The 57,671-nt window shown below is 56.8% G+C and carries 38 protein-coding genes, 1 tRNA gene, 1 other RNA gene and 3 pseudogenes (1 of these 43 running past the window's edge); 21 read left to right on the forward strand and 22 right to left on the reverse strand.

Going from position 1 to position 57,671, the window contains the following annotated elements:
* Nucleotides 1-189: 189 nt before the first annotated feature.
* The 3 genes and pseudogenes from RF819_RS00110 to RF819_RS00120 all read left to right on the forward strand — a co-directional run bounded on the left by RF819_RS00110 (nucleotide 190) and on the right by RF819_RS00120 (nucleotide 4,646).
* Nucleotides 190-2,324: pseudogene (locus tag RF819_RS00110) on the forward strand (heavy metal translocating P-type ATPase).
* 115 nt (nucleotides 2,325-2,439) lie between these two features.
* Nucleotides 2,440-2,982, forward strand: coding sequence for an SIS domain-containing protein (locus RF819_RS21990; RefSeq protein ID WP_420853879.1), 543 nt, complete (start codon nucleotides 2,440-2,442; stop codon nucleotides 2,980-2,982).
* The gene (locus RF819_RS00120) at nucleotides 2,979-4,646 is read left to right on the forward strand and encodes a phosphoethanolamine transferase (RefSeq protein ID WP_158081203.1); all 1,668 of its coding nucleotides are present in this window, start codon (nucleotides 2,979-2,981) and stop codon (nucleotides 4,644-4,646) included. The genes RF819_RS21990 and RF819_RS00120 overlap by 4 nt, the downstream gene beginning before the upstream one ends.
* Nucleotides 4,647-5,101: 455 nt before the next feature.
* Here the strand turns inward: RF819_RS00120 and RF819_RS00130 are convergent, their stop codons facing one another.
* The gene (locus RF819_RS00130) at nucleotides 5,102-5,293 is read right to left on the reverse strand and encodes a copper-binding protein (protein WP_244899938.1); all 192 of its coding nucleotides are present in this window, start codon (nucleotides 5,291-5,293) and stop codon (nucleotides 5,102-5,104) included.
* Between the two features lie 333 nt (nucleotides 5,294-5,626).
* Here RF819_RS00130 and RF819_RS00135 point away from each other — a divergent pair, with 333 nt between their 5' ends.
* The 5 genes from RF819_RS00135 (at nucleotide 5,627) to RF819_RS21195 (ending at nucleotide 9,527) form a co-directional block, all read left to right on the forward strand.
* The gene (locus RF819_RS00135) at nucleotides 5,627-6,799 is read left to right on the forward strand and encodes a hypothetical protein (protein ID WP_078366685.1); all 1,173 of its coding nucleotides are present in this window, start codon (nucleotides 5,627-5,629) and stop codon (nucleotides 6,797-6,799) included.
* Between the two features lie 19 nt (nucleotides 6,800-6,818).
* A complete protein-coding gene (locus tag RF819_RS00140; protein WP_078363108.1) occupies nucleotides 6,819-7,475 on the forward strand; it encodes a TerD family protein in 657 nt (218 codons plus the stop codon).
* Between the two features lie 9 nt (nucleotides 7,476-7,484).
* The gene (locus tag RF819_RS00145) at nucleotides 7,485-8,465 is read left to right on the forward strand and encodes a hypothetical protein (RefSeq protein WP_078363109.1); all 981 of its coding nucleotides are present in this window, start codon (nucleotides 7,485-7,487) and stop codon (nucleotides 8,463-8,465) included.
* 13 nt (nucleotides 8,466-8,478) lie between these two features.
* Nucleotides 8,479-9,270 (forward strand): VWA domain-containing protein, encoded by a 792-nt coding sequence (locus RF819_RS00150; RefSeq protein WP_078363110.1) that lies wholly within the window; start codon nucleotides 8,479-8,481, stop codon nucleotides 9,268-9,270.
* 80 nt (nucleotides 9,271-9,350) lie between these two features.
* The gene (locus tag RF819_RS21195; RefSeq protein ID WP_158081204.1) at nucleotides 9,351-9,527 is read left to right on the forward strand and encodes a hypothetical protein; all 177 of its coding nucleotides are present in this window, start codon (nucleotides 9,351-9,353) and stop codon (nucleotides 9,525-9,527) included.
* Nucleotides 9,528-9,590: 63 nt separating this feature from the next.
* On the opposite strand, the gene RF819_RS00155 is transcribed toward RF819_RS21195, so the two are convergent.
* Nucleotides 9,591-10,655 (reverse strand): tyrosine-type recombinase/integrase, encoded by a 1,065-nt coding sequence (locus RF819_RS00155; protein ID WP_078363111.1) that lies wholly within the window; start codon nucleotides 10,653-10,655, stop codon nucleotides 9,591-9,593.
* 123 nt (nucleotides 10,656-10,778) lie between these two features.
* Here RF819_RS00155 and RF819_RS00160 point away from each other — a divergent pair, with 123 nt between their 5' ends.
* A complete protein-coding gene (locus RF819_RS00160) occupies nucleotides 10,779-11,777 on the forward strand; it encodes a DNA-binding protein (RefSeq protein WP_078363112.1) in 999 nt (332 codons plus the stop codon).
* A 19-nt stretch (nucleotides 11,778-11,796) separates the two neighbouring features.
* Here RF819_RS00160 and RF819_RS00165 read toward each other — a convergent pair whose 3' ends face one another.
* From RF819_RS00165 to RF819_RS00205, 9 genes are all read right to left on the reverse strand, one after another.
* Nucleotides 11,797-12,213: a tyrosine-type recombinase/integrase gene (locus tag RF819_RS00165; protein WP_078363113.1), complete on the reverse strand. Its 417-nt coding sequence runs from the start codon at nucleotides 12,211-12,213 to the stop codon at nucleotides 11,797-11,799.
* 208 nt (nucleotides 12,214-12,421) lie between these two features.
* Nucleotides 12,422-12,798, reverse strand: a transfer-messenger RNA (tmRNA) gene (gene ssrA, locus RF819_RS00170).
* Nucleotides 12,799-12,810: 12 nt separating this feature from the next.
* On the reverse strand, nucleotides 12,811-13,491 hold the full coding sequence (locus tag RF819_RS00175; protein WP_078363114.1) for an HAD family hydrolase: 681 nt from the start codon (nucleotides 13,489-13,491) through the stop codon (nucleotides 12,811-12,813).
* Between the two features lie 13 nt (nucleotides 13,492-13,504).
* Nucleotides 13,505-14,215: a bifunctional 2-polyprenyl-6-hydroxyphenol methylase/3-demethylubiquinol 3-O-methyltransferase UbiG gene (gene ubiG, locus RF819_RS00180; protein WP_078363115.1), complete on the reverse strand. Its 711-nt coding sequence runs from the start codon at nucleotides 14,213-14,215 to the stop codon at nucleotides 13,505-13,507.
* A gap of 103 nt (nucleotides 14,216-14,318) precedes the next feature.
* Nucleotides 14,319-14,621 (reverse strand): high-potential iron-sulfur protein, encoded by a 303-nt coding sequence (locus RF819_RS00185; protein WP_078363116.1) that lies wholly within the window; start codon nucleotides 14,619-14,621, stop codon nucleotides 14,319-14,321.
* 167 nt (nucleotides 14,622-14,788) lie between these two features.
* Nucleotides 14,789-15,817 carry an adenosine kinase gene (locus RF819_RS00190; RefSeq protein ID WP_078363117.1) on the reverse strand — a complete coding sequence of 343 codons (1,029 nt, stop codon included), beginning with the start codon at nucleotides 15,815-15,817 and terminating at the stop codon, nucleotides 14,789-14,791.
* Between the two features lie 2 nt (nucleotides 15,818-15,819).
* A complete protein-coding gene (locus tag RF819_RS00195; RefSeq protein WP_078363118.1) occupies nucleotides 15,820-16,596 on the reverse strand; it encodes a ferredoxin--NADP reductase in 777 nt (258 codons plus the stop codon).
* A gap of 157 nt (nucleotides 16,597-16,753) precedes the next feature.
* On the reverse strand, nucleotides 16,754-19,375 hold the full coding sequence (gene alaS, locus RF819_RS00200; RefSeq protein WP_078366686.1) for an alanine--tRNA ligase: 2,622 nt from the start codon (nucleotides 19,373-19,375) through the stop codon (nucleotides 16,754-16,756).
* Nucleotides 19,376-19,485: 110 nt separating this feature from the next.
* On the reverse strand, nucleotides 19,486-20,880 hold the full coding sequence (locus RF819_RS00205; RefSeq protein WP_078366687.1) for an aminotransferase-like domain-containing protein: 1,395 nt from the start codon (nucleotides 20,878-20,880) through the stop codon (nucleotides 19,486-19,488).
* A 255-nt stretch (nucleotides 20,881-21,135) separates the two neighbouring features.
* Here RF819_RS00205 and gabT point away from each other — a divergent pair, with 255 nt between their 5' ends.
* The 7 genes and pseudogenes from gabT (at nucleotide 21,136) to RF819_RS00240 (ending at nucleotide 28,743) form a co-directional block, all read left to right on the forward strand.
* On the forward strand, nucleotides 21,136-22,428 hold the full coding sequence (gene gabT, locus RF819_RS00210; protein ID WP_078363119.1) for a 4-aminobutyrate--2-oxoglutarate transaminase: 1,293 nt from the start codon (nucleotides 21,136-21,138) through the stop codon (nucleotides 22,426-22,428).
* Nucleotides 22,429-22,509: 81 nt separating this feature from the next.
* A complete protein-coding gene (locus RF819_RS00215) occupies nucleotides 22,510-23,601 on the forward strand; it encodes an ABC transporter ATP-binding protein (RefSeq protein ID WP_078363120.1) in 1,092 nt (363 codons plus the stop codon).
* Nucleotides 23,602-23,663: 62 nt separating this feature from the next.
* Nucleotides 23,664-24,695, forward strand: coding sequence for an ABC transporter substrate-binding protein (locus tag RF819_RS00220; RefSeq protein WP_078363121.1), 1,032 nt, complete (start codon nucleotides 23,664-23,666; stop codon nucleotides 24,693-24,695).
* A gap of 27 nt (nucleotides 24,696-24,722) precedes the next feature.
* On the forward strand, nucleotides 24,723-25,964 hold the full coding sequence (locus RF819_RS00225; RefSeq protein ID WP_078363122.1) for an ABC transporter permease: 1,242 nt from the start codon (nucleotides 24,723-24,725) through the stop codon (nucleotides 25,962-25,964).
* Nucleotides 25,965-25,988: 24 nt separating this feature from the next.
* On the forward strand, nucleotides 25,989-26,807 hold the full coding sequence (locus tag RF819_RS00230; protein WP_078363123.1) for an ABC transporter permease: 819 nt from the start codon (nucleotides 25,989-25,991) through the stop codon (nucleotides 26,805-26,807).
* Between the two features lie 156 nt (nucleotides 26,808-26,963).
* A pseudogene (locus RF819_RS21995) lies at nucleotides 26,964-27,134 on the forward strand (arginase family protein); the annotation flags it as partial.
* Between the two features lie 130 nt (nucleotides 27,135-27,264).
* Nucleotides 27,265-28,743, forward strand: coding sequence for an NAD-dependent succinate-semialdehyde dehydrogenase (locus RF819_RS00240; protein ID WP_078363124.1), 1,479 nt, complete (start codon nucleotides 27,265-27,267; stop codon nucleotides 28,741-28,743).
* A gap of 44 nt (nucleotides 28,744-28,787) precedes the next feature.
* On the opposite strand, the gene RF819_RS00245 is transcribed toward RF819_RS00240, so the two are convergent.
* Nucleotides 28,788-29,507, reverse strand: coding sequence for a heparin lyase I family protein (locus RF819_RS00245; RefSeq protein ID WP_158081205.1), 720 nt, complete (start codon nucleotides 29,505-29,507; stop codon nucleotides 28,788-28,790).
* Nucleotides 29,508-29,641: 134 nt separating this feature from the next.
* Here RF819_RS00245 and RF819_RS00250 point away from each other — a divergent pair.
* From RF819_RS00250 to RF819_RS20795, 5 genes and pseudogenes are all read left to right on the forward strand, one after another.
* Nucleotides 29,642-29,715 (forward strand) — tRNA-Gly (locus RF819_RS00250).
* Between the two features lie 48 nt (nucleotides 29,716-29,763).
* A complete protein-coding gene (locus RF819_RS21200; protein ID WP_158081206.1) occupies nucleotides 29,764-29,907 on the forward strand; it encodes a hypothetical protein in 144 nt (47 codons plus the stop codon).
* A 687-nt stretch (nucleotides 29,908-30,594) separates the two neighbouring features.
* On the forward strand, nucleotides 30,595-31,956 hold the full coding sequence (locus RF819_RS00255) for a tyrosine-type recombinase/integrase (RefSeq protein WP_078363126.1): 1,362 nt from the start codon (nucleotides 30,595-30,597) through the stop codon (nucleotides 31,954-31,956).
* A 4-nt stretch (nucleotides 31,957-31,960) separates the two neighbouring features.
* Nucleotides 31,961-32,919 (forward strand): annotated as a pseudogene (locus RF819_RS00260) (IS5 family transposase).
* A gap of 278 nt (nucleotides 32,920-33,197) precedes the next feature.
* Nucleotides 33,198-33,920, forward strand: a complete 723-nt coding sequence (locus RF819_RS20795) for a hypothetical protein (protein WP_143541535.1) — start codon at nucleotides 33,198-33,200, stop codon at nucleotides 33,918-33,920.
* 43 nt (nucleotides 33,921-33,963) lie between these two features.
* Here the strand turns inward: RF819_RS20795 and RF819_RS00265 are convergent, their stop codons facing one another.
* From RF819_RS00265 to RF819_RS00310, 10 genes are all read right to left on the reverse strand, one after another.
* The gene (locus RF819_RS00265; protein ID WP_078363127.1) at nucleotides 33,964-35,088 is read right to left on the reverse strand and encodes a YagK/YfjJ domain-containing protein; all 1,125 of its coding nucleotides are present in this window, start codon (nucleotides 35,086-35,088) and stop codon (nucleotides 33,964-33,966) included.
* Nucleotides 35,089-35,367: 279 nt separating this feature from the next.
* Nucleotides 35,368-35,616, reverse strand: coding sequence for a helix-turn-helix transcriptional regulator (locus RF819_RS22000; protein ID WP_078363128.1), 249 nt, complete (start codon nucleotides 35,614-35,616; stop codon nucleotides 35,368-35,370).
* A gap of 1,201 nt (nucleotides 35,617-36,817) precedes the next feature.
* Entirely contained in the window at nucleotides 36,818-37,666 is an 849-nt protein-coding gene (locus RF819_RS00275) for a DUF7281 domain-containing protein (protein ID WP_078363129.1), read from the reverse strand.
* A 4-nt stretch (nucleotides 37,667-37,670) separates the two neighbouring features.
* The gene (locus RF819_RS00280; protein WP_143541536.1) at nucleotides 37,671-38,789 is read right to left on the reverse strand and encodes a hypothetical protein; all 1,119 of its coding nucleotides are present in this window, start codon (nucleotides 38,787-38,789) and stop codon (nucleotides 37,671-37,673) included.
* A gap of 115 nt (nucleotides 38,790-38,904) precedes the next feature.
* Nucleotides 38,905-39,552, reverse strand: coding sequence for a condensin complex protein MksE (locus RF819_RS00285; RefSeq protein WP_143541537.1), 648 nt, complete (start codon nucleotides 39,550-39,552; stop codon nucleotides 38,905-38,907).
* Entirely contained in the window at nucleotides 39,549-43,226 is a 3,678-nt protein-coding gene (locus RF819_RS00290; protein WP_158081207.1) for an ATP-binding protein, read from the reverse strand. The genes RF819_RS00285 and RF819_RS00290 overlap by 4 nt, the downstream gene beginning before the upstream one ends.
* A 191-nt stretch (nucleotides 43,227-43,417) precedes the next feature.
* Nucleotides 43,418-45,556 (reverse strand): UvrD-helicase domain-containing protein, encoded by a 2,139-nt coding sequence (locus tag RF819_RS00295; RefSeq protein WP_078363133.1) that lies wholly within the window; start codon nucleotides 45,554-45,556, stop codon nucleotides 43,418-43,420.
* Nucleotides 45,553-51,993: a DEAD/DEAH box helicase gene (locus tag RF819_RS00300; RefSeq protein ID WP_078363134.1), complete on the reverse strand. Its 6,441-nt coding sequence runs from the start codon at nucleotides 51,991-51,993 to the stop codon at nucleotides 45,553-45,555. Before RF819_RS00300 ends, RF819_RS00295 begins: the two co-directional genes overlap by 4 nt.
* 455 nt (nucleotides 51,994-52,448) lie before the next feature.
* The gene (locus RF819_RS00305) at nucleotides 52,449-54,053 is read right to left on the reverse strand and encodes an HNH endonuclease (RefSeq protein ID WP_078363135.1); all 1,605 of its coding nucleotides are present in this window, start codon (nucleotides 54,051-54,053) and stop codon (nucleotides 52,449-52,451) included.
* A 104-nt stretch (nucleotides 54,054-54,157) separates the two neighbouring features.
* Nucleotides 54,158-57,671 carry the 3' portion of a DNA methyltransferase family protein gene (locus RF819_RS00310; RefSeq protein ID WP_242472963.1) on the reverse strand. It continues 1,583 nt past the right edge of the window, so only the last 3,514 of its 5,097 coding nucleotides appear in the window; its start codon lies beyond the right edge, outside the window; it ends in the stop codon at nucleotides 54,158-54,160.

The raw sequence follows: 57,671 nt of genomic DNA on the forward strand, positions 1-57,671 counted from the left end.
CACGACCACGACCATTCCCATAGCCACGCGCATGCAAATGATTCCTGCTGTGCGCCCGCTGAACCCGCGCAATCGGTAGCCCCTGCCGCAGCTTGTTGCGGCACGCATACTGTGCCGGACATTCAACCTTCGGAGCAACTCGCTAGACCCACCACTAGTACTGATGGTGTTCAGACGCCCATTCGCATCATGCAAATGGACTGCCCCACGGAAGAGGGACTGTTGCGCAAGAAGCTGGGTGGCATGCCAGGTGTGACAGGGCTGGAGTTCAACCTGATGCAACGCGTACTGACGGTGACCCATGCTCCCAAGGAAATTGAATCGATTCTGGCCGCTGTGCGATCGCTGGGCTTCGCTCCCGAGATAGCCAACAGCGAGGCATCCCAGGAGGAGCCCACGCCCGAACCTGCCAAACCGTGGTGGCCCTTGGCGCTTGCAGGGGCTGCAGCAATTGCCTCTGAGGCGGTTGAATGGACCGGCATGCCCACATGGATGCGGCCGCTTTGGCTCTGGTGGCTGTTCTGGCCTGCGGAATCACCACCTACAAGAAAGGCTGGATTGCCATTCGCAATGGCAATCTCAATATCAACGCACTCATGAGCATCGCTGTAACAGGTGCACTTTTGCTGGGGCAGTGGCCCGAGGCGGCCATGGTGATGGTGTTGTTCACGATTGGCCGGAGTTGATCGAAGCGAAATCGCTGGATCGGGCGCGCAATGCAATTCGCGGGCTGATGCAACTCGCCCCCGAGCGCGCAACCGTCCTGCAGGCAGATGGCACTTGGCAGGATGTGGAGGCCAAATCAGTCACCGTCGACACACGGGTCCGGATCAAACCTGGTGAGCGTATCGCCTTGGATGGAAAATCGTCAGTGGTCGCTCGGCGATCAACCAAGCCCCTATTACCGGTGAAAGCCTCCCTGTAGAAAAAGCCGAGGGTGACCCGGTGTTTGCCGGCACCATCAACGAATCGGGTTCGTTTGAGTACAAAGTGACTGCTGCTGCCAATGACAGCACGCTGGCCCGCATCATCCACGCAGTGGAAGAGGCGCAAGGCGCGCGTGCGCCGACGCAGCGCTTTGTCGATCAATTCGCCCGAATCTACACACCAGTGGTATTCGCCATTGCCTTGGCTGTCGCCATCTTGCCGCCACTGCTGATGGGGGGAGATTGGTTCACCTGGATTTATAAGGCGCTGGTTTTGCTGGTGATCGCTTGCCCCTGCGCCCTGGTCATCTCCACCCCGGTCACCATCGTCACGGTCTGGCTGCCGCGGCACGCCAGGGCATTCTCGTGAAAGGTGGCGTCTATCTCGAAGAAGGACGCAAGCTGAAGTGGCTGGCACTCGACAAGACTGGAACCATCACGCACGGCAAGCCTGCGCAGACGGACTTTGTGGTGCTCAGTGGGATGAATGAGACCGAATTGCGCAGTCTTGCAGCCAGTCTGGCCGGTCGCTCGGATCACCCCGTGTCCAAGGCGCTGACAGAGGCTGCCAAGCGCGACAACGTTGCCCTGCGCAATGTTGATGCATTTGAAGCCCTGCCTGGACGTGGCACCAAGGGCGTCATCGACGGAAAGCCCTTCTATTTGGGCAATCACCGCCTGATTCACGAGCAAGGTCGCTGCTCCGACGCCCTGGAAGCCCGCTTGTCGGCCCTGGAAGTGCAAGGCAAAACGGTCATTCTTCTGGCTGATGACCAGGAGGTGCACGGAATGTTTGCTGTGGCCGATACGGTCAAAGACAGCAGCCGGCAAGCCATTGCCGAATTGCATGCCTTGGGTATCAAGACGGTCATGCTGACCGGAGACAACGCGCACACTGCCAAAGCCATAGCGACCCAGGTGGGCATCGACGAGGCACGTGGTGACCTGCTGCCAGAGGACAAGCTCAAGGTGATCGAAAGCAAGATCGGTCAAGGGGGCGCGGTTGGTATGGTGGGCGATGGCATCAACGATGCACCCGCCCTGGCCCGTGCGGACATCGGCTTTGCCATGGGCGCCGCCGGTACGGGCACCGCCATTGAAACTGCCGATGTGGCCTTGATGGACGACGACCTGCGCAAACTTCCCCGTTTTGTGCGCCTCTCCCGTAGCACCCATGCGCTTCTAGTACAGAACATCGTTCTGGCACTCGGCATCAAGGCTGTGTTTCTGGTCCTGACCCTCACAGGGGCGGGCACGATGTGGATGGCCGTTTTTGCGGATGTGGGGGCGAGCTTGCTGGTGGTCGGCAATGGGCTGCGTCTGCTGCGGGGGACCAAATTCGAGCCCTCGGTGAAGCCGGCCTCGCAACCCAAAACCGTTCACGCTCATGCCCACTGAGACGCCCAACTCACCCCGCCGGCATATCGGCGAAGCGCTGGCCGATGCGCGGCGGGCCCTGGACCAGTTGGGTCAGGATTCATCCGTGGTGGAAGCGACAGAATATGGCGCGACGATGCTGATCCATACGTTTGAGCAAGGCGGTCGCGTCTATGCCTGCGGCAACGGTGGCTCCATGAGCAATGCAATGCACTTCGCCGAGGAATTGACCGGACGGTTCAGGCAGAACCGGCCGGATTGCCCGCGCAGGCCCGGGCGACTGTCTGCTCGCCATCAGCACCAGCGCCAACGTCATCAACGCGGCGGTTACTGCAAAGAGCTGCAGATGACAGTGCTCGGCCTGACGGGTCGGCCCAGCACCTCCGCTGCCCACGCTGTCCGATGTCTGCATCGCCACCCCCGGCTGCGCGTTCGCCGATCGTGCCCCGGAACTTCACATCAAGGTCATCCATATCCTCATCGAGCTGATCGAGCGCCACGTCTTCCCGGAGCACTACGACGCGACTCCCGCCGGGTCGGCCAAGCCCACATGAGCGCGTCCCACAGCCACGCTTTACCTTCAGAAGACAACGGCCGATCACCTTGCGACAACACATGCGGAGGCTGCGACCCCGCAGCCAGCACTGCAGACGCGAGACCGCCGAGCACGAGCGCATGAACGGCGTGAAGCATCTGTTTGCAGCGTTTCGATCACAGGCCGCTTCGCCCGCCGCGATGGCGTGCGCGTCGGGCTTGTGGCTGATCGCCTTCGACAACCTCGCGTTTTGGCGCGACCTGTGGGCGGCTCGCGACCCTTCCTCACTGCGCGCCGCGCTGGCCGTTGCCGGCTTGGCCTTGGTGCTGTGGTCGCTGTTCACCCTGCTGGCGCGGTTGCTGTGCTGGCCGCGCGTGGGCAAACCGATGATCGCCCTGCTGTTGGCGGTGGCTGCGCTGGCCGCCTACTTCATCGGCAGCTACGGCATCCTCATCGACAGGGGGATGATGCGCAACGTGCTGCAGACCGACTTGCGGGAGACGGCCGACCTGCTGTCGCTGCCGCTGTTGCTGGACTTCGCGTGGCGCGGTCTGCTGCCGGCGGCGCTGGTGCTGAGCGTGCGCGTGGCCCATCCGGGCTGGCGCCAGGCTCTGGCCGGCATTGCCCGTAGCGCGCTGCTGTTCGCGGTCCTGGCCGTTAGTTGCCTCACGGTCTTCTACGCCGACTATGCCTCGGCGGCCCGCAACCACCGCGAGCTCCGCCACCTGCTGACACCGACCAACGTGTTCAACGGCCTGGCGGGCCTCTGGAAGGAGCACTCGCGTGCCAACCGTCAGCTGGTCCGCGTCGGCGAGGATGCACGTCGCGATCCGGCCAACGCCGGAGCGAAGCCGCTGCTGGTGGTGCTGGTCGTCGGCGAGACCGCGCGTGCGGCCAACTTCTCGCTCGGCGGCTACGCCCGCCCGACCAACCAGGCCCTGGCCGGCAAGGGCGTCGTCTACTTCGGCGACGTGACCTCCTGTGGCACCGACACCGCGACCTCGCTGCCGTGCATGTTCTCGGATCTCGGCGCCGGCAAGTTCGAGGCCGCCGAGGCGGGTGCCCGCGAGAACGTGCTCGACATCCTCGCCCGTGCCGGCGTCGGGGTGCGCTGGCTGAACAACAACTCTGGCTGCAAGGGTGTGTGCGACCGCATCCTGTGGTCGGACCTGTCTCGCACCAACGATCCGGCGCTGTGCGCCGGCGGCGAATGCCTCGATGGCGTGCTGCTGCAGGGGCTGCGTGACGGCCTGGCTGCGGCGACGTCGGACAACCTGATGGTGCTGCACTTGATGGGCAGCCACGGACCGGCCTACTACAAGCGGTACCCGGCGGTGAGCCGGCGCTTCGAGCCGACCTGCGACACCAACGATATCCAGCGCTGCAGCGTCGAGGCGCTGCGCAACACCTACGACAACGGCATCGCCTACACCAGCGAGGTGCTGGCGAAGCAGATCGACCTGCTGGCCGCACAAGCCGGGCGCGTCGACAGCGTGTTGCTCTACATCTCGGATCACGGCGAGTCGCTCGGTGAGCGCAACATCTATCTGCACGGCCTGCCCAAGGTGCTCGCGCCGCGCGAGCAGACGCAGGTGCCGATGCTGGCCTGGCTGTCGCCCGGTGCCTGGCAACGTCTGGGCGTGAACGAGGCCGCGCTGCGGCAGCTCGCCGCGCAGCCGCTCTCGCACGACAATCTGTCGCCCACTCTGCTCGGACTGTTCGGCGTGCGCACGAGCGCCGTCCGGTCTGCGCTCGACCTGACGGCGATGGCTCGGCGCGCCGCCACGCAGGGGGCCGGCACGCCATGAGCGGCGGGTTCGACGCCCGACGTCTACCTGCCGTGGCTTTCTCGTCATCCAGATGAGCGCGGATGCGCTTTCAGTCCAGGTAGTCTGAGTACTCTTTCTGCGCGAACCGCTGTAATCCATCCCAGGGACGTGATGGCGAGATTCCCTGCACTTGGATCACGGTATGGCGTTGGGAAGTTCCGACTGTGGATTCCCCCAGCGTAGGCAGTTTCAACATGGAGTTCCATATCACTTTCAGGCTGCGACCCTTCTCCGCCAAGGTGTAGGTCGTGAGGTCATTCGAGGCGATTCCGGGGTTCATCCGCTTCAAGGTACCGGCATTATCGACCGGTGCACGATTTGCTCATTGGCTGCGGCGCCCTAGGCGACGCCGCACAGCAAGACCAGCAACACCCGGCAGGTAGCAGTCATCATGCGACGTCCCCTTCTTGACAGTGAGATGCGCAGAGGCCCTTTCAACCTGGCGCACGGCCAATGATCCAGCGCGCTTCCACATAACGGAAGGTCGTTGTCCCGGCGGGGAGGTGGAGATGGGGAATATGGTCATGCCGCAAGGTGATTCTGCCGCCTTCGGCGTCGATGTTGACGATCCGGCCAGCAATGAAGTCATTTGCCGAAGGCTGCGCGAACAGGCATGTGCCGGGCACGAGCAAGGACGCGGCGACAAGCAGTGCCCAGCGGGAGCATCTTGACGGCCTGCAAGCGGAGCTTGAATCGCAGTTCATGTAAATACCCCTTATGTTGTCTTGGGCGCAGCATTCTCGAAATGCAGGTATCGTAGAATCGCAATGTCTGCTTGCAGCGCATTGCGGAGTGTCATTCCCCTTGCTGATGATGCGACGCACGCTTCCGGTATCGGCCCGACAGCCAAGGATGGCACCTTGCAGCGGCTTGCCTCAGCGAACGGGTCCCGGATACCACACAATCGTACCCTGCGGGCGGGGCGGCGACATCCCGATCAAACCGCAGAGGAGAAACTAATGGAACGCAGCATTTTCCCGACAGTAGTAGTGCCCGCGCCCTCGCCAGCGCAGGCCTCGCTCGTGCAAGATTCCTTGGAGACCGGATCCATCGTGCTCCGGCCGGAGCAGGTGCCGCAAGCCGAGCAGGCACTTGCCGCGCTGGACTTCGCGGACGTTCCATCCGGCGACATCATCAAGATCGGTCTCGGTGCGGAACAGGCGTTGCAGAAGACGCTTGACGGCTTTCTCGCGCGGCTCGACAAGAAGACGGCGTCCAAGGTGTTCGCCCTCTTCGAGCGCCTGGAAAAAGGTGTCGATGACGCCAAGCTGCCTGAAATCCTGGAGAGGATCCAACAGGGTGAAGCCCCGGGGTTCTTCGCCGGCCTGTTCGCCAAGCTCACCGGCCGCAAGCCCGAGGAAGCCTTTCGCGAGTTCATGCAGGAGATCGGCGAGTTGATCTCGATCCGGACGCAGACGCTGGCCGACAAGATGGTCCGCCTGGAGGGCGAACTGTCCAAGGAAATGAAGACGCTGTTCGGCGAACTGCAGGCGCTGGAGAGCCTCAAGCAATCGTACGGCACGCACTTCGCCAGCTTCACCGTCGATGCTGCAGTGGCGCGGGCGTTTCTCGAAAAGGCCCGGCAGTACGTAGCGCAGCAGACTGTGGCAGCGGACCCTGCCGACGTGTCCGCCCAGGCACGGTTGCGTGAGCTGCAGGACAAGCTCGGCCTGCTGGAAAGTCGGGCCCTTGCGCTCGAAGGCACCTATACGCGCCTGCCGGCCGACCAGATGGTGATCCAACAGATCGAGGCCGCCGGAATCGCGACGCTGCAGGAGACCGCCACAACGGTGTCCTCGCGCTTCGCGTCGATCAAGATGACCTTGCTGGCTATCCACGGTGCATTCGCGGTCAAGTCGGTGCAGCAGATCGCCGAGCGACAAGCACGCCTCGACCAGCAATTGACGCAACTGCGCGGCCAGGCCACCAAGGACGTGGCAATCGCCGCGGCCAAGGCACCCGGTGACAACCGTGTCGCGCAGGCGCAGCAAATCGCCGCGATCATCACGCAGACGCGCGAGATCCACGAGCTGGTCGAAACCGCAAAGCAGGAAACTGAAGCGAAGTTCGAGGCGGCGCAGCAGATGTTCGAGCAGTCGCGAGCCGAGCTCGCGGCGCTGCGCAAGGCATGACAACAACCCGGAGAAACCCATGCTCACACTAACCCTTGACAAGCCCGGTGCCGCGCCGGCCCGCAAGCTGCAACTCTCGCTCAACAAGGGCGCTGCGTTCAAGGTGACCATCGCATGGCAGTGCGACGCCCGCCATCAGGATGACATCGACATCCATGCGCTCGAGGCATGCAACGGCGGCAATGGCGCGAAGGTCACGGTGCTCGAAGAGATCCTGTCTACCTACAACACGACGAAGATGAGCCCGAAGACCGGCGTGCTGCCAACCGCGGCCGACGGCTCCTTCGCCACGCCCACGGGCGGGCTGCGGCACTCTGGCGACGTCCGAGTCCAGGGCAACACCGAAAACATCGTCATCGATGGCTCGAAACTTCCTGCGGACGTGAACGAGATCCCCCTCTTCGCCACCGTCCACAAGGCCGAACACACCGCGGGGCACGACGAGGGCTCCGCGGCCGAGGACGAGGCGGCCTTCGCTGACATTGAGGTCTGCACCGTCACCATCGCCGACGAGAGCGGGCGCGAGCTGGGCGCCTACCAGCTGTCCAAGGAATTCGGCGAGTTCAACGTGGTGCAGTTGGGCAGCATCATGCACGGCGACAACGGCTGGGAGTACGCGCCTGTCGGCCGCGGCTTTACGGGAACGTTCAACGACGTTCTGGGCCACTTCTCCTGAAGGCCTGCTGTGCCGCCCACGAAGGACAAGTTGCGCCCGACGGTCATCGGCGCCCCGGGCGCTTCGCTGCGCACCCCCGCAGGGGTGCGCAGCGAAGCGCAGGACGTCCTGTCGCCGGCGCGTCGTGTCCCCGCTGCCACGCCGGTGGTGCGGCAACCGACGGCCATCCCGGGTGCCGAACGAAAGCGGATCGAAGTGGCTGTGTCGGATTTTCAAGCGTTGTCGCCAGGCGCAGCTGCCGGGGTATACGAGCAGGCGCGAGCACTGGTCGGCGCATTCGTCGTCGACAAGGCTTCGCAGCGCAAGGCGATCCTGTGGGGCCACAACCTGCAGCAGGTGCACGGCGACCTCGTCACCGAGATGCTTGCCCTTGCGCGCAGCCCTGTGCTGCGTCATGTGGAAGGCTACCTCGCGCGAATGATGGACATTCTGGGATCGATCGACATCATGGCCGTCTGCGGACATGGCGGCGACAGTCTCGTGGGCCGGCTGTTCCAAGGCATCAACAGCCGGATCGACACGCCGGGCGAACTTGCCCAGGCCCAGGCCGAGCTGGAGCAGTTGCTGGCACTCATGGGTGGCGCACTCGACCCCCTGCTGGATCTGAAGGACCGGCTGCTGCGCCTGTCCAGGTCGATGGAGGGGACCGCGGCACAGGTCGAAGCTTCCGCCATCGGCACCCTGTTCCTGTCGGAGCGCCTTCGTCAGGGCGACGCCGCACTGGCGCAGTGCTTCGTGGAGCGCAGCACGAGTCTGACGCAGACCCTGGTGCAAATGCGGCAAGCCGGCTCCACGCGAGAAATACAGATCGAGCAGCCGATCCGCCTGATCGGCGCCATCCAGAACGTTGCGCTGGTCGTGATGCCGGCGTTCATCGGCAGCATCGCGTCCATCGCCACCCTCAGCGCCAGCAAGACAACGATCTCGCCGACCGAAGCCGGCGAACTGGCCTATCGGCTGCGGGACATCATCAGCCAGTTGAAACCCTGAACCAGGAGCAAACATGAACAGCAAACTCACACTGAATCTGGACAAGTCGGCCAACGCGCTGCGCCTCGCGCTCGACAAGGCTGGCGTGGTGGCGAACGTGAAGGCGGAAACCGCCGCGATCATCGACGTCTCCGGCTCGTTCGAGCACGAACACGAGGAGGGCACGACCAGCATCCTGATCGAGCGGCTCGTACCCTACTGCATGGTGCTCGACCCGGACCGCAAGATGGATGTCTTCACCTTCAGCGCTGGCGAACGCAACGCCCACTACGTGGGCGCGGTGACGCCGGACGACGCACGCGACTACGTCACGCGCAACATCGTCGATCAGGTACCGGGCTGGAATGGCGGCACGACCTACAGCTTCGTGCTCGAGCGCGCGCTCGAGCACTTCGGATGGAAGGCGTGCGAGGAGGCACACCGCTCATCCCAGGGCGCCGGCTTTCTTAGCCGCCTGTTCGGTTGGTCGCCTAGCGGGCACGAGCACGGCACCCAGCACATGCACGAGAAGAGGCGCTCGCTCGTGCTCTTCATCACCGATGGCGAAAACGACGGCAGCGACGAGGGGCGCACCATGCGCGTCCTCGAGGAATCGCAGCAGCGCGGCGACCAAGTCTACTTCCTGTTTATCGGCGCCTGCGAAGACAAGGGCGTGACGTTCGAATTTGTGCAGAAGATCGCGCGCCGGTTCAGGAACACCGGCGTGGTGGTGATCCGCGATCTTGAAGCCTTCGTGGCGCAGTCGGACGAGGAACTCAACGCCACGCTGCTCGGCCCGGAGCTTGTCGAATGGCTCAAGTCGTAGGCCGCAGGGCTCGCACCGGTTTGCTTTTTCGAGTGCGCGCAAGACCAGAGTCCCGACCGTCGCCTGCAGGATGGAGCCTCATGGAACTACTACAGGCGCTTGCCTTAGGCATAACGGTTCAACTCGTCGGCGCCGCTACTGCCCAGCCTCAGGACGACTACACAGGCTTTGCGGATGAATCGATTGACGCGGGGGAGCATTTTGCTGGGGCACTGCTTCCTATCTTGATGGCTGTTGTCGCGTTCACAGGACTCTGACTCAACAACCATCTTTGCGCACTTTCAGACCGTGATTGACCCCAATGTGCTCAGATTGTTCGGTCACAGATCAAGCAAATTGGCCGCATCACTCAATAGAGTCGACTGTGCCCTGAAATAGCTCAACACAGTGGTCACACTGTGATGACCTGTCATCGTCATGGTTTCAGCCAGTGGTATGTTCTGGCGTCCAGCTTCTGTCACAAAGCCAGATCGTAACGAGTGGGCAGAGAAGTCACCTTCAATCCCCGCCAAGGCACATCGATCCTTGACGACGGCGCGCACTGCAGCCGGGGAGAGCGCTTCACCAAGGTGTCCGCCTTTTCGGATTCTCCTGAAAATAAAACCTTCTGCAATCTTGCTGGTCTGCAGCCAGTCGTCAAGCGCTTTGCCCGCAGCTCCTACTATCGGTTTGCTGTTTTCCGGCAAATCTGTACCGGATTGATTGGTCTTGGAATAGGCTAAGGTGTAGATGAAGTCGGTCGGTCCCACGCGCTTCAAAAACTGAATTTCGGCACTTGTCACCTCCGAACGCCTGCGTCCACCGCTGGCCCAGGCAAAAAGCAGCAAGGCGCGGTCACGCTTACCGCGCAAAGTATCGTCGCAGGTAGCCAGCAGCGCCTGCAACGGCTCCTTTGTCAGGGCGTCTTTGCGTTGCGGCATAGCCCCACGCTTGGCGTAAGCCTTGCGAGTACGCGACAGCAATTCGCGCACCTTGGGGTCATGGCATGGATTTTTGAGCTGTCGCAGTTGATGGGCCTTTGACAGCACGGCGATGCGGTGCACGAGGGTGTTGTGCGCCATGGCACCGAGCTTGCCTTTGTAGCCACCCTGGACCAGCGCCTGGTCAATCTCGGCGGGCAATTCCGAAACCAGCCCTTTGGGCGTGGTGCGCTCGGCATGGTCGACGATGAATTGCAGCACGCAGGGCGTGGCCACCGGCAACTGAACCATCACGCCATAACGCAGGCCGTACCAGGCGGCCCAGTAACGCAAAGCACTGCGATAGCTCATCAGGGTGTTTTGCGACTCACCTTCGCGCAGCAACTCTTCGACGGCGCGTTGGGTCACATCGCTGAGCTCGGTGGGCTGTAAAGCCGGAATTTTCTGAAGAGCAGGCAAACGCATGGTTGAATCCAGGCAGAGTTATGACTAATTCATACATGTTATGTATGATGTGTTACGCAAATACACAATAGATCACGATAACAATCTCTTATCGTCGGTAAATATAACAGTCGGAGTAGAGCGATGCAAATGAAAAGTACGCGAGGTGTCCAGCAAGACGATGTGTGGGCGGCGGCAGATGCTTTGATCGCCGAAGGTCTGCGCCCGACGATTGAGCGGGTTCGCCAGAAAATTGGAAGCGGCTCTCCCAACACCGTCAGCCCGATGCTGGAGGCTTGGTTCGCCACTTTGGGGCCGCGCCTCGGCGTAAGTGGGGCAAAAAAGGACATGCCGGGGCTACCTGTGGCAGTACAGTCAAGCGCCGCAAAGCTCTGGGAAATAGCACTTTCTCAAGCCCGCCAGGATGCTGAAAGTTCATTTACGAAGGACCGTGAGGCATTGGCGGCTGAACGCGCCGCTGTCGAGATTCAGGCTTCAGCACTCACACAACAGGAAGCCGTCCTGGTGGAGCGCCTGGCAGCGGCTGATCGGGCGCACGAGGTTTCTCAAAAGCAAATCAGTGCGCTGGAGAACCAGTTGCGGCATTTGCAAACGGCACTTGCAGAGCGAGACAACAAGATCTTAGAAGTCCAAGCCAGGCTGTCGACCGTCGAGCAACAACGGGAAGCCGAGCGCCAGGCATTTGACGAAAAATCCAAACATCACGCAGAGGAACGCTTGCGTTCTGACGAGCGGGCGCTCGCCAATGAGCGTCGTCTGATGGCGGAGATCGACCGAGAGCGACAGGATGTAAAACGGGCAAAGGCTCAGGCAACTGAGTTGCAGCAGCGTGCCCTAGACGCCACCAACGCTTTGGAGACGAGGACAAACGAGTTAACGCAAAGGTTGCGAAATGCCGACGAAGAACTGCGCATCGCGCATCAAGCTTTGGCTACGGCCAATGAACGTGCCGACGAACTGCGTACCTTGCTCAATGCCCAGGTAGACGCAAATGCCGATGTCTTGAAGCAGTTGCAAGCCATGATGGCAGCTCAAACCAGGCCGCCAGCAACCACTCAGTTCAAGCACCGAATCAAAAGCCAAGCCAAAGATCAGAGAAAATCATATAAAACAAGCAGTTAGGTGTGATTCTGCGAACTTTTCAGGAATCACGGCCGACCCTCAGATCGCGCTCAAGCTGGCGCAGGGATCGCGCCGCATGACTGGGGCTCCATTGCGGGGCTTGTTTGGTGTACCACTCCAGGGCCACGGCCTTGAACGTGGTGCCATCTGGCAAGGTGGCCTTGAGCTTCTCGACCTTGCGCACTTTGACCGGATCGTGGCCGTTGGACTTTTGAGCCTTGGCTATGTCCCTTGCCTTGCGTGCTTCCTTGGGGCCAACGGCGGGATAGCTACCAAGGGCCATGCGGCCTTCTTTGCCCTCTTTCCGATATTTCCAGAACCAACGCTTTGAACCGTTGGGGCTGACCTCAAGGTATAGGCCACCAGAGCAAGCCAGGCGAGACCGTGTTTTTTCAGGCGGGCAGGTCGCGTTTTTGCATTCAACATCGGTAAGCATGGGGGAACAGCTCCTACAGTGAAAACGGGGGAACAAATCGAAGAATTGAAGTTTTCCCCTATTTGTTCCCCCGCATGTTCCCCCGTTTTGCGCTGGATGTCAACGAACGAAAGCGAACGATCTTGGAAGTGAAACCCGTATAAGTGGCTGATTTGGCAAAGAAAAAGGCCGTTTGCTGGACTTCAGCGAACGGCCTTGGACGTATATATGGTGGAGCTGGGGGGATTTGAACCCCCGTCCGCAAACCTTCTTCGAACAGTTCTACATGTGTAGCCGTCTGATTTGGATCTCGCTTTTCACATCGCGCAGTGGCACGCTATGCAAATCGCCAGCAACCTATTTTCTCGACCTGCCCTAAGTTACCCAAGGCAGACCCAGCCGAATGAAATTACCCCACAGCCTGGACAGCTTGCGCCGCCCTTGCCCAGCCTATCGGCTTGCTGTTGTGAGGCTCACTAGCAATTAAGCAGCGAGTGCGAAACGTTCGTCGTTTGCAGTTAGTTTTTTTGAATCAGTTTTACGAGCGCATTCAGCTCGACATGCCCTGCTGCGCGTCCGAATCCACGTCGAAACCAGTGCAGCCCCAAGCCTGACATTTTAGGGCCGACTGATCAATTGCAAGAGCTCAAGGGCAGAATTAATCGTGGCGTGGGCGCCCCACTGCCTGGTGTCGGACTTTTGCCCCAGATAACCGTAGGTGGCTGCGACGGTTTTCATGCCTGCGGCCAAACCTGCCACGATGTCACGCTCGTCATCACCCACATAAACACAGCTCTCAGGAGGCACATCCAGACGTCTAGCCGCCTCCAGCAAAGGCAAGGGGTGAGGCTTGGCATGGGCCGTGGTGTCGCCGCTGATGATGGTGCCGGCTGAGGCAAAAAGTGGCATGGCCTGGGTCAGCGGTGTGGTGAAGCGGGCCGATTTGTTGGTGACCACACCCCACGGGGTGCCTTGTTGCACCAAATCGTCCAGCAGTTGCGCTACGCCAGGAAACACCAGCGAGTCTTGCGTCAGCCGCTGCTCATAGTTGGTAAAAAACTCTTCTCGATAACTGTTGTACTCGGGGTGGTCGGGGTCCATGCCAAACGCGATGTTCAGCATGCCACGCGCCCCGGCACCGGCCATGGGCCGGTAGGCCGCCAGATCCATCGAGGGCAAACCACGTGTGGTGCGCATCAAGTCTGCAGCTGCGCCCAGGTCTGGGGCGCTGTCGATCAAGGTGCCGTCCAGGTCGAACAGCACCGCCTTCACACCGGTGAATCGGTTGAGGGAGCTCATCAAGGGCAGCGGTTCAGGCGGTTTTTTGGGCCGCCAGCATGTAGTTCACGCTGGTGTCGGCATTGAGCCAGAAGCGCTGGGTGAATGGGTTGTACGACAGCCCCTTGCTGTGTGACACCGTGAGGCCAGCCTGGCGACAGAAGCCCGCCAGTTCGCTGGGACGAAGCAATTTGGCGTATTCATGGGTGCCACGCGGCACCATGTTGAGCACGTACTCGGCACCCACAATGGCCATCACAAACGACTTGGGGTTGCGGTTGATGGTGGAGAAAAACACCCAGCCACCAGGCTTCACCAGCGTCGCACAAGCTCGCACGACCGAGGCCGGGTCAGGCACATGCTCCAGCATTTCCATACAGGTCACTGCGTCAAAACTCCCGGGTTGCTCGGCAGCCAAGGCTTCGGCACTGATTTCACGGTATTGCACGTTCTGGGTTTGTGCGTCCAGCGCGTGCAACTGCGCCACGCGCAAGACCTTGGTAGACAGGTCAATGCCGGTGGCTGTGGCGCCAGCGCGCGCCAGGGAGTCGGTCAGGATACCGCCGCCACAACCCACGTCCAGCACATTCAGGCCAGCCAGAGGGCACAGGCCGTTGATCCAGCCCAGGCGCAAGGGGTTGATCTTGTGCAAGGCGTGCATTTCGCCCTCTGCGTCCCACCAGTGGTGGGCCAGTTCAGAAAATTTGGCCAATTCAGCCGCGTCGGCGTTGATCGTTGTGTTCATGACTGGATTATCGGAAATTTAGGCTGAAAAAAGCCGTGTAGACACCAGGTACCCTTAAAAAACAAAACCCACCGCAAGGGTGGGTTTTGTGGGGCATGTGAGCTTATGCCTTCTTGGCCCAGGCGCTGCACCAGCCCTTGGCAACAACTTCCTTGCCAGCGAACAAAGGACAGGCTCCTTGAGGAGCAGTCTTGCCTTGGTACAAGGCGCAGGTGGAACAGGACTGATCCTTGGTGTGCTTGGGGTACTTGGTCTTGTCCGCTTTTGTCGTGTCAGCTACATAGCCCAAGCTCTTGGCGTTGGCATCTGTTTCAGCGACCAAGGGGGCTGCGGCCATGGCCATGCCAGAAGCCAATGCGCTGGTGCCGACCACTGATTGCAGAATAAATACGCGACGATTTGTCATAGGTCTGTTTCCTGAGTAGTTGATAAAACTGCGGCTGGCATCCCGTGCTGGCAGCTGCGCAAAAGATTATCGGCGCAGCCTGGGAAAAAAACAGCCGAGTTACCTCAAAAACCCATCAATTAAGTCAAAACTAAGTTTGGGAAATACTGCGCATTGCAAGGATCGCTTCAGGCCACGCTGTCAGCGACAAAACCCGCAAATGAGGCCTTGAGCTGGTCCATGGCGTCCTGGGGCAAGCGGTTGCCCACCTGCGACACCACACGCCCGGCACATTGATTCGCCAGCCAGGCGGCCTGGGCATGGTTGTGGCCATGGGTGACGGCGTACAGGAATGCACCCGCAAACATGTCACCGGCACCATTGGTGTCGATGGCTTTGACCTGTGCGGCAGGCACTTCTGTGGCTTGACCACCTTCCAGCACCACACAGCCCTTGGCGCTGCGGGTCAGGCACACCACCCTCGCCTGCTGGCTGAGTTGGCGGCAGATCTGCGCCAGATCTTTGCGACCACACCAGACCTGGGCTTCCTCTTCGTTGCAGAACAGGTAGTCCAGCCTGCCGGTCTCGGCATTACCGACCATGGCGTCGAGCCCTGGGCGGCAGAAGTTGATCATGGTCATGTCGCTCAGCGTGGTGGCCAGTGCCACACCAGCCTCACGTGCAATGGCCCGGCCCTTGATGGCGGCATCCAGCCCGGTGGGCGACGCAGCCAGGTAACCTTCCATGTAATAGACCTTGGATTTGACGATGTCGTGGGGATGCAAGGCGGTGGCGTCAATGTCGGCGGTGGCACCTAAAAAGGTGCTCATGCTGCGCTCGGCGTCAGGCGTCACCATCACCATACAACTGCCGGTCTGGCCCTGTGGTGCGCGAGTGTGCGTCAAGTTGGTGGCGACACCGTGTGAGATCAGATCCTGGGTGTAAAACTCGCCCAGTTCATCGTCCGCCACGCGGCAGGAGTAAAACGCCTTGCCACCCAACTGGGCCACCGCCACCACCGTGTTGCCGGCCGATCCGCCGCCCGCACGGAGCACCGGCAAACCGTAGACATGGCTGAGCAGCTCGGTGCGACGGGCCGCGTCGATCAAGGTCATATGACGTTTTTCAACACCAGCGGCCTGCAACTGCGCATCGGACACCTCGTACTGCGAGTCCACCAGCGCATTGCCGATGGCGTAAACGTCATGGTGACTCATGTTTATTGCTCCACAAAAGCGCGTTCAACCACAAAGTCACCGGGTTTGGTGGTGTTGCCTTCCAGGAAACCACGGGTTTCCAAGATGTGTTTCAGGTCTTTCAACAAGGCCGGGCTGCCACACATCATGGCGCGGTCGTATTCGGGGTCAAACTTGGGCAGACCCAGGTCCTTTTGCAGCTTGCCGGACTCGATCAGGTCGGTGATGCGGCCCTGGTTCTTGTAGGGCTCACGGGTCACCGTGGGGTAATACAGCATTTGCGCAGTGACCATCTCGCCGAGGAACTCGTGGTCGGGCAGCTCTTGGGTCAGATAGTCGTGGTACGCCAGTTCAGCCACTTCACGCACACCGTGCACCAGAATCACTTTTTCAAACTTTTCGTAGGTTTCGGGGTCACGCACGATGCTCAAAAACGGCGCCAGACCGGTGCCTGTGCCAAACAGGTACAGGTTTTTGCCGGGCAGCAGGTAGTCGATCAGCAAGGTGCCGGTGGGCTTTTTGCCCACCACAATCTGGTCACCCACTTTGATGTGTTGCAGCTTGGAGGTGAGCGGGCCGTCCTGCACCTTGATGCTCAGAAACTCCAGGTGGTCTTCGTAGTTGGGGCTGACAATGCTGTAGGCGCGCAGCAGCGGTTTGCCACCCTCCAGGCGCAGGCCGATCATGGTGAAGTGGCCGTTTGAAAAGCGCAAAGCCTGATCACGTGTGGTGGTGAAGCTGAACAGTCGGTCTGTCCAGTGGTGAACGCTTAAAACGGTTTCATTCAGAAATGCACTCATGGGTCGCCTTGAATTGTGGATAAAACAAAAGTGTGCGAGTGTAAAAGGCCAGGCCACGGCGGGCCTGACATAAATCAACTCAGCCGGAAAAATCACATGATAAATTGGCTTCTAGCCCTTTTACCATAAGGGCTATTAGCTACGACTTAAATAGCGCTTAGAGCTTCGGCTCAACCCAGGCCAACACACTGGCCAGCGCGTCTGCCAATTTGGCGGGTTCGGTGCCACCGGCCATGGCCATATCGGGCTTGCCGCCGCCTTTGCCACCGACCTGCGCCGCGACAAAGTTCACCAGCTCACCGGCCTTGACCTTGGTCGTGGTGTCAGCGGTCACGCCGACAGCGATCTGCACCTTGGCGCCGTCGACCACACCCAGAACCACCACCGCGGTTTTGAGTTTGTCCTTGAGTTTGTCCATGGTGTCGCGCAGTGTCTTGACGTCGGCACCTTCCAGGCGCGCCACCAGCAGCTTGACACCCTTGATCTCACGCGCCTGGCTCAGCAGTTCGTCACCCTGGGCAGAAGCCAATTTGCCTTTGAGGGCGGCCAGTTCCTTGTCCAGGGCCTTGACGTGCTCCAGCACCGAGGCAATCCGGTCGTTCACCTCGGCCACTGGGGTCTTCAACACAGCCGCAGCATGGCCCAGGCTGTCTTCCAGGTGCTGCAAATAATGCAAAGCGTTTTCGCCAGTCACGGCCTCAATCCGGCGCACACCGGATGCCACACCGCTCTCGGCCACGATCTTAAACAGACCGATGTCACCGGTGCGCTGCACATGGGTGCCACCACACAGCTCACGGCTGCTGCCGATGTCGAGCACCCGCACCGATTCGCCGTACTTCTCACCAAACAACATCATGGCGCCGGTTTGTTGGGCCGATTCGATGTCCATCACACGCGCTTGCGTCGCGGCATTGCTCAGGATTTCGGCATTCACGCGGGCTTCGATCTCACGGATTTCGGCGTCGGTCACCGGGGCGTTGTGGGCAAAGTCAAAACGGGTGCGCTCAGCATTGACCAAACTGCCCTTTTGCTGCACATGGCTGCCCAGCACCTCGCGCAGCGCCTTGTGCATCAGGTGGGTGACCGAGTGGTTGCGCTGGGTGGCCACCCGCAGGCTGGCGTTCACATGGGCTGTGACACCGTCGCCCACTTTGAGGCTGCCGGTTTTGAGCACACCGTGGTGGCCAAACACGTCGGCCTTGATCTTCTGGGTGTCGGCCACCTCGAACAAGGCGTGGTCCGAGAAGATGGCGCCAGCGTCACCCACTTGACCACCACTTTCGCCGTAGAACGGGGTGCTTGCCAGCACCACCACACCAGATTGACCTTCATTTAAGGCCTCAGCCCTGGTACCGTCTACGTAGATAGCTACAACTTCGCTAGTGGTTGTGAGGTGGTCGTAACCGACAAACTCGTTGCCAGCACCGGTGTACTCCAGCGCCTTGTCTTGTTTGAACTTGCCAGCGGCGCGGCCCTTGGCTTTTTGCGCTTCCATGGCAGCCTCAAAACCAGCGGCGTCCACCGTCACACCGCGTTCACGGCAGACGTCATTGGTCAGATCCAGCGGGAAGCCAAAGGTGTCGTGCAATTTAAACGCCACCTCACCCGGCAGCAACTTGACGCCGTCCACCAGAGCGTCGTCCAGAATCTGCATGCCGGTGGCCAGCGTCTCGTAGAAGCGTTCTTCCTCAACACGCAGCACCTCCATGATGCGATCCGCTTGGGACGCCAGGTTGGGGTAAGCCACCCCCATTTGCGCCACCAGATCGGGCACCAGTTTGTGGAAAAACGGCGTTTTTTGGCCGAGTTTGTAGCCGTGACGGATGGCGCGGCGGATGATGCGGCGCTGCACGTAGCCCCTACCCTCGTTGCTCGGCAACACGCCGTCGCTGACCAAAAATGCGGTGGCGCGGATGTGATCGGCAATCACCTTGAGTGAAGGGTTGGCCAGGTCGGTGGTGTGGGTTTCACGTGCGGCGGCTTTGATCAGCGCCGCAAAAATGTCGATTTCGTAGTTGCTGTGCACGTGCTGCAGGATGGCGGCCAGGCGCTCCAGGCCCATGCCGGTGTCCACACAGGGTGCGGGCAGCGGCGTGACCGAGCCGTCCTCGGCCATGTTGAACTGCATGAACACGTTGTTCCAGATCTCGATGAAGCGGTCACCGTCTTCGTCGGGGCTGCCCGGGGGGCCACCAGGGATGTGGTCGCCGTGGTCGTAAAAAATCTCGGAGCATGGGCCACAGGGGCCGGTGTCGGCCATCATCCAGAAGTTGTCTGACTTGTAGCGTGCACCCTTGTTGTCGCCAATACGGATCACACGCTCAGGCGGCAGGCCAATTTCCTTAGTCCAGATGTCATAAGCCTCGTCGTCTTCGGCATAGACCGTGGCCAGCAGGCGCTCTTTGGGCAGCTTGTAGACCTCGGTCAGCAACTCCCAAGCCCACTTGAGCGACTCACGCTTGAAGTAGTCACCAAAACTCCAGTTGCCCAGCATCTCGAAAAACGTGTGGTGGCGTGCGGTGTAGCCCACGTTTTCCAGGTCATTGTGTTTGCCACCGGCACGCAGGCAGGCTTGTACCGAGGCGGCGCGCACATAAGAGCGTTTGTCGGTGCCCAGGAACACGTCCTTGAACTGCACCATGCCCGAGTTGGTGAACATCAGTGTCGGGTCGTTGCCGGGGACGAGCGGGCTCGACGCCACCACGGTATGGCCTTTGGAGGCAAAGAAGTCGAGGAAGGTCTTGCGGATGTCGGCAACACTGGCCGGGGTGGCAATTGAATTCATGGCTTGGAAAACCTGGTTGACAGAATGAGGACGGGCATAAGCAGAAGCAAACCCGCCACGAGAGCAGGCGCGCAAAGGTCAAAGTATCTGATTTTAGGGGATCAACCTGTTTTGCACTGTGCCTCCAAAAAGGCAAACAGCGCTGGCTCGTCACAGAAGATCACATTGAAGCGTATCCAGGGGCTGGTGCGCAGGTCGGGGCTGAACAGATGTCCCGGGCCCAGCAAAATGTCCTGTTCAGCCGCTTTGTAAGCCAGCTCCGCCGAGTCCTCCAGAGCCGGATGCCTGGCCCACAAGAAAATGCCAGCCTTGGGTTCACAAAATATCTCAAACCCGGCCTTGAGCAAGAGGGAGGCGGTGGCCACATGGGCCTTGGCGAGGCGTTCGCGCAGACCCTTGACATGTTTGCGGCAGCGGCCATCGGTCAGGGCACCGTGGGCCAGGCGTTCACTGAACTCGCTTGAGGTCAGGCCTGAGATCATCTTGAGCTGAGCCAGGTCTTCCAACAGGTCCGGGCTGGCCGCCACATAACCGACACGGATATTGGGTGAAATGGTTTTGGAGAAGCTGCTGATGTAGATGACGCGGTTGAGCTGGTCCAGACTGGCCAGGGACGGACGGGGCTCCGGGTCCAGATCGGCGTAAATGTCGTTCTCGACCACCAGAAAGTTGTGTTTGTCGGCCAACTGCATCACCCGGTGCAGATGCGAGAGCTGGGCAATCGAGCCCGTCGGGCTGTGCAGCCGTGGCTGGGTGAAAAACACCTTGGGTTGTTCTTCAATCACCAGCCGTTCCAGCTCGGCCAGATCGTAGCCGTTGGGTGTGCGTGGCACACCAATCAGGCGCGCGCCCAGGAAGCGAAGTGAAAACAGCAGGTTCGGGTAGCCCGGATCATCCACCAGCACCGCGTCGCCCGGGCGTATCAGTCTGCGCGCCACCAGGTCCATGGCCTGGCTGGAGCCCTGGGTCAATAACACCTGCTCGGGCGGCACCGAGATTTCCTGCTCTGCCAGCATCTCACACACCAGTTGGCGCAAAGGAGGGTATCCCTTGGGTTCACCATAACCACTGAGCTCCGTCTCTTCGGTGGCCAGACTGCGCAGCGCCCGGCGCACACCGTCCTGAAACAACCAGTCTCCCGGCAGCCAGCCGCAGCCCGGCTTCAGCCGCAGCGCCCGGTTCTCAAAAATGCGGCGCAGGTACCACATCGAATCAAAGTTGAAGTTCGGGCCGTCACCTGCCACCGCTGCCACCGACAGCGGTCGGTTCTTGACAAAAAAACCCGAATGCGGCCGGGAAGAGAAATAACCCTGGGCCACCAGGCGGTCATAAGCATCGACCACGGTGAATACGCTCACATTGTGGGCGTGGGCAAACTGGCGGATGGACGGTGCCTTGGAGCCGGGCCGCAGTGAGCCGTCTTCGATGTCAGCGCGAAAACCTGCCACGATCTGCAGGACCAGGGGTGTGGAACTCTGGGGGTTCAGTGTCAACATGAGCAATCTGTTGGGTGGGCGGACGATGGCCACATTGTCCAGGCTCATGCCCCGATACGGCGTGTTCAATGTGTCCATCCCAAGGAAATAGCACGGCCTGTGCCAAGTGTGTTTGTCATAGGGTTGCACTGTATTGTGTGCGGGACCTGCACAGTACATCCTCAAAATAGTCCTGACTGTATATGGTTGATCCAGATCAACAACTCTACAGTGCATCAACTGTGTTTTCTAAATCACCCACTGCTTAGGAGAAGTATGTTGACCAAAACCCTCAAAACCAATGCCGACCTGATGGCCCGCCGCAGAGCCGCCATTCCCCGTGGTGTGGGCCAAAGCCACGAAGTGTTCATCGCGCGGGCCGAGAACGCCGAGATCTGGGACGTGGAGGGCAAACGCTACATCGACTTTGCCGGTGGTATTGCGGTACTCAACACCGGCCATGGTCGCCCCGAAATCAAGGAAGCCGTCAAGGCGCAGATCGACCTGTTCACCCACACCTGCTTCCAGGTGCTGGCCTACGAGTCCTACGTGGAACTGGCCGAACGTTTCAACACCCTGGCGCCCGGCGACTTTGCCAAGAAGACGCTGTTTTTAACCACGGGTGCCGAGGCCGTGGAAAACGCGATCAAGATCGCCCGCTCACACACCAAACGCAGCGCGGTGATTGCCTTCACCAGCGGCTACCACGGCCGCACCCTGCTCACCCTGGGACTGACCGGCAAGGTGGCACCGTACAAAACCGGCTTTGGCCCCTTCCCTGGCGAAATTTTCCACGCCCAGTTCCCCAACGAAACCCACGGCGTGAGTGTGGATGACTCAATCGCCTCCATCGAATCGATCTTGAAGAACGATGTCGAAGCCAGCCGCGTGGCAGCCATCATTGTGGAACCAGTGCAAGGTGAAGGTGGCTTCAATGTGGCGCCCACAGACTTTTTGCAACGTGTGCGCGCCCTGTGTGATCAACACGGCATTTTGATGATTGTGGACGAGATCCAGACAGGCGCTGGCCGCACCGGCACCTGGTTTGCCATCGAACACAGCGGTGTGGCCCCCGACATGATCACCATGGCCAAGTCCATGGCCGGTGGTTACCCGATCTCGGGGGTGGTGGGTCGTGCCGAAGTGATGGACGCACCCGCAGCGGGCGGCCTGGGCGGCACCTATGCTGGCAGCCCGCTGGCTTGCGCCGCTGCGCTGGCGGTGCTGGATGTGTTTGAGAAAGACAACTTGCTGGAACGCAGCCGCAGCATGGGTGCCCACATGGTCACGCGTCTGGAAGCGATGGCGACCAAAGACAAACGCATTGCCGCCGTGCGCGGTCTGGGTGCGATGGTGGCCTTTGAGTTGTGCAAGGACGGTGATGTGCACCAACCCAGTGCAGAACTGGCCAAAGCGCTGGCAGCGGAGGCCACCAAGCGTGGCTTGATCCTGCTGACTTGCGGCACGTACGGCAATGTGGTGCGTATCTTGGTGCCTTTGACCGCCAGCGACGCCATCGTGAATGAGGGCCTGGACATCATCGAAGCCTGCCTGGCAGCAACGGCCTGACTGGCACACTATTTGCGTAGCTAAAACAGCTTGTAGCCCTTATTCCATGGGCTTAGAGTGCTTTTGAAAGAATAGCAAATAATGGCCTTATCCGAACCCCTGGTCCGCTTCTCCGGCATTCAAAAGACCTACGACGGCAGCACCCTGGTGGTGCGTGACCTGAACCTCGATATCCAGAGTGGTGAATTTTTGTCGCTGCTCGGGCCATCGGGTTCGGGCAAGACCACCACGCTGATGATGTTGGCTGGTTTTGAGTCGCCCACCGCCGGAGACATTTTGTTGAATGGCCGCCAGATCACCGGCACGCCACCACACAAACGCAACTTTGGCATGGTGTTCCAGAACTACGCGCTGTTTCCCCACATGAACGTGGCGCAAAACGTGGCCTACCCGCTCACGGTGCGCGATGTGCCCAAGGCCGAGCAGGAGCAACGTGTCAAGAAGGCGCTGGACATGGTGCGCCTCTCGGGCATGGGGGACAGGTTGCCGGCCCGGCTCTCAGGTGGCCAACAGCAACGTGTGGCGCTGGCGCGGGCCTTGGTGTTCAACCCGCAACTGGTGCTGATGGATGAGCCGCTGGGTGCGCTGGACAAACAGCTGCGTGAACACATGCAGATCGAGCTCAAGGAACTGCACCACCAGCTGGGTGTGACCTTTGTCTACGTGACCCACGACCAGGGTGAGGCCCTGACCATGAGTGACCGCGTGGCGGTGTTCAACGAAGGCATCATCCAGCAGCTGGCCGATGCCCAGTCGCTGTACGAGACCCCCTCCAACCGCTTTGTGGCCGGTTTTGTGGGCGACAGCACGGTGCTGCGCGGCACGCTGGGGCAGGATGCCAGCAGCATCCACCTCACTGGCCTGGGGGTGAGCCTGCGCGGACTCAACATCAACCAGAGTACCAGCGGCGCAAAGGTGGAGGCCTGTGTCCGCCCTGAACGTATTGCCTTGTCCCTGGACGCACCCAGCCCATCCAACTGCCTGACGGCCCAGGTGGTAGACATCGTTTATTACGGTGACCATGTGCGCCTGTTGTGCAAGCTGGGGCCCGAGCAGCCCCAGGCGGTGGTCAAACTCGCATTGATCCACCCCTGTGCCCAACACCCGCCCGAGCCTGGCAGCACGGTGTACCTGGCGTTCCCGCCCGAGTACACACGCATCTACGCCGTGTGAGCTGTTGGCACTTCCGTTTTCCCTCCCTGCCCTTCACCCACTACCCAAAGGAACTGTTCCCCATGAAAAAAAGCCTGATCGCACTGGCATCCCTGTCAGCCTGCCTCACCCTGTCGGCGCACGCGCAAGAAGCCATCACTGTGGTGAACTTCGGTGGCGCCAATGCCAATGCCCAGAAAGTGGCCTATTACGAACCGATTGCCAAAGAGGGCATCAAGGTGACCGCTGTGGAATACAACGGTGAACAAGCCAAGATCAAGGCCATGGTCGACACCAAGAACGTGACCTGGGACGTGGTCGAGGTGGAATCCCCCGACGTGGCCCGTGGCTGCGACGAGGGCCTGTTCGAAAAACTCGATTACAGCAGGATTGCCCCCAAGGCTGACCTGTTGCCCTCTGCGGTGAGCGAATGCGGCGTGGGTGTGTTTGTCTGGTCCACCGTGATGGCCTACAACGGCGACAAACTCAAGACCGCCCCCACCAGCTGGGCCGACTTCTTTGACACCAAAAAGATCCCCGGCAAACGCGGCATGCGCAAGGGTGCCCGCTACAACCTCGAATTTGCCCTGCTGGCCGACGGCGTGAAACCGGCTGACGTGTACAAGGTGCTGGCGACCAAAGACGGTGCCGAGCGTGCCTTCAAGAAACTGACCGAACTCAAACCCAGCATCCAGTGGTGGGAAGCCGGTGCCCAGGCACCCCAGTTCCTGGTGGCCGGTGACGTGGTGCTCTCGACCGTCTACAACGGCCGTGTCGACGCTGCCAACCGCGAAGGCCGCAACCTGCAGATCTACTGGCCCGGTGGCATTTATGACCTGGACTACTGGGTGATCCCCAAGGGCACGGCCAAAAAAGACGCCGCCTACAAGTTCATCGCCTACGCCTCCAAGCCGGAAAACCAGGCCGTCTACGCCCAGAACATCGCCTACGGCCCGACCAACAAGAAGGCCCTGGCCAAGCTGGACAAGAAGGTGCTCGACAACCTGCCCACCTCGGACAAAAACGCCAAGGACTCGCTGCAGTTCAACACCACGTTCTGGGCTGACCAGGGCGAGGCTTTGGAAAAACGTTTCGCCGCCTGGGCCACCCAGTAAACCGCCGCAGCTCAGGAGCAGCCCACCATGCCGATGCCAACCAGTGCCAACCCGCCCTTGGGCGACCTGCGCGCCGCACTCGCGCGTGCACAGTCACGCCGCAAATGGCGGGCCTTCACGCTGACGGTGCCTTTGCTGGTGTTTCTGCTGCTGACGCTGCTGGTCCCAATAGCTGCGCTGCTGATGCGTGCGGTGGAAAACCCTGAGGTGGCCAAGGCCCTGCCCACCACGGTCAAGGCCCTGGCCACCTGGGACCGCCAGTCCCAACCCGACGCTGGCGCTTATGCAGCGCTGGTGAAAGACCTGTCCCACCTGCCAGACACGTCGGACGCGGGCGCCCTGGCGCGCCGCCTCAACACCGAAGCGCCCGGTGCCCGCTCACTCATCATGGGCGCCTACCGGGCCCTACCTATCGAAGGGGATGCAGAAGCGGTGCGCCAACAACTGCTGGACAAAGACCCGCGCTGGGCAGAAACAGAATTCTGGCAAGCCATCGCCAAAAACGGCTCACGCTGGACACCCGACTACCTGCTGGCGTCGGTCGATCTGCGCCGCGATGCCCAGGGTGATATTGCGCGCATGCCCGAAGAGCAACGCGCCTATGGCGGCATTTTGCTGCGCACCTTCCAGGTCAGCCTGATCATCACCGTGATGTGCCTACTGCTGGCCTACCCGCTGGCCTACTGGCTCTCCACCCTGCCCGAGCGCCAGGCCAATCTGCTGATGATTGTGGTGCTGGTGCCGTTCTGGACCTCGATCCTGGTGCGCGTGGCCGCGTGGATTGTGCTGCTGCAGTCCGAAGGGCTGATCAACACCGCCTTGATCGACATCGGTGTCATCAGCAAGCCGCTGGAGCTGCTGTTCAACCGCACCGGCGTGATCATTTCCATGACCCATATCCTGCTGCCATTCATGATCTTGCCGCTCTACAGCGTCATGAAAAGTGTGCCCCCGACCTATGTGCGTGCTGCGGTGTCGCTGGGCAGTGCGCCGCTGGCCGCCTTTGCCCGCGTGTATGTGCCACAAACCCTGCCCGGCGTCGGTGCAGGTGCCCTGCTGGTGTTCATCCTGTCGATTGGTTACTACATCACACCGGCCCTGCTCGGTGGTGCCGACGACCAGATGCTGAGTTATTACATTGCCCGTTACACCAATGTCGAAGTCAACTGGGGCATGGCCTGCGCGCTGGGTGCCCTGCTGTTGGCCACCACCATGCTGCTCTATGGTGTGTACCGCCGTCTGGGCAAGACCGACCTGGCCCTGGCCTAAAAGCACTGTGATCGGAAGACCCCCATGTTCAAGCTGCCCCAATTTCCTCTGTACTACACCCTGGCCGACAAGGCGGGCTGGTGGCTGCTGCGCCTGGTCTGCGTGGCGGTGCTCATCTACCTGCTGGCCCCGATCCTGGCCATCATCCCGCTGTCGTTTTCCAGCAGCTCTTTCCTGAGTTACCCCATGCCGGGTCTGTCGCTGCGCTGGTATGAAAACCTCTTCAACGCACCCGAGTGGGCCAACGCCACGCGCAACAGCTTCATCGTGGCGCCTGCGGCGACCATCATCGCCACCGTGCTGGGCACACTGGCCGCCGTGGGACTGGCGCGCACCGACTTCCGCTTGAAGGGCCTGCTCATGGCGGTGCTGATTGCACCCATGGTGGTGCCGATCATCGTGGTGGGTGTGGCCACCTACCTGTACTTTGCGCCGCTGGGCCTGACCGACACCTATGTCGGGCTGATTGCGGTGCATGCCGCCTTGGGCGCCCCCTTTGTGCTGACCACGGTGCTGGCCACACTGGCCAACTTCAACGACAACCTGATCCGCGCCTCACTGAGCCTGGGTGAGACACCGTTCAACACCTTCCGACGCATCACCCTGCCGGTGATTGCACCGGGCGTGATCTCGGGCGCGCTATTTGCCTTTGCCACCTCGTTCGACGAAGTGGTGGTGACCCTGTTCCTGGCCGGGGCCGAGCAAACCACGCTGCCGCGCCAGATGTTCACCGGCATCCGGGAAAACATCTCGCCCACCATCGCGGCCGTGGCCACGCTGCTGATTTTGTTCACCACCAGCCTCTTGCTGGTGCTGGAGTGGTTGCGTGGGCGGCGGCGCTAGGCCGATCTGTGGTCTCTACCATAGTATTGTATTGATAGCTGTTAGCCCTTATTTCATAAGGGCCAGAGACCAATTCCATTCATATCACTGCCTGCTGAATGCCCAAGTAAAAACAAGCTATCCATGACCCCAGCTGCTCCCAAAAACCAGCCCTTGCCTGGCAATGCCATGCCGCGTTTTGGCGGCATGGCCAGCATGATGCGTCTGCCGGTCGCCACAACGCCGCAGGCGCTGGAGATCAACAGCGGCTGCTACGGGCTTAACATGGTGTGCTGTGATCTGGTCGAGGTGTCGCCACCGTATGACACGTCTGGCAACACCGCCTGACTAGGCGCCAACCTGCTGTTCGAGATGTTGTGTGTGTTGCCTGGGGTACTCAGGCGCTAGCAATTCAGAAGCTACTCGCCCTTATTGAATAAGGGCTAGATCCGCATTTTTTATACATTCAGGAGTTTTCATGTCAACCACGCTTTCCCCTCTGTCCCAGCTCAAAGACCCCAGCCTGCTCAAGACGGACGCCTTGGTTAACGGCACCTGGGTCACGGGTGCCGGCCGCTTTGATGTGCTCGACCCCGCCACCGGCCAGAAATTGGCCGACGTGGCCAACCTGGGCGCGTTGGATGCCGAAGCCGCCATCGCCGCCGCCAATGCGGCCTGGCCAGCCTGGCGCAGCAAAACTGCCAAGGAACGCAGCATCATCCTGCGCAAATGGTTTGATTTGCTCATGGCCAACCAGGACGATCTGGGCCGCATCATGACCGCCGAACAAGGCAAACCCCTGCCCGAGGCCAAGGGTGAAGTCGCCTACGCCGCGAGTTTTGTGGAATGGTTTGCCGAAGAAGCCAAACGGGTCAACGGCGAAACCCTGCCCCAGTTCGACAACAACCGCCGTTTGCTGGTATTGCGCCAACCGATTGGGGTGTGCGCTGCGATCACGCCCTGGAATTTCCCGATTGCAATGATCACGCGCAAGGTGGCCCCGGCCCTGGCTGCGGGTTGTACCGTGGTCATCAAACCGGCCGAACTTACTCCCTTGACCGCACTGGCCGCCGCCGAACTGGCGATCCGCGCGGGCATCCCGGCCGGTGTGCTCAACATGGTCACCGCCGACGCCGACAACTCGATTGCGGTGGGCAAGGTCTTGTGTGCCAGCGACATCGTGCGCCACATCAGCTTCACCGGCTCCACCGAAGTCGGTCGTATCCTGATGGCACAGTCCGCCCCCACGGTCAAAAAAATGTCGCTCGAACTCGGCGGCAATGCACCGTTCATCGTGTTTGACGATGCCGACATTGACAGCGCAGTGGAAGGCGCTTTTGCCAGCAAATACCGCAACGCCGGCCAGACCTGTGTCTGCTCCAACCGGATCTATGTGCAGGCCGGTGTCTACGACGCGTTCGTGGCCAAATTTGCGGCCAAGGTCAAGACCGCCAAGGTGGGCAACGGCTTTGACGACGGTGTCAACCAGGGCCCGCTGATCGAAGAAGCCGCGCTGCAAAAGGTGGAGCGCCATGTGCAGGATGCATTGGCCAAAGGTGGCCGACTGGTGGCCGGTGGCAAGCGACTCACCGGGCAGTTCTTCGAGCCCACCGTGGTGGCTGATGCCACGGCTGACATGTTGTGCGCCCGAGAAGAGACGTTTGGCCCGTTTGCCCCGGTGTTCAAGTTCAACACCGAGCAGGAAGCCATTGACGCAGCCAACGCCACTGAATTCGGCCTGGCCAGTTATTTCTATACCCGAGACGTCGGACGCATCTGGCGCGTCAGCGAAGCGCTGGAATACGGCATGGTCGGTGCCAATGTTGGCATTCTGGCGACCGAACACGTGCCTTTTGGTGGTGTCAAACAGTCCGGCCTGGGTCGTGAAGGCTCACACCACGGCATGGATGATTACGTGGAAATCAAGTACCTGTGTATTGGGGACATCCTGAAGTAAACACCGAGCTTGCCAACCCGTTGGGCCAGCCGGGAGCATGGGCGTTATTGCAGACCCTGGCGGGTGTTGGCGTGGCGAACCTTGGCAAACAAAACCACTTGGGTGGGTACCTCCTGTGTGCCAAAACGTGTTTTGTAACGGGACAGGAAAGATCGGTAGAGCCCGTACTTGAAGTAGATGCCCGCGCCCGAAGTTGTGCTGCCAGTGGTCTCGTATCGGAGGTCACCGTTGACGTAGACCCTGAAAAACCCGTCGAGCTTGTCCCACTTGGCATGCACCTCGATGTGATGCCAGCGCCCGAGCAAATCGTCCTGACTGATCAGCGGCACGTGCTCGGTGCTGTGGCCAAAATTCTTGTCGATCAGCAAACCACCGGCATCGTTCTGAAACATGAACGCGGGTGATCTGCTGTTACGCTGGTGAAATTGCCCGAAGGCCACTTTGGCCGGATAAATATTGGGATGGTTGGGCGGCAGATAAAAAGACCAGCCATACCAGTATTCGCTGCCGAGTGGCGCACTGCCGTTTTCGGACAGCTCCGAGCGTTCACGGTCACTGTCGCAGTCCGACCAGCCGGGTTGCGCGCCACAGTCACCCGACCTGACTTCAAACCGCTCGACCTTGGCGCTGGGCGCACCAGCGGTGTTGTCTTCCACCAGCGTGTAGCCATAAGCCGAGGTGTTCAAACTGCGCTTGAAGGACCAGGGGGCCAACTCCTGGGCCTGCGCAGTCAAAGTACAAATGACAAACAGCCCGATTGCCAAACAGGTGATCCAACAGTTCGGTCTCACGGTGGCGCTGCTGTCAAGCGTTGGCTGTGGTGTGTGGTGCTGTTTCAAAATCACATCAACAGGTTTGCTTGGGTGCCCCGCACTTGGGGGTTAAAATACCGGAGTACGCGGGTGTAGTTCAATGGTAGAACGGCAGCTTCCCAAGCTTCATACGAGGGTTCGATTCCCTTCACCCGCTCCACATCTAGATAAGTCATTGATTTCAATTAAGAAAACAAGATTTTACACCGTGGCTACAGCTCACTTATACAAAGGTGCGCTGTGCAAAATCGCTTTCATCAGGCACCTGCGTTACCAGAACAACGGTGAAGGTCGCCAGAATCTTCAGGCCGAAGTCGCGCAACGCTTGCGTACCCTGACCGGCCGCGATTGACCGCCCCCGGTGTTCTTGCGTATTTCGGCCAAAGAAGCCACTTTAGCCAGAGCAAGACCGTCATCAGTTTCGACTTAAAAAGGCCAGCCAGCGGTTTCGATCGAATGAAGCTACCCGATGCGGCGAGCCAACGATGTCACCGGTTATGGCGCCTAGCATTGAAAACATTCCTAGGTTTCTGATTTTTCGGTTCTGCAGCTCAGTCCAGGTTGACTTGGTGTTGCCAAGACCAAACTTCAACATGCTGGCAATCCTGGAGCAACAAAGTCAAGTTGCCAGTCAGAATTTAGAACTTTTTTACTCCGCGGATTGACGCAGTGCATGCCAGCAGCGGTTGGGACAACGGTTGGCATAGCCCCAGCTTCGAACACGGTTGGGACAATGGTTGGGACAATGGAGCGATTAGACGACAACAAAGAAAAAGGACTTAGGGCATTTCTGCTCTAAGTCCTTGATTTTATTGGTGTGAAAGGATTCGAACCTTCTACCCCTTGCACCCCATACAAGAAATTTCACGTTTTTTGCCGTCCAATAGCATTCAGGAAAACACATTTCTTCTTTACAAATCAATAGCTTGTGAACTTTCACCGTCCAAAGCCATCCAAGCACATACAATGAAATCCGCCGAGAAACGGCAACCGAACGGCAACCAGGAATTAGAGTTTTGTTTCATGCAAGGGGTAGTTGATGGGCATTATCACTGACCGACAGATGCAGGCAACGGCCACCACAGGTGATGTATGGATCACCGAAGACGGCCCGCGCGGTGCTGGTCGGTTCCTGGCACGCATCACCTCCCGAGGTGAGCGTGCCTTCTATTTCCGCTACACCACCAGCGACGGAAACCGCGACACCCTGCCCATTGGCACCTATGACCCCAAAGGTGCCGTTGGACTGAAGTTGGGTGAAGCCCGGGCCATGGCAGGCCAGTGGTCCAAGATATACCAGTCTGGCATCAAAGACCTGCGGCGTCACTTTGCGAAAGTGGAGGCTGACAAGATTGCAGCCACACAAGCGCTTCAAGTCCAGGTGGATCTTGATACCAAAAAAACGCAGCTGGAGCAGCAACGTCGCCTGACTATTCGTCAGCTGTTTGACCGTTGGGCAGCCACGGAACTGACGCCCCATCTGCGCACTGATGGCAAACGAAGCGGCAGAAAGGACGGCGGCCAATACAGTCGCGAACAATTTGAACGACGCATATTTCCAGCTCTGGGGGACGTCGCTGCCGTCGAGGTGCGTAAAGCAGACCTGCTGGCCATATTGGATGCCGTCAAGGCGGAAGGCAAATTGCGCACTTGCAATGTACTGTTGACTGACTTGAAGCAGATGTTCCACTTTGCCCTGGCGCGCGAAATCGTTGATCGCAATCCCCTCGATACGATCACCAAACGCCAAGCGGGTGGCGCAGAAACTGAACGTGAAAGGGTCTTGTCTGTTGACGAAATCTCAGCTTTGGCCAAGCAACTGCCAAAGGCCAACATGGGCGCACGCAGCGAACTTGCTATATGGATCGTTCTGGCGACAGGCTGCCGTGTTGGCGAACTCATGAATGCCCAGTGGTCAGATATCGACATGGTGGCACGCACTTGGCATCTGCCGGACACAAAAAACCAGCGACCACATACGATCCACCTGAGTGACTTTGCTCTGGAAAAATTCGCCTCTCTCCAAGCCTACCGGGAGAGCGTACCGTGGGTTTTCCCCAATACAAAAAGCACCAGCCCTGTTTGCGTCAAGTCTTTTGGCAAACAACTTGCCGACCGTCAACGCACTCCGGACAAGCGCCTGATGAATCGTACTGCGGCCACCGATTCGCTCATTTTGTCCGGAGGCAAATGGACTGCTCATGATCTTCGGCGAACGGCTGCCACATTGATGGCCGGTTTAGGTATTGGCAGCGATGTGATCGATGAATGCCTGAACCACATGATTCAAAGTCGTGTCACTCGTATTTACATACGTGACCGTCGTGAAAGCGAACAAGCACGAGCGTTCGACACTTTGGGTGTCAAGCTTACGCAATTGTCAGCAGTTGTCCACGTATGACCAACTGTCTTGCGTCAATCAAGCATCGCTCCGATTCTCTCTGTGCACGCACAAGACCTGCAAAGCCATCTCTCTTGACGAGATGGATCGCGCTGTTCCCTAGGTTCACTTGTTGAACCTCATTGCTCCACATTGCCCAGAGGGTCGAAACGGTTGCCCGCCATTTCTCTGGAGGTGATGCTGCGCACCCACTTTCTGCAGCAATGGTTCAACCTGTTGGACCCAGCGATGGAAGAAGCCTTCTTCGACATCCCACTATACCGGGAATCTGTGGGTCTGAACGACAACTCCCGCCTGCCCGATGAGAGCACCCCCTGCGCTTTGGACATCTGCTGGAAGAACACCGCCTGTCTTCCACGATGCTTGCAGAGGTGAACGCTGTCTTGAGCTAGCGTGGTTTGATGCAAATAGATGGCAGTGTCATTGATGCCACCCTGATTGCAGCGCCGAGCTCCACCAAAAACAAGGACAAAGCCCGAGATGCACTCCAGCCTGATACGCAACCAACGGCACTTCGGCATGAAGGCACATATTGGCGAGGATGCCGACCCTAGCTTGGTGCTTACGGTGCGCTACACCAGTGGTCACGCGCATGACATCACCCAAGTCCAGCGCTTTCTGCAAGGACAAGAAACAGCGGTATGGGCAGATGCCGCGTACCAAGGTGTTCAAAAGCACCCAGGGGCTGCCCCCAAAGTGATTTGGCATGTCGCCATGCGCCCAGGCAAGTACAAACCGCTCAAACACGCGGATCAAATGGGAGAAATGTTGAAGCAGGCTGAGAAGCCAAAGGCGGCCAATCGTGCCAAGGTGGAACACCCCTTTTGGGTGAACAAGCGCCAGTTTGGCTAGATGAAAACCGGTTACCGAGGTTTGAAGAAGAACGCGGCGCAGATCGCCACGCAGTTTGCGCTGTCCAATTTGTGGATGGCGCGTGGCGATTTGATGGCTGCTCAGGCATGAGTGCGTCTGAAATGGCTCAAGGAGGCCAAAACGGGGTGGAAAAAGTCCCGCACCCCCCGGAAAATGGGGTTCGAATGAGCCAAACCAGCGTCCAAAACCAGAACGACGACGAGGATCTATGCAGTAACACGTCTGGGTTTGAGTTGTTCAGACCTTCCCTAACGACATTACTATGGCTCAAATACAACAACGCGATTTTTGATCGCTATCGCGGATTCAGATAGTCCAGAGCATATCAGCAGTGGGTTCGTTGGGCTTCAGCGACACATGTACGAAACATGGATAAATTAGGAAAAAATATGAATGCTCTTGAAGCACTTAGGAACAGACAAGAAAAGAAAAATATCTCGAATGCATTGTCAAAAATTTATGAAAAATTAAATATTTACTTCATGCAATTAAGATCAACCGGTGATTTCGCAGAATTCAAAAAGATAATAGAAAATAAAATTAATGAAAAATATACAGCAGACGATATGGTTATAGAATTTTATCCAGAGTATTTAACCCCAAATGGAAGAGATAACGATTTAATGCCAGTAGCTTTCACCACCGCATATTGTATCGAAGCACAAAGAGCAATAGAGCAAAACGGAGAAAACAAGAAAGCATGGGAATGCATTTCAAAATCAAATGTATATTTCAATGCAGATCGATTAGAGCAATTAATTAGAAAAAAGTTAAAAAAAGATAAAACAACCAATGAAATCCGAAGCAAAGGAGGCAAACAAAGGGCCAACAGCTTTAAACTCACAAAAGATGAAATAATTAGATTACTAAAAATTAGATGCCCTACAGCTGGTTGGAAAAGTATCCCAGATGCAGCCAGATCAATAAAAGGATATGTTTTAGATTTCAATCGAAAAAATCTAATCAATCTGAGTGAAGTTGGCCTCCTTAATCAAATAATTATTTGGATGCGAAAAGATCATGAAATATCTCCCGCAATCCAATCACTTCTAACCAAGAATATTATTAAAACAAAAAGCAAACTGCAGTAATCCTACAGAGAGAAAGTCAACATTTTCATTCTACCAATCCACACTAGCAAACAATGCGATTAAGGTTACTGGGTTCATATTTTCCAATATTTCTTGGTCGGCCTATATTACCTTTCTTAGGCTCAGGCATATTCCCCTTACCAAAAACTCTACCATTGCCAGGAGTTACCATCTTGATGTAGTAGTCAGTTTTCGTCATATACATTGCAGCTTTTCTAAGGCCTTTTCTTGTATCTGAATCGCCATGACTCACCATTCCAATGCCACATGACTTATAAGAGGACTTGTTGGCATTGCAGTTCCAATACAATCCTTTGCCATTTGTAATGGTTTTACTCCAATATTCACCGATCATTCGGGCAATAGTAATATCTTCCCGAACAATTGATCCATCCAGAAGCAGCAGCATGTGATAGTGGTATGACTTTTCAAGGCCATACTCTAGCTTCCATGCAAAGCCAACCATGCTATTTTTCGGCAATGATCTTTTCATGTAAGCCACCAAGGTTTCACGATGCAACTTGACTTCATCGTGCTTGATAGCACCTTCAGTATTAGAAGGCCAGCATTGATCTTTCAAATAACCAAAATCAATCCTTAGAACTAACAGTCGAGAATGCTTCTCGAACTGCTTGTCAATGTATTTCACTAATTCTCGATAATTTTTATTTGATGAGCGTTCAAAGTCATTTATCTTTTTCTTAAATTTGCTGCTATTACCAATCTTTCGGAGTTCACTCACCAATCCGTTTAGCGTATCACAGCGTGCAATTACCTCATCACAGCTCATGACATGCGCAAGCCATGGCATCCCAAAAAGATACCGTGCTTCAGCAAGTTTGATGTACAAATCGACATAGGGGTTGAATTGATGCATGGGATAATGCTGCTTCAACTCATCAGTATTCATTTTAAGACTATTTATTATTAAATTGCCAATTTTTGCAACGTGAATATAGCTACCATTTTTAAAGCGATTCTCTTTGACCGAGAAATAGTTCTCGTTTGATTTAATAATTTTATCCACTAGAAACTCCATATTCCAAATGTAACCTGCAAGATCCCATTCACGTGTAATTTCACGTCGAGTTACCTCATTTGTTTTTGTATAGGCGTAAGTGCTCTCACATAACGCCAAACCAAGTTCATTTCTTAAATTATTATTCATTAAAGCTTTCTGATGAAGGTTAATTTAAACCTGTAATGTATTTGTATATTGTCTTATATTTATTTCTGAAATAAAATGTTGAAAGATATATCTATTTATTATATAAACTACAAAATTCCTATGAAATTATTGATCGATGTTTATTGATTACTATGAGTAAGGTATCGCTGCCTCAAGCTCATATGTTTTCTGATTAGGATTAAAAAGTTAGTGCAAAATTCGTCTATTTCCGCACCTCCTTACCTATAGCAGACATAGCTGCTTCAACAGGGTGGCGGACTACTGACATTTGGTACCCTCCATTGCTGAACTGGCTGCTATGCGGCCGAGTACCCATTGATTAACAGCGTCAGCGTCAAAACCGATTGCAGATGCTCCCAACTTGAACGGACGCGGAAAATCCTTATCGAACCGCGGTGAGGTTATTGTTATTTTTTCGTACAACGAGCTTCTTGATATCTGCAGTCGCTCACAGACCTGTTTTAGACGCAATATTTTTAGATTCGGCGTTGTTGTTTCTGGTCCCATTGGATTACCTCTCTGGATGTGATTTGTTGCGTTGAAACCGATTGTTCTCGTTCGTTTCACTCCATTGGTATGGGTGCTGAAAAGGTTTTTTTTACTTTTAGTACACCTGTGTGTTTTTGACGAAAAGTGTCTGAGGACACATGTCGTGGTGCGCTTTACAGCTTGTCCACGGTGCCATGAGATCGAAGCCGACACGCCGGAGCTGACCCAACGTAACTAGCTGAATAGACTGCTCACCGTTTGTTGGCTTGGTCTATGCAAGCCAACAAGAGCAAAGGGGGACAGGCGGCCAATGGCAATCAGCGTGTCAATCCGCCGTGCGACTGATCACCATTTTTTTGCAGCACACTTTTCTCGTAAACCATTAGGCGTGCCGATGTCGTGGAAAGCTATTCCTCCGCCCAAGTTGGCTTTACACAAGGTGTTCGCTGGCGGCATTTCCGTTCAGGATCGACGGTGGCTATTTCAATAGCCCAAGAACAGCCAATGTGGCTTTTTGAGCTTGAAATCTTAGTTCTCTGCCCTGAGATTGTTAGTTCCTCATCAACACTCATGCGGCTTTCAAGCCCTTGGCTCTAAAGTCTGGCAAATCAGTCTGAAGCCTGAAAGGCATGTCAAATTCGGCTGTTTTGGTATCTGCTTCACACCGGATTCCGCCGACAAATGACGCTACCGCAACGAGGCCGAGGACATTCAGATTGCGCTTTTGGTGAGCCACTCCATGGCTTTAATGGCCTCTACCGGATGGCGTGATTGACCCTGTTGCACCACGCACGTTAAACCCTGTATGTTCAAAATCCGGGCTGCCTTTTCCCAAACATTGATATGTGGCTCGCGGTAATTGCTTCAGTTAGCTACTGCGTTCAGGTGTAGGCATAACAATGTCCTAAGTCAATAAATTTTTCCTAGTGCATTAAGTGAGCACTCTTTTTTTTGAAAGACAAATCAATTGGACAATGCGACAAGGTAGATAACCAATCCGTTGCGATGTTGGCGAGGCGACGACGATGACACGGCCAAATTCGATGCCTTTAGACCGATGCAATTTGGCAAAGTGAACAGGACTTCATGCAGGTCTACACCGGACAGTTGGTGGCTGGAGCTAAATGGCCTGTTCAGGCGTCCTTGATGGACTGACCCGGCAGAGTCGGAATGGGCAAAGCGACACATTCAACATGGCTCGTGGCAAGCACTATTACGTCTATGTCGTCGAGCTATCCTGGGACGTATTTGTTGTCGTCAAACTTAAGTCGCGCATCCATTCCTGAGGTAAGCCTTTTTGCCAACGCTTCATCAGTGACCATAGAGCCGCAATTTGTGGGTGATCACACAAATCCAAGGCTCCTGCGTACTGGTTGTACTGATTGAAATAGAGATCACTGCGCTTTTGAGCCACGACCGCAGCGGCCAGCAATCCTTGTGGCGGTACCAGATGCTCTTCGATATTCCTGATCGACAAACTCATGTGAAGACCAGCAGGGTCGAAATCATGAAATCCCCACACCGGGCAATCAAACAGACTGATGCAATTTTGGGCATCATCAAGTCGATAGATGTTGTCCCCCTTGAAGATCGTTAGCGCGGTTTTGACTGATGTGAGCCGATCAATGACCCACTGATAACGCTCCAGCTGGCGCAGTGTTTCAAAGTTCTCGACCACCATCACCAGGTCAGGGGTAAGCCCTGCAACCTCCTCTACGCTGGCGACTTGGTATCCAGGACGCGTGGTTGGTGAGCCGCCTGCAAAGACCTTAAAGGCAACAGTGTTGGCATGCGGGTTGACCGTGCCTGACTTTTCGGAAATGCCGGGGCGAAGTACGGCGTCTGCACGGTCGATCAGTTGATCACTGGCGGCCAATGGCAGGCGCAGCGCCTCCAAAAGGCTTCTGACACGTTCTACATCTTCCTGTGAGTACACAAACTTGCGTCCAATGGGTGTGCCAATTTTGCGGTCCACATAAAACCGCTCAGCGCTGGCGCTGTGAGGCCTGTCTCTGCGGTCCGCCAGCAAGCGTTGCAAAAAACGAAGCTCAATGGGGGTCAGGTTCATGTCGCTACACGACTTCTGCAGAAAATACCATCACGTCATCAAACACAGCGTTGAAGGTGTCCGTCGCTTTGGTGACTTGAAGCTCAGTTCTTATGCCCTTTACAGCGAGCTGATGTGTTGCGTACAGCAACCATGCTTCTTCGCTCAGACCGGCCGCTTTCCTGCGCTCCAGTTGCCATTGCGAAATCTCCAATGGTCTGCGCTGGGGCGAACTCAGAAAGCCGACGAGCTCCTCTAACAGGAGATCCTCTTCACGCATGGGGGGATCAATTAGCTCGACGGATGTGCTCTTGACGACTTGCTTGAGCTTAGCTGTCTTTGTCCCTGCCACGACCGATGGCGCCGGCAAACGTGCAGCAGCTGCCTGCAGGAGTTTCTCCTGATCAATACCGTGAGCTTGAATATCGAACCGAGGCCGTACTCGAATCGGTGTCGGCTGCAACAGCGTCGGCTGCGGGGCACTTCCCAATTCAACCTCGAATCCGTCAAGGGTCGGATTGCGAACCATCCACAACCCGGTCCCGTAAAGTACCTTGAGTTCGCGGTCAACGCGACGTTGAACGAACAAGCGCTTGCTGATGATGGCCTGAATGTCGTTGAGTTGTACGCGCCAATCTCCCATTCGTGCTTTGACACGGACGTTGACCATGTGACGTATTTCGTGCAGACCGTAGGCCAAGGCCTCGTTGTCCACCATTTCGAAGAAGTCTTGCAGCTGGTTTAGCTCGCTGATCAACGTCTTGACGCTATCTGCGTAAAAGTGGTTCTGCCTGAGTTTTCGCTTCAACGATTCCACATTGCCGTAATCGGTTGCCGTTTGATGATTGAGCAAGCGCAGGTTCTGGCCCATGAAGAACACGATTTCATTGAGCGTGTAGTTCAGTGATTCTTCAATTTGAGCCTTGTCCCGTTCGTCGCCGCTTTGGCGCATGTCCACCAGTTCCCGCCATTTCGCGCGACCACCGTGAATCTGCTCGGTGATGCGGGTGAGCGTTTGCATAGCGCTGTATTGCGCCAGTCGCTCCGAGAGAAAACTACGAATCCGGGGATTGAGTTGGTAAACCCCGGTTTCAACTGGCATCAAAGCATTGATACCCAACAGTGCGGCGATGCCTTTTTGCATGCCCTCATCTGAGTCGGAAACGCTTCCAGTGAGACTCTGGGATATCACCTCGCTGTAGCGATGCAATGTCCCAAGGATCTTTTGTACCTGATCGCGAGACTCGCTTCGAACGGGCTTAGCCAAGGCTGCTCACCTGATCAAAGAGATCGTCGGTTTCGGCCACTTCAGTCTCTGAAGTCTCACCTGTGCCGATCTCAGTGTTTTCGGCCAGGAAGGTCAACACCTGAGTTAACTGTGTGATCTTTCCGGTTGATCGGTACATCTCTGTGGCTTCATTGACCAGCACCAGATATCCATCTTTGCGCAAATGTTCCAACAGGCGTTTGACCAGTTCCGCATTGGTGTATCTGGCCTCGGTATCGCGGATCGTGCCAATCAGCGCTCGCAGTTGGTCTGACAACGACGCACTTTCGTTGATCGACTGAACCAACTCGGCATGCTGCAAGTATTCGCCTGGTTGCAGCGTGAAATCATCCTTGGCAGAGCGGATCATTTGCAGCATTCGAACGAATGGTCCGTAGTTGTCGCGGAAGCGCAGGAACTCGTCCCGAATCTTGGCCGTATCAGATGGCTGCATTTCCATTGGCGCCATGAAAAATGCGCCGTCGTCACAGACACGTGCCAGTCTCATGTCCAGAGCAGACAGCCACTCGTTGACCCACGCCGCATGATCGTCGTCAGTCAGGTAAGCGAACTCCACCGGAAACGCAAACTCGCAGATGTATTGGCCATCAAGAAGGCTTCGCAATGTCTGTGATCTCATGATGCAACTCCGACGAATGAAGGCAGCGCTTGAGCACGTGCGCGCGGCCGGTACTCAGCAATGACGCCTTGCGGCTGAAACACATACCGCTTGGCGAAGTGCTCGTAAGCAGCCGGGGTCAACGACGGTGATGCGGTCACGACATCAATTAGGTTATGTTGCAGCATTTGCATCAAGCGCTGGAAGTTGCCGGGATCAAAGCGACCGATTTCGTCAGTTGCCCAGGGAATGTGGATCGGTTCACTCCCGCGGATGACATTGATCAAACCCGACAGCAGCATGATCAATGCAATGGCCGTCAGACCGTTGGAACTGATTTGCTCCAGCTGCGACTCGCTATGGAATGTCTTGAAGTTACCATCGTCCGTGACACTCCCGGACAAGGTGATGTGCTGCCCGAGGTTGATCTCCATGGTCCCGGAGGCCAGCGCTGTCATGAACGTGCGCAATGCCTCCGCAATGTGGACTGGAGGCACATGCATGCTGTAGGACGAATGGTGCTGTGCTCGGTGCTCCAGCACCACGTCATCAAGGAGTTTGAGCTTGCCAATGAAGTCAATTTTGTCAAAGTCAGTGACTACATTGGCGGTGAAGTCTGAAAAGCGTTCGAAACTACGGCTCACTCGCTTGAGCCCTTCTTGTAACGACTGGTTGAACCGCCGTACCTCAGATTCGAAACTCAGGAGTGTCTTGCGGTACTCGCTGATGTTCTCCAGGATGGTGCTCAGTGAAGTGTTCACATTGACGACAACTTCACGTGGAATTCTGTCGTAAAGCCGGACCATCCGAGTGGCCCGTGCCACATCAGATCTATCCTGGTCGACCTCGTTGAGCACACCAACAACGAACTCCCTGGTCGAGCTTTCCTTTTCGCACAACTCGCGCTCCAACCGCTGGACCTTGAGGCGGATATCCCTTTGGATGTCATTGAAGGCTTCAAATGCCAACTGGCACTCCGCTAACAACTCTGAAGCGAAAGCATCCGATGTCAGGGTGGACGCACCGGACATGGCAAAGTCGGCCAGAAGACGATCCGCCTCGTTGAGAATGTTGAGCTCGAAATTCGCTTTGCTTATGGCACCGTTGTGAGTTTTCTCCTGCTTTGCGAGATCCAGCAGGCGTTTAGCATGGGCTTTCTGAAGGTCGCTCTGGTTGGTCTGTGCTGTTGTCAACGCCTTTTTCGCTCGCTCAAGAGCTGTGTCGGCATCGACTAACCTGGATGGGCCGTGGGTGTTGATCCAGCGATCCCAACTGAGAACCAAATCGGCATGATCGTTGATCTCTTTGATCTCGCCAGTGAGCATATTCAGCTGAGTATTCAGCCTGTTGAGTTTGTCGGTATCAACGCCCTTCTCCTGCAACTCCCTGTCGCGTGCCAACTCCATTTCCTTTATCAACGTTGACTGCTGGCGCTGGAAGGTTGTGACGTTTGCGTCAATCTCATTGAGTTTGGTGTCACGTCGGGTCTGCGCTGTCTTTCTTGCGGCATTGAACGTTTCCTTCTCGGCTGCAACCTCTTTTGCCATCTCCGTTTTGCGCGTGTTCAGGCTTTTCCGCTCGGCTGCGAGTTTTTGTTTTGCGGCATCATGTTCCTGGCCGGCCAGCGTTTCGGCCGCTGCCATTGCCTTGACCATGTCAGCCTTGCAGGCGCTTTCGTGCTTCTTGAATCGCTCAGTCTTGCCGTTGAGGACATTCAACCGGGCATCGTGTTGATTGAAAGCTTCTATCGCTTCAAGACGAGCCTCCTCTGCGTCATTGAAGGCAGCGTCCAGTTCAACCAGCCTCGTTCTTGCTGTGGACTCTTGTTGCTCACACATCGCCAGCATGTTGTCCAACATCTCTCGATGAGTCCACTCGGGAGCTTCTATGGCATCCAGATTGATAGCCCACCCGTACAAGCTGCTGCCTTCGTCTACCAGGTGGCCATAGAGATCAGTCCTTACCAACAAAGCGGGATCAATGACCCTTGCAAGGTGCGCGCGCCATTGATCGTCGGGGCTGGCAAGCAGCGCTGCGTGGAGGCTGCCTGCAGCGGGTTGCACCCGTGCCTGAGCTTGGTTCAGCGCTTGCTCTGCTTCACGTAAACGCTGCTTTTGTTGCTCAACCTGGCGCTCCAGGTCGTCGCGCTTGTTTTGGGCAGCGTTCCGGTTGTTTGTGTACTGACTGAGGGCGCCTTGCGCGACAATGATCTCTTGCTGGTGGTCAGACAGAACGACTGCCGCGTGACGCCATCGTTCTTCAATCTCTGGCGCGACGCGTGGGCGAGCGAGACACATCTCGGCCTCGGACACTGCCGCAATTTGGCGTTCCAATTTGGCTTGAAGATCAGCAAGTTCCGCCTCATTCTTATCGTTGAGAGTATTGAGGGCCGTTGTTTCTTGCTCACTGAGCAATGCAATTTCCTTGTCGTACAGATTATTTGGGGTGTTCTTGCCTTCGAGCATTTTGACTGTCGTCAAAGCGGCTGTTGACTTTGCATTGCTGATACTTCGTTCATAGGTTTGCAAGATGCCCGATGCAGCCTTTTGCAGCTCGCCTATCAACTCACTTTGCGTGTCCCGGCTGGCCTTCATCCCTGGCAGTTGCTGCTGCTTTTTTGCCCAAGCAGGGGCATCGTTGTCTTCCAAGTAGTCTTTTTGGTTCTTGAGATCCTGATACAAGTTGGAAGCCTCACGAACTGACTGCGTTGCTGCAGCAATCAGTCCATTGTGTTTGTCTAGTTCGGCATCGGCTTGCTCAGTCTCCCTATTTTTCAACTCAGTCAGTGCTTTGAGTGCCGCATTCGCCTGATCAACGATTTGCTGATTGATGCGGCGAAGCCGCTGGACATCAGAGCGTTTCTGTCCAAGCAGGATTTCCTGTTGCTGGTTTCTGCCCAGAGCATCTCGCAGCCCTTCGACGAGCGGCTTGAGTTTGAGGGCACGCTCAGCACCGTCACGATCGCGCAACCATCTCTCAATCTGTTCCTTGCTTTGCCTCAGTTGTGGCGATTTGCCAGCACCGTTGGCGTTGAGTCCACCAATGCGCTCCGTGACGATGTTGGCGGCCACTTCGGTGAAGTCTGCGAAGTTGATGTGTTCCTTGACCACAGCGGCGACAAGCCTGTCCAAGTGTGGCAACCGTTTTGAACTGAAGCTGAACTTTCGAGCCTCCACGCGTCGGGCGTCGGCGTCTTTGCCCACGCCGATGTTGTTCAGAATCACTTGTCTATAGTGTGCGGCGGTGTGCTTTGCACTCGGTGAACAACCGAGTTTGGTTGCCACTTCAGCGCTGGTGACGTCATCTAGAAAGACCTCACCATCGCCATCACTGTCTTTGGCGACGAAGAACTCTTTTCGGAAAGCAGAGGCAAAAAAACGGTATTCAGGGGCATCCGTTTGCGTATGTCGGCGCAGCACGACTAGACAGACATCATCTAGACCATCACCACGTTGGTATTCATAGACAACGGCAGACTCCGGGTACGGCAGAACGAAGCGCAACATGGGCTCCCGGTTCTCTCCCACTGGCGCGATTTGGCTGGGCGAATGCCCGAAGAAAAGCGGAAGTAGCTGCAGCGTCGTTGTTTTGCCTGCACCATTGGGCCCCGTGATGGCGGCTCCACCGCGAATATCGAGTTCAGTGATTCGCCCCGAACAGACTTTCCCTGAAGTCTTGGCGTTGATCAGAAACATTTTTCTGAGTCTTGAAGTCATATTGCAATCTTTATTCTCTGTTGCACAACTTTGATCACCTGCCAACCAGTCAACTTGTTGCTATCCTATCTATAGGCTTTGGTTAACCCCCTGCTAGCCAATCTGGTTTGCAAACGTCTGACACCTTGAGTCGGTCCGCCAAACGACTTCACAGACATGTCTGACACTTTTCAGCCAGTTTTGATCAAAGTAGCTTCACGCTTCGCCCGAGTCACCGCAACGTATAACAACTTGCGCTGACCAAGTGTGTCTGCCGGGTCGTCAAAATATGCAGCGGGGGCGACGACGATAACCCGGTCAAATTCCAAGCCTTTGGCGCGATGCATGGTGGCAAAGTGCACAACAGTCGCAGCACTAGAAATGTTCTGATTGGCGTCAATGACCGATGTAGCCAGGCCAGCCAACTCAAATTGGCGAGCAAATACATTTCGGACCGCCTGACTGCTGGCTATGACGCACGTGTTGCCAAGCTGGTGGTCAGCATCATCGATTTGCCAATGCTTCACGCTGGCAAGCGCTGAGGCAACAGCGGCCTCCACACTGTTTGTCTCAATGACTGTAGGCGCCGGACCATGTGACAGCGACTTGTACCGGCGAGTTTCATCGTGCCCGTCGTCCAGATCGTCCACCTCACAGCCCTCAAGCAGAGCCACCGCAGCCCGGCGAATCTCATCGGTGGTTCTGTAGTTGAGGTAAAGCTTACGCGCCCTGCCCCGGATGTCGATCCCGCATTTGCTCATAGCAGCGCGGTGGCGGCTGTAAATGCGCTGATGACCATCACCAACAAAGAACAGATCATTGGCCTCACGCGGCATCATGGCACGCAACAGTTTGAGGGCTTGCGGCCCAAAATCCTGCGTTTCATCAATCACGATGGCACTGTAAGGCAGACCTGCACCACCTCTATCAGCCTCTTGGGTGAGGACTGTGGCAATGTCGCGGTAAGCGTCATCCACTTCCTTTAGCTTGCGTGAGGTCAACTGACCCCGGTACTCTTCGAACACTGGCCAAACGGCGTCGCGCTTGGCACGGCTCAGAATGACACCCCGACCGATCCTGCGCACAGCACGATATTCATCCTTTGTGGTGACACCTTGCGCCAAGACCACTTGCTCGAACTCCTGCTCGTAGAAAGTTGGAGGTAAATCCAGTGAGGCATCCTTCACGGCCAACGCGGCCTGCCAGGCTTGCAACGCACCATCTTGGCTACGGTCATAGACAATTTTGTGTTCCAGCTTGCGTGAACGCATGAATCCGTGTACCCATGCATCCAGGTTTCGGACCTCAATCCTGGCCATCGTTTTGGGTGAACAAAGCGTCTTCAAGTTGTCTTCAATGTCCATGGCCAGGTTTTTGGTGAACGTGGTGAACAGCACCTTCTGTTCACCTTGAGTCCTGTTTTCCGCCAGCCATTTGGCCCGGTGCATGGCTACCACCGTCTTGCCCGTGCCTGCTCCGCCCAAGACGCGCACCGGTCCACTGCGGTCACCGCCAGCCAATTTGTATTGGGTTGGGTGCAGAAAGATCCGCCACTGGGCCAATGGCGCGTTCATGATGGCCAACATGGCTTCATCATCATCGACAACCACAAACCGGGACTGTGATTCAGGTGTGGTCAAAGCAGTCACAAAATCTTCGGTGTCAATTGTGCGATCCACACGCGTTTCGCGTGATGTCAATACTTGCGTCACCGTATCCCCAGCCGCTATCAAGAAAAGACCTTCATACGCCTCAACGGGCAAACTGGCCTGCAGTCCATCCAATTGAGCTTCAGTTTGCACCCCTCGAACCCGGCCAAGCCAGTCTTCAGGTACACCCATGCTCATCAACTCATGGTCTGAAAGCGCTGCAAATAACAGGGGTTGTGGGTCTGCCAACAACTCAGCAGGCACAGCCGATGTGACCGGTGTAGCGACAGCAACTGGTTTTGCAGCGACCAAGGCATCCACCACAGGTTCTGCCATCTCCTGGACAAACACGATCTGCATTGCCCCGGTGACAGGGTTGATAGCGATCTTTCGACGCTCAGCCCAGCGATAGGCTTCATCGTGGTGATCCACATGCAAAAGCACGTACACATCGCCGCTGTCCGGCTTGAAAACAATGCCACGCCAGTCCAGGTCAACACGCACCGACTTCAGGTTGGGGTCACGGGCAGCGTTGATCTTTTCGTAATTGATGCCAGGGCTTTTGGGATCAGCTTGGAACTTCACCGCCCATTTCAGCACCTTGGATTGGGCACTGGACGGCAACTTAGCCAGTTGAAACAGAAAGTCCTGCGACAAGGCTACTTTTGGTTTCACACTCATGCTGACACTCCCTCATCTGTTTTATGTAAACCCATCATCCCCAATTTGGTAGCCACCGCCTCTGACCACGCGATGCCCTCGACGGTTGGGTTTGGCTCATCCAACACCAGCGCTTGCCAACCCGCCATGACCCAGACGTCTGTCATGTCAGCCTGTTCAAAAGTAAGCAGCACGACATGCTTGGTTGGCCACGCCATTTCAGCCTCGGCTATCACCGCGCCGTGTTCATCAGCCAGCTCATGCCCAATCATCGGAGGTTGAGCGCCCATCATGGCCAATTCGTGCAAACCGGCCTTCAGCGTCTCCAGGGTCAAGTCCAAAAGCTCTGCCCATTCTTGGGACAAAGCCGCCTGGTCAGCCGATCCAGCAGGTGCCGTGGGCTTAGCAGGGGACACTATGAGCCGTTCAATATCGCCAGCTTGAATGCCGCTTGTGGTCGTCATCACAAGCCCAGGCAAAGTTTGCAGCGTATTGAACAACGCAAGCCATCGTCGCCAATAAAGGTGCGGCAGTTGCTCTGTTTGGTCTAGCAGGTCATCGAGCACCAGCACACCCGGACTGGTCAGCCCCTCGGTCTTGCCCTGAGCACAAGCCAGTGGCCATGAAGCTGCGATCACTGGATAAAAATCCTTGCGAGACAAACTGGGGGCATACCCTTTGCCAGGGTGCTGCAGCCATTCTGGCAATTGCTGCATCCAGGCAGCCAGGTCGTTCTGAACTTGCGGCAACTCTGCCGGTTTGGACGGCACCATCAGAAAACCCAGCCACAGCGCATTTCGCTGCATTTGCGTGACCGCCGCATCCACGTCACTGCCTGGCACGATGGGGCTGGCCAGCCAATTCAACAACTGAAACACCGCCTGATGGCTGAACGCGCCCTGCACGGCTCTTGGCAAACTCACCGGCGCCTTGGACCCATCATGACGGTTGGCCATGACCAAGGGCGAATCCAGATCAGTCGCTATGGCGCCAGACAAGGCCGCCTTCACGTCCTCATGGGTGACAGACCAGACCCAAAATTTACCGCTGGCTACCAAGGCGCTTCGCTTCAATGCATCTTCACGCAACGAATTTTGGTGATAGGTCCAGCCGTCACAGAACACTGCGATAGGTTTGCGGGCCGATCCTGACTGCCAGGGCCAGATCACAAAGTCCGGCTTACTGGCCACTGCAACGCCTTCAGAGGGGCCAAAATTGCATTGCGGCTCAATGCGATACCTTTGCCCGGAAAGTTCAAGAACGAAACCAGATTTGCCATTGACGATGTCTTGCACCAACTTCACCGGCGGCAAGCCTGATGCGCCGCCCATTCGGCGCAGGCTTTCGATAAACCGGCTTTCCAATACCGAATCAAAATTGGGATTGATGAAGATGTCCGAAATCGTGGCCACTTTTTCCAACTGGTCCAAAGAGGCCACCAGCTCGGTCAGCACCTCCTTGCCACGGTCACGCGACACCAGAAGCATGTTGCGCCCCAAGCGGTACTGGTACACGCAGCGGTAACAACCATCCTTCTCAGGGTCGTCATTGCAAGAGCATTTGTTGATGCTCTCCAGCGCCATGCGCAGCACATCAGCTAGCGTACCAGCATCCTGGGCCAACAACTGGTGAAGGTAGCCCGTGCCCCCTGGCACCGAGTCATACAGCATCACAAAGTGCCGCCTCGGTCCGCCATCCTTGCCTGGTTCATCCTGCGTCACCAGTCGCAAATGGTCTACCCGACCGCCAAATCGCCTCTTCAAGCCGAGTTGAAGGGCCGCCATGAAAGACTGAACGACCTCATCATCGACGCCCGACTTGGTATAAGGCACCAAGATACGCAGTGCTTCAGACGTGAATTCACGGTACAGGTACAAACACTCCAGCAGGTTGGCCGGATCTTCATTGCCATGCTTTACGCAGTCAAAACTGTGGTGTTGACCAGCGGGTTCGAACCGATTTTTTGGTGGTGCCTGCACTTTGCCGCAATGCTTGCAAAGCTTGAAACCAGGCCTTGACGACTCCTTGTCAGCCACCCTGAACGACTCACCCGGTTTGACCAACTCACCAAAATTCACGTCCCTGAATGTCACCCGTGACACAAATTCAAAACCAAATGGCAAGCCACCGGTTTTGATTTGCCAAGCTTCTCGAATGTCTTTCTGATCAAAATCCGCCATCAACTGGCGCACAAAAAACTTTGGTTCCCGGTCGTCTGCGCTGTCATCAATGCGCACCTTGGTGTCGTCACTGTTGGCGATGGCTTGGCGGAACCTCAGCAAGGTGCGCTTTTGGGCGGCATCAGCCCACATGTCATCTCCGCACCTTGGGCAGACAACATGGGTGTCCGCCTCAACCTCCAGGTTTTGCATGTGGTGGCACGATGGGCAAAACCGCCATTCCTCGGTATTTGCCAGATTCATGTTAATCTGGTCAATCTCCACCTTACGCTGGTTCGCATAAAAGCGATTCTCCGGAGCAAACTCGGACAGGGCCGAATTGGCAGGCCGCTCGTATTTGATGGCAGGCAGCGCCACATATGTGCCCTGGCCCTGTTCATCCGCACCCCGCTTGCGCCACAGTACAGACTTCAGCTCGATGCCAGCTTCAGGAAACGCATAGTTAGGGATCAGCCCCGCATCTGTAAGCGTGTTCAGCAAGTCCCGCTTGTTGATCTCTGCAATCAGCTCCAGCATCTTGTCGCGCTCACGCAGCAGACCATCGATCTCCGCACGGGTGGCCTCATCCTGAGGGCGCTGCTCCGCGGATTTTCTGAGCACATCAATCTGGTCTTTGCGCTTCTTGTAGGTCTTGCGCTCTTCGACCAACTCCTGAAGATACTTCAGCAAACGGGATCTCAAACCGTCGACATCCCCCTGGCCCTGCAGAAAGTCTTGCAGGCGTTGTCGCACCATGGCATCAACATCTGAACCCAACAAGTCGATGAAGGCGCCAAACAGCCTAGGCTCGTGGGCCAGAACATGGTCGCAAAAGTTGTATGGAAAACGCGCCTGATTGACTTGTTCCACCGCATCAAGGGCGGTGGAGGTCTTTTCTGGGAAAGCTGTGGCCGAGCTGATGCCACTCACCCAGTCGTCCATGCAAAAGGCAAACAGCTGTCGACGCAACACCTCCGCAGCTTTTAAGAAGACACCGGGGGGAGTTACCTCACCAGAAAGCATTTCCTGAGTTTCTTCAAAGAAATACAGGTCGTGCGGGCTACTGCCATCCGCCAAAGTAGTGGTCATGGCGTTGCCATCGCGCCGACCGGCGCGCCCCATGCGCTGCAAAAAACTGGCCTGATTCGGTGGCACTGAACACAGTAACACTGAGGACAAATCACCGATGTCCACACCCATTTCCAAGGTGGGGGTAGCTGAAAGCAGGTTTTCGTACCAATCTCGTGGCTGTTTGGATTTGAAGCGAATTTCCAGAGCCTCGCGCTCCTCGCGTTCCAGCAATCCGGTGTGCTCGGCAGCAATCACCCGACGCAAATCACCCTGGCTGAACCGATCCGACAACCAACCGCCCGTAGGCAACATGTCATCGTAAAACTCATCGGTGGCATCGATACAGGGCATGCCCTGTAATGCTGGTGCTGCGCTGGCAGGTACTGTCAGCCGTCGTTTGCCTAATGGCGTTGCCAGGTAAGTCGTTTGGGTATCTATCTGCAATGCCAGTGGGTTGATCGCCAAGGTGTCACCCTGGTGGTCAACCGTACGTACCAGAATACTCTGGCTTTCCAACACCTTGGCGGCCGCATTGAATAGATCCACTGCCATGCCCGGCGATAACAACATCTGGCGCCCCAAAGCCGCCGCCGCCCAGCGGTCAAACCAGCTGGTTTTGTGCGCATTGGTCAACTTGTCAAAGTCGCGTTGTTTGCCCAAGGTCAGTAACACCGGCCTGGGGGTGCGCTCGCCCATGCTGGGCAACCATTCTCGGCGGCCACCGGTATTCGTCAAGGCATAAACATTGCCGTCACCGGCATATGTGGTTAGTTCCGGGTGCATCACAGCACCACGACGGCGCATATGGGTCAGCAAGCCCCACAGCCATTGGGTCAACACCTCCAGACTTAGGCCCTTGCCATCGAACTCTTCTTGCAGCGTTGGCAACAGCAGTTCAGCCGCAGCAGTCACCCGATCCAGCGGCACGGACACCGTGGCTTTACCAATACGCTCCAGATTGCGACCCCGGTGGCTCAAATAGGTAAATTCACTGTAAGCCTGCCACAACAGCCGTTTGCGCACCTTGGCAGGCAACCGGCTGGACGCTGGCAAGGCCCCTTTTTTGAGCAGTTCTTCAGCCCAGTCACGCTGCCAGGTCATGTTGGGGCCAATGAACTCTGACAACAAACGCTCTGGCGACATGTTCAGCACCGAGCCCGGCGTATCAAACAGCGCATCGGCCTGAGCCAGAAAGTCTGACCAGCTCAAACTGGGCCGTGCCAGCTCATCAATCACTTTGGCCAGCGCGGTGCGCACATTGTTGAGGTAGGTGCGCGCGCCAAAAAAACCAGCCCGGTGCGCAGCATCCTGCACCGAGTCAGAAAACGCAATTAGCTTCTTGTCATCATTAAACGGGCTGGCCCAACTGTGTTCCACCACTTGGGAGCCCAGCGTGGCATTGCGTGCACCCAGCAACAACAACCGGTCGCGGTTGCCGCAAGCGGGGCAAGTGTTGTCATGGCGTGTGTGTTGCACTTGGCCAATAGAAAAACTGCGCTGGGCAATTACTTTGTACACCGCCAGCAAGTCTTGTTGGCCACAAGCCTGGCAGGTGCCAGGGCCTTGTTGCAGATTGCCACAGGCCACGCAGGCATGCTGCACTACACCTTCCACCTGTGGCCGTTTGACGCTGCTTGCCGCATACAAACGCGTGGCCTCCGGTCGACCGGCAAACCAGGTGTTGTAGATCTCGTCGAGCTTGGTGGAAAGCTTGTTGCTGCCCTGCACCAGCCGAGACAACCAACCGGTGGTGTGGCATTCGCTGCATTGGATCAAAGGCAGATATACCCCGTCCGGGTTGGCTGCCACATCGGCTGAGCTGCGCAACCGAACATCGTCAGATTCCACTGCCAGTTTGGCCACCATGCGTCGCAGTTCCCGCATCCAAAGTTGCAGTCTCAAACTCACCAGCGGGATGGGCTTGTCTGGCGTGACACCGGGCAGTCTGGCCCATGCCACCAACACCAACAATGCGTCCAACACCTCGCGAACCTGCCCATGTGCCGCCACAGGCAGGTTCTTGTGTAATCGATCAGTCAATTCGTCATAGTGGACAACGCCGCCCTTAAGCTGCTTGAGCAAATTGACAAACAGAATGTGACGCTTAAGACAGTCGCTAAGCTGGATACGCCAGGCCACATCTGTGACATCTGCAGGCTTGGGTTCGTCCGGAAAAAACAGTTCAAACCATTTGGCCACCGCCTGTCCAGGGGTCTTGAACTGGGCAGAGTCCAAAACGCCTGCTAAATCCGGCGGGCTTTGGAACATGAATTCAACAAAAGCGTCTTCCAGAAAAACGCCAACTGATTGACGGTTTTCCGTGATGACCGACTCTGGCCCGAACGGTGCCCCAAAGATTTGCCGGGCGTAATCTCGCAACGCAGCCGTGTCTGAAGCACCACCCAAGGTAGCCGAGGTGCCAGCGCAAATCAGATGCCCCGGCGGGGATTTCAGGCGTGCCCGCAACCTACGCAGCAACAATGCCAGGTCGGTGCCCTGAGCACCGTCAAAAGTGTGTAACTCGTCCACCACCAAATAGCGTAGTGTGGTCGGTGTGTTGCGCTCCCACAGTTTGCGGTCTTTGGGGCGCAGTAGCAGGTAGTCCAGCATCTTGTAGTTGGTCAACAAAATGTCTGGCGGGTTCTTGCGTAAGGTGTCCCGGTCGGTAATCACATTGGTGGGGGTCATCACCATGCCCTGACCTGGGTCGGCCACTGCACCACCCACATACAAACCCACCCGCAAACCTGCAAAGGCAGGCGTGCTGGCCACCAGTTGTGCAAACCGCCGGGCCTGGTCACTGGCCAGGGCGTTCATCGGGTAAATCACCAGCGCCTTGATGCCACTGCTATCAGCGCCACCAGCTTTGCGCATATGCGAGCAATGGTCTAGCACCGGGTACAAAAAGCACTCGGTTTTACCGCTGCCGGTGCCAGTGGCCACCAATGTGTGGTCGGCCAGCATTTGGCTGGACAAGCGTTTCCAAGCCGCCTCTTGGTGGCTGTGCCCAGGAAACTCGGTCTCGAACCCGCTGAAAAACTTGCGTCCTGCTTTGCCAGTTGTAAAAGGTAAGCCAACCTGCAGATATGGCCCCTTGAGCCAGCCCGACTGGTCTTGCACAAACCGGCTCATCACCCCGTGCATGAAGTCGTCTGACGGCTCAAAGCCGGTGATCAGAAATTGCTGCAGACCTTGCTGGATATCGCGGGCTAGAAGAGATGGAAGCATATGACTGGATCACCAAGGTTTTCTGCTGTCAAAGAATTGCGAAAGATGTTCGCGGCAACGGATTGAATTCAAAATCATGAGTCGATTGCTAATGCATCAGCTCATCGTGTCGATGAAACACATCATCGCAATTGCCCAGAAACCAGGACGACATAACCCCCACGCTGTTCGACCGAAGCTGCCAGGTTGACTGGCATGCCTCCGTCCTGCTGCTCTCCCGGCCTGAAGCGGACCACTGCTCTTACCTTTAGTGAAGGATTGGGCCAAGGGCTGTATCACGCCTGCAAACAACGGGTCGTATGGCTCAAACCCCGTCCGCAAAAGATGCTTCGGGCAGTTTTGAATCTCGTGGGCGAGTAGTGTTGGGAGCATAAAGGGTTATCTCCTGGTATTTCTCTGCGCGTCGTTGCTCGGCGTCATCTCGTCAGCGCCGACTTCTTGGCGCCGATCCGTCTTCACTTGATCATCTCAATGAGGTTTATCGGCTTCACCAATACCTCCATGCCCTGCGGCGTGCGTCCCGTTTCAAACACCGTTTTCCAGAAACCGTTGTTCTGCTTGCCGCCAAAGATCGTTTCGGACAGATCGATATTCACCCAGAGCGGCATCACTACAAGGTTGCCGAGGAACTTTCGGATGTTGTCCCACACCTGATCAGGGAATGGCATCTGGAACAGGCGATCCTTGGGATCGGGTTTACCCAGAGTAATGAAATAGGTGCGCGCAACCTGGCCAACCAGTTGCAGCCAGTTATAAATGATCTCTTCCTTACTCATGCGAAATGCCCGCAAGTGGTCCAATTTTGGTATTTCACCTTTTTGCAACTTGCTTTCGATCTTGTCGGTACCCACGTCAGAGTCAAACTTATCGACATACAGAACCTCAGCAATCAGGTTCATCAAACGTAATATTTGATTGCATTCAACGATGCGTGGGTTCTCGCCCTCTTCAGCCCGGTAGTTAATTGGAGTTTCCAGAACTTCCTGGAAGACGAAGAATGAATAGAAAGTTTTTTCTATCGTGCTGTAGGACAAGGGCGACTCTTTTCCACGCCCCCCAAAATCGATATAGTCGCGGAGCTTGTTGCCGGGGTCTGATGTCACACCATTGCGAACCGCATCAAGTATGTAGCGCTTGATCTCCTTGGATTGCCCCTTGAAGTGTGTGACTAAATCGCGTTCTGAAAAACTCAGATCATCCTGTGGGCGTCCCGTTTCTTTAAGAAAGCGCTGAATCCGGTCCTGATAGAGAGAGCTACCCAAGTGACGTTGAACGGACTTGTCAAAGGCCACCTGCTTGAGCGTAGTACCCGCATTGGTGTTGGTAGTGATCAACGTATCGGGATCGGGGTCAATGAAGACGCGGACCGGTAGTGCCTTGACCCCCAGCATGATTTGAGCAGCTGCTTTGTGTTGTCCGTCAAACACTTGAATGGCGCACTTGCCGCCTTCGCTCTTCATCCAAGCAAGCGGCACATGCAGTTGCGGCCGCTTCTTGTAGAACTCCTCGACCAACTTGGAGATGTTTGGCCCGATAGAGCGGGGATTGATATGGTCGTCGTGCGCGAGATATTGAATTGGAAAATTGGCGAAAAAGAAGCTAAAGCCGCTTAACTCGTCTTTGTAAACGGGAACGGAGCGAAGTGCATTGTCGCCAAGCTCTGACAAGCTGTAGGTTATTTCATTTGCTGATAGCTTGAACCCCAACGCGTGGTTGCCGCCTCCCGCCTTTTTCAGCAAGTCACCCAGATTCGGACTGCGATTTTCAGCCTCAAGTTCTTCCTTGAGCAGTTTGAAGCGATGTAGAACCCGCGCCACCTCAAGATTGGAGGCTTGCTTGGACCGATTGCAGCTGGCATGGGTCAAAGCAAAATTCACCGGGTCATCCTTGCCGCGATCATTGAGCGGCACCACGTGATCCACGTCGAGGGTGTCCTTATGTATCACCAGGTCAATCGCCTGTTCGCAAATGAAGCAGCTGCCCTTCTGGGTCGCGTGCAGTTTTGAAATCAGCGCCTGACGTTCATCGGGCTTGAGGCGGGCGAGATAGAGGGATGACATTATTGATTTTCTCCGGTGGTCTGATCGACAAAGAACTTCCAGGCAATGCGGTAGTCGTCTTCACGGCTAGCGCGGGCGAAGGGGGCTTTGAAGGTGCGGGTGACTTAGCGGGGGCCGCCGGGCAGGGTGTCATCTAGCACTTCCATGGTGACCACGGTGCCGTCGGGCACCAGCCACTGGCCGTCTTTGTACAGGTCTTCCCAGCCATGGTTACCGGGGCGCACTTTGTCGTCGGGGGTGGTGATTTTGGTTTTAGGTGTGGTGCGGCTACCTTTGCGGGGCAGGCCGACACCGACCAGACCTTTGCTGTTGGTGAAGACGATGCGGCCGGTGATGTCGTACCAGGTATCGCGCTCGTAGCCCTGCATCACCGGGAATTGCACGCGGTAGATCAGCAGCAGCTCGTCAAGCGTGAGGCCCAGCGCCTGGGCGACCAGCACGTCGATTTCGACCAGGGCCATGCGGCGGGCGTAATCGCTGCGCAGGGCGCAAAAGCGCGTCCAGTCGCTGGTGAGGCTTTGCCAGAAGTCTTGCGGCAGGCGCGGGTTTTCGGGCTGGCTCCAGCTTTGGTCGGTGAAGGCGAGGTCGTAGACCTGCTCCCATAGGGGGGCGTAGTGGGTGGTTAGGCAGTTGAGGGCTAGGTAGCGGCTAGCCAGCGTGGAAGGCAACGCAAAGTGCGGCAGTTGCAACCAAGTGCCGTGTAGATTGCTACGACCCATGGATTTGATGTACCAATCAGCTACCAATGCACTGCTAATGCATCCTGCTGACAACAGATTGTCCGTTTCCTTGAATGCCGATGACTGAACACCGTTGATGTGAGCGGTGCCAGGCGGAATCATGGCCCCAGTTAGAGTTCGCTCTGAAGCAGAACCAATCATGGCGCGAAAGGCGAGCCTGAAATACTCCGTCACAAGCTTCGCTCCTGCCGCCCCGTCCTCCACCCAACTTACCCGCGGCGTGCGTCGCTGGTATTCGGCTTCATCTGTCATTGGCCGGTAGTTGGTGCGCGGCAGATAGTCGTCGGGTAGGACTTGCAGGTCGATGTTGTCGTAATGTCCCTTTTCGGTACAGATTTTGCGCGGCGTTTTGTTATATGGATTGTTCAAGAAAAAGTGTGGTCCAGACAATACCCAGTCTTGCGGTGTACTGGCAAACCCAGCGTCAGCCGAAGATCGACGAGTTATGGTTCCATCATCTCTTGCTTGGACTTCGTTCCAATGCTGGGTGCTGAAACAACGATCGCCAATCTCAGCAAGTCTCTCTGGGTAAGCCGCCAGCTTGGCAAGTACGCTACTCAAAGCTCCAGCGTGCAAGGCAGGCAGTCGGGCCCGGCGGGCGTAAGTGCCGGGGTCGTCGTAGAGCTGAGCGAAGGTTGCCAACGTGGCATCATCGACACGCACGATCCGATCACGGTGTCCCGTGGTGTTCCATTGACCGTTGTCGTTTTTGATGCCATTCAGTAAACCCAAACCATCATGTCGATAACAGGCATCAACTGTTGCCGGTGCAAACAGGTTGGCTATGTGCTCAAACTTCGTTTGAGTTTGAAGGCGTCCATACACGTTAACGCTGTACTTGATAGTGTGACCAACCTCGGGGAAAAGCTTCATTAGGTTGGCAAAACCAAAATGCTGTCTTAACCGCGCATATAGAACCTCGCGCAATCGGCCACCTTCAGGATCATCGTACGGCCCCTCCGGGTGCAGCAGCGCACTGACCCCTACTGGGCTGGCCAATCGCCAAACCAGGGGCATAAAGCATTTGTATAGGTTAGCCTTCATACCCTGAAGCAGCGGGTAGTTTTGCACTGCATTCAAGAAGTATTGCGTGCCTTCGGCCTCCTGCAACTCATCTGTCCACGCCGTTTGCAGATCGGGAAAGTCATTGAAGGCTTTAGCGCGCAGCCTGGTCAGTTCACTGGCGCTGATCTTGCGGATGGCAAACACCGGGTTGCGCTCGCCCAGAATGCCGGATTCATTCCATTCCACCTTGAGCCACGGCGGATTACCCAAAATCAAATCAAACCCACCGCGCTGCAACAAGATGTCCGCAAAGCACAAGTCCCAATGCAAAAACCGGCGCGCTTCAGCTACCGCCTCCACCTGCGGTATACGGGCAAAGTGCTGACGCAGTTTGCTGATACGCAACTGGCCCAGCTTGTCGTGCAGGTTGGGTTGATCAGCAGCCTGGCTTAAAGGCAACTGAACCTCAAAGCCCTCAAACACCGGTTGCACTTCCGGAAAAATGACCTGTGGTGCTTCGGGCTCCGTGGGGCGCAGGTCCAGCCCTTGCTGGGGCGCCAGGTCAACAATATTGCCTTCCAGAATGGCACCCACCTCCATCCACCAAGCTTCGCGATTGGGCAAGGTGGCGCTTTGGGTGATGGGCCAGAACCACAGGGCGCACCAGTAGTCCATGACCAATTTCAGGCGGCGGTACGGCGTGGCCAGGTCGCCATCGGCATTGAGCAGGCCCTGGCGGCGGATGGCTTCTTTTTGGGCACGGCTGATGGCGTGGCTTGGAGGCAAGCCCTCACCCCTGCCCTCTCCCAGAGGGAGAGGGAGCAAGGCATGGGGCCAGACGGTCATGAAATCTTCGGTGCGGGCGCGGTCGCGCGCCAGGGCTGCGGTGTGTTCTGCCCACAAGTCGTCAATACAAGCGCTGAGCTGTTGCAGGCGGCCCACTTCATAGGACTCCAGGGGCTTGTTGAACTCTTTGCGCCAGGCGGCCAGGCGTTTGAAGTCCTCCGGATACAGGGCTTTGGCGGCCTTGTCGGTGTAGTTGGCCATGCCGGGGTCGGGCAGCAAGAAGTGCCAGATTTCGTCTGGCTGGCGGGGATTGGCTTTGCTGCAGTCCCTTGGCGGCTCTTCATGCCAGGCAGGCTTTGCACCCTTTTTGAGGCCACCGGGTCGGTAAGCCTGATGCCTTGCACCGATGAGGCTGTTGCCAGCAAAAAGTTGGTAACCAAACCAAGGCACGCGGGCGGGTTTGACGGGCAGCGGGTTGCCGTCTTTGTCCTGGGTGGGCTCGCCATAAATGGCGTTGAGCCACAGGGACACCTCGGCCAACTCCACAGCCACGGGGTTCAAGTCGACACCGAACACATTGCGGTCGGCCAGGTACATGCGGACTTTTTGAAGCTCTTGCGGGTAGTCGTCGTGGGAGATCCGTTTTTTGAGTTCGTCCTGCTTTTTCTCCAGGTAGGCCTCGGCCAGCTGGTTGACGGCTTCGTTCAAAAACGCGGCGCTGCCCATGGCGGGCTCGCACACGGTGATGGTCAGGATGTCGTCGGCGCGTTTGACGCGGTCGCTGCCCAACAGCTCTTTGAGCGCGTACTTGACCAGACAGCGAGTGAGCACCTGGGGGGTGTAGTAGCTGGCGCTTTTTTGCCGGTCGCGTCCGGCCAGGCGGTAGATGAAGCTGCCACGCGGGTGCTTGCGCAGCTGGCGGTGGTTTGCGTCGTTGACGTCGTAAACACGTTCGTCTTCCTTGTAGTCGCTCAGGTGACTGGCAGGGACGAACCAGGCATTTTCAAGCAAATCAGCACCTGAGCCCCCGTGGGTATTGCCTGAGCTGCTATTGCTTTCTGAGCTTTCATCGCGCTCATCAGCATCA

The organism is Rhodoferax fermentans (genome assembly GCF_002017865.1).
GTDB lineage: Bacteria > Pseudomonadota > Gammaproteobacteria > Burkholderiales > Burkholderiaceae_C > Rhodoferax > Rhodoferax fermentans.

Coding starts and splice junctions, on each gene's coding strand:
- RF819_RS00160 (WP_078363112.1), top strand. CDS start 10,779: ATGCAAATGAAAAGTACGCGAGGTGTCCAGCAAGACGATGTGTGGGCG.
- RF819_RS00140 (WP_078363108.1), top strand. CDS start 6,819: ATGCTCACACTAACCCTTGACAAGCCCGGTGCCGCGCCGGCCCGCAAG.
- RF819_RS00255 (WP_078363126.1), top strand. CDS start 30,595: ATGGGCATTATCACTGACCGACAGATGCAGGCAACGGCCACCACAGGT.
- RF819_RS20795 (WP_143541535.1), top strand. CDS start 33,198: ATGGATAAATTAGGAAAAAATATGAATGCTCTTGAAGCACTTAGGAAC.
- gabT (WP_078363119.1), top strand. CDS start 21,136: ATGTTGACCAAAACCCTCAAAACCAATGCCGACCTGATGGCCCGCCGC.
- RF819_RS00175 (WP_078363114.1), bottom strand. CDS start 13,491: ATGAGCTCCCTCAACCGATTCACCGGTGTGAAGGCGGTGCTGTTCGAC.
- RF819_RS00230 (WP_078363123.1), top strand. CDS start 25,989: ATGTTCAAGCTGCCCCAATTTCCTCTGTACTACACCCTGGCCGACAAG.
- RF819_RS00290 (WP_158081207.1), bottom strand. CDS start 43,226: ATGTTTCTGATCAACGCCAAGACTTCAGGGAAAGTCTGTTCGGGGCGA.
- RF819_RS00215 (WP_078363120.1), top strand. CDS start 22,510: ATGGCCTTATCCGAACCCCTGGTCCGCTTCTCCGGCATTCAAAAGACC.
- RF819_RS00300 (WP_078363134.1), bottom strand. CDS start 51,993: ATGCTTCCATCTCTTCTAGCCCGCGATATCCAGCAAGGTCTGCAGCAA.
- RF819_RS00285 (WP_143541537.1), bottom strand. CDS start 39,552: ATGAGATCACAGACATTGCGAAGCCTTCTTGATGGCCAATACATCTGC.
- RF819_RS00195 (WP_078363118.1), bottom strand. CDS start 16,596: ATGAGTGCATTTCTGAATGAAACCGTTTTAAGCGTTCACCACTGGACA.
- RF819_RS00225 (WP_078363122.1), top strand. CDS start 24,723: ATGCCGATGCCAACCAGTGCCAACCCGCCCTTGGGCGACCTGCGCGCC.
- RF819_RS00150 (WP_078363110.1), top strand. CDS start 8,479: ATGAACAGCAAACTCACACTGAATCTGGACAAGTCGGCCAACGCGCTG.
- RF819_RS00135 (WP_078366685.1), top strand. CDS start 5,627: ATGGAACGCAGCATTTTCCCGACAGTAGTAGTGCCCGCGCCCTCGCCA.
- RF819_RS00155 (WP_078363111.1), bottom strand. CDS start 10,655: ATGCGTTTGCCTGCTCTTCAGAAAATTCCGGCTTTACAGCCCACCGAG.
- RF819_RS00185 (WP_078363116.1), bottom strand. CDS start 14,621: ATGACAAATCGTCGCGTATTTATTCTGCAATCAGTGGTCGGCACCAGC.
- RF819_RS00240 (WP_078363124.1), top strand. CDS start 27,265: ATGTCAACCACGCTTTCCCCTCTGTCCCAGCTCAAAGACCCCAGCCTG.
- RF819_RS00205 (WP_078366687.1), bottom strand. CDS start 20,880: ATGTTGACACTGAACCCCCAGAGTTCCACACCCCTGGTCCTGCAGATC.
- RF819_RS00220 (WP_078363121.1), top strand. CDS start 23,664: ATGAAAAAAAGCCTGATCGCACTGGCATCCCTGTCAGCCTGCCTCACC.
- ubiG (WP_078363115.1), bottom strand. CDS start 14,215: ATGAACACAACGATCAACGCCGACGCGGCTGAATTGGCCAAATTTTCT.
- RF819_RS21990 (WP_420853879.1), top strand. CDS start 2,440: ATGCTGATCCATACGTTTGAGCAAGGCGGTCGCGTCTATGCCTGCGGC.
- RF819_RS00265 (WP_078363127.1), bottom strand. CDS start 35,088: ATGAATAATAATTTAAGAAATGAACTTGGTTTGGCGTTATGTGAGAGC.
- RF819_RS00190 (WP_078363117.1), bottom strand. CDS start 15,817: ATGAGTCACCATGACGTTTACGCCATCGGCAATGCGCTGGTGGACTCG.
- RF819_RS22000 (WP_078363128.1), bottom strand. CDS start 35,616: ATGGGACCAGAAACAACAACGCCGAATCTAAAAATATTGCGTCTAAAA.
- RF819_RS00120 (WP_158081203.1), top strand. CDS start 2,979: ATGAACGGCGTGAAGCATCTGTTTGCAGCGTTTCGATCACAGGCCGCT.
- RF819_RS21195 (WP_158081204.1), top strand. CDS start 9,351: ATGGAACTACTACAGGCGCTTGCCTTAGGCATAACGGTTCAACTCGTC.
- RF819_RS00280 (WP_143541536.1), bottom strand. CDS start 38,789: ATGCAAAAAGGCATCGCCGCACTGTTGGGTATCAATGCTTTGATGCCA.
- RF819_RS00305 (WP_078363135.1), bottom strand. CDS start 54,053: ATGTCATCCCTCTATCTCGCCCGCCTCAAGCCCGATGAACGTCAGGCG.
- RF819_RS00165 (WP_078363113.1), bottom strand. CDS start 12,213: ATGCTTACCGATGTTGAATGCAAAAACGCGACCTGCCCGCCTGAAAAA.
- RF819_RS00275 (WP_078363129.1), bottom strand. CDS start 37,666: ATGAACCTGACCCCCATTGAGCTTCGTTTTTTGCAACGCTTGCTGGCG.
- RF819_RS00295 (WP_078363133.1), bottom strand. CDS start 45,556: ATGAGTGTGAAACCAAAAGTAGCCTTGTCGCAGGACTTTCTGTTTCAA.